The 57,671-nt window shown below is 71.6% G+C and carries 45 protein-coding genes (2 of these 45 only partly in view); 24 read left to right on the top strand and 21 right to left on the bottom strand.

The window, feature by feature from the left end; all coding sequences use genetic code 11:
• Positions 1–169: the beginning of a DUF4396 domain-containing protein gene (locus tag AB0I83_RS13850; RefSeq protein WP_363304715.1), read on the bottom strand. The gene continues 344 nt to the left of window position 1, outside the view; the window shows 169 of its 513 coding nt (coding positions 1–169); its start codon is at positions 167–169; the stop codon falls past the left edge of the window.
• 515 nt (positions 170–684) lie between these two features.
• On the opposite strand from AB0I83_RS13850, the gene AB0I83_RS13845 reads away from it, so the two are divergent.
• The gene (locus tag AB0I83_RS13845; protein WP_363304714.1) at positions 685–1,344 is read left to right on the top strand and encodes a hypothetical protein; all 660 of its coding nucleotides are present in this window, start codon (positions 685–687) and stop codon (positions 1,342–1,344) included.
• A 146-nt stretch (positions 1,345–1,490) separates the two neighbouring features.
• Here the strand turns inward: AB0I83_RS13845 and AB0I83_RS13840 are convergent, their stop codons facing one another.
• The 7 genes from AB0I83_RS13840 to AB0I83_RS13810 all read right to left on the bottom strand — a co-directional run bounded on the left by AB0I83_RS13840 (position 1,491) and on the right by AB0I83_RS13810 (position 8,803).
• The gene (locus AB0I83_RS13840; RefSeq protein WP_363304713.1) at positions 1,491–2,711 is read right to left on the bottom strand and encodes an alginate lyase family protein; all 1,221 of its coding nucleotides are present in this window, start codon (positions 2,709–2,711) and stop codon (positions 1,491–1,493) included.
• Positions 2,712–2,913: 202 nt separating this feature from the next.
• Entirely contained in the window at positions 2,914–3,522 is a 609-nt protein-coding gene (locus AB0I83_RS13835) for a GPP34 family phosphoprotein (RefSeq protein ID WP_363304712.1), read from the bottom strand.
• A gap of 340 nt (positions 3,523–3,862) precedes the next feature.
• Positions 3,863–5,386: a catalase gene (locus AB0I83_RS13830; protein ID WP_356529978.1), complete on the bottom strand. Its 1,524-nt coding sequence runs from the start codon at positions 5,384–5,386 to the stop codon at positions 3,863–3,865.
• Between the two features lie 264 nt (positions 5,387–5,650).
• Positions 5,651–6,379 carry a glycosyltransferase gene (locus AB0I83_RS13825; RefSeq protein ID WP_356529980.1) on the bottom strand — a complete coding sequence of 243 codons (729 nt, stop codon included), beginning with the start codon at positions 6,377–6,379 and terminating at the stop codon, positions 5,651–5,653.
• Complete coding sequence (locus AB0I83_RS13820) at positions 6,376–6,993, bottom strand: SAM-dependent methyltransferase (RefSeq protein WP_363304711.1); 618 nt, start codon at positions 6,991–6,993, stop codon at positions 6,376–6,378. Before AB0I83_RS13820 ends, AB0I83_RS13825 begins: the two co-directional genes overlap by 4 nt.
• Positions 6,990–7,760: a PIG-L family deacetylase gene (locus AB0I83_RS13815; protein WP_363304710.1), complete on the bottom strand. Its 771-nt coding sequence runs from the start codon at positions 7,758–7,760 to the stop codon at positions 6,990–6,992. Before AB0I83_RS13815 ends, AB0I83_RS13820 begins: the two co-directional genes overlap by 4 nt.
• Positions 7,757–8,803 (bottom strand): acyl-CoA dehydrogenase, encoded by a 1,047-nt coding sequence (locus AB0I83_RS13810; RefSeq protein ID WP_363304709.1) that lies wholly within the window; start codon positions 8,801–8,803, stop codon positions 7,757–7,759. Before AB0I83_RS13810 ends, AB0I83_RS13815 begins: the two co-directional genes overlap by 4 nt.
• 912 nt (positions 8,804–9,715) lie before the next feature.
• Between AB0I83_RS13810 and AB0I83_RS13805 the strand changes: the two genes are divergently transcribed.
• The 7 genes from AB0I83_RS13805 (at position 9,716) to AB0I83_RS13775 (ending at position 16,161) form a co-directional block, all read left to right on the top strand.
• A complete protein-coding gene (locus tag AB0I83_RS13805; RefSeq protein ID WP_356529986.1) occupies positions 9,716–10,840 on the top strand; it encodes an ATP-binding protein in 1,125 nt (374 codons plus the stop codon).
• Positions 10,837–11,676 carry a roadblock/LC7 domain-containing protein gene (locus tag AB0I83_RS13800; RefSeq protein ID WP_356529988.1) on the top strand — a complete coding sequence of 280 codons (840 nt, stop codon included), beginning with the start codon at positions 10,837–10,839 and terminating at the stop codon, positions 11,674–11,676. The genes AB0I83_RS13805 and AB0I83_RS13800 overlap by 4 nt, the downstream gene beginning before the upstream one ends.
• Positions 11,669–12,061, top strand: a complete 393-nt coding sequence (locus AB0I83_RS13795) for a DUF742 domain-containing protein (RefSeq protein ID WP_356529990.1) — start codon at positions 11,669–11,671, stop codon at positions 12,059–12,061. The genes AB0I83_RS13800 and AB0I83_RS13795 overlap by 8 nt, the downstream gene beginning before the upstream one ends.
• 3 nt (positions 12,062–12,064) lie before the next feature.
• Positions 12,065–12,625: an ATP/GTP-binding protein gene (locus tag AB0I83_RS13790; RefSeq protein ID WP_356529991.1), complete on the top strand. Its 561-nt coding sequence runs from the start codon at positions 12,065–12,067 to the stop codon at positions 12,623–12,625.
• A 10-nt stretch (positions 12,626–12,635) separates the two neighbouring features.
• Complete coding sequence (locus AB0I83_RS13785) at positions 12,636–14,006, top strand: cytochrome P450 (RefSeq protein ID WP_363304708.1); 1,371 nt, start codon at positions 12,636–12,638, stop codon at positions 14,004–14,006.
• 104 nt (positions 14,007–14,110) lie between these two features.
• Positions 14,111–15,358: a cytochrome P450 gene (locus AB0I83_RS13780; protein ID WP_363304707.1), complete on the top strand. Its 1,248-nt coding sequence runs from the start codon at positions 14,111–14,113 to the stop codon at positions 15,356–15,358.
• A complete protein-coding gene (locus AB0I83_RS13775; protein ID WP_363304706.1) occupies positions 15,355–16,161 on the top strand; it encodes an enoyl-CoA hydratase/isomerase family protein in 807 nt (268 codons plus the stop codon). The genes AB0I83_RS13780 and AB0I83_RS13775 overlap by 4 nt, the downstream gene beginning before the upstream one ends.
• A gap of 275 nt (positions 16,162–16,436) precedes the next feature.
• Here AB0I83_RS13775 and AB0I83_RS13770 read toward each other — a convergent pair whose 3' ends face one another.
• Positions 16,437–17,018 (bottom strand): snapalysin family zinc-dependent metalloprotease, encoded by a 582-nt coding sequence (locus tag AB0I83_RS13770; RefSeq protein ID WP_363304705.1) that lies wholly within the window; start codon positions 17,016–17,018, stop codon positions 16,437–16,439.
• 290 nt (positions 17,019–17,308) lie between these two features.
• Here AB0I83_RS13770 and AB0I83_RS13765 point away from each other — a divergent pair, with 290 nt between their 5' ends.
• The 6 genes from AB0I83_RS13765 (at position 17,309) to bla (ending at position 21,775) form a co-directional block, all read left to right on the top strand.
• Positions 17,309–17,581: a DUF3253 domain-containing protein gene (locus tag AB0I83_RS13765; RefSeq protein WP_356839228.1), complete on the top strand. Its 273-nt coding sequence runs from the start codon at positions 17,309–17,311 to the stop codon at positions 17,579–17,581.
• 162 nt (positions 17,582–17,743) lie between these two features.
• Positions 17,744–18,394 carry a GPR1/FUN34/YaaH family transporter gene (locus AB0I83_RS13760; protein WP_356530088.1) on the top strand — a complete coding sequence of 217 codons (651 nt, stop codon included), beginning with the start codon at positions 17,744–17,746 and terminating at the stop codon, positions 18,392–18,394.
• A gap of 437 nt (positions 18,395–18,831) precedes the next feature.
• Positions 18,832–19,770: a bacteriocin fulvocin C-related protein gene (locus AB0I83_RS13755; protein ID WP_363304704.1), complete on the top strand. Its 939-nt coding sequence runs from the start codon at positions 18,832–18,834 to the stop codon at positions 19,768–19,770.
• Between the two features lie 144 nt (positions 19,771–19,914).
• A complete protein-coding gene (locus tag AB0I83_RS13750; protein WP_356530001.1) occupies positions 19,915–20,166 on the top strand; it encodes a hypothetical protein in 252 nt (83 codons plus the stop codon).
• Between the two features lie 150 nt (positions 20,167–20,316).
• A complete protein-coding gene (locus AB0I83_RS13745) occupies positions 20,317–20,595 on the top strand; it encodes a hypothetical protein (protein WP_356530002.1) in 279 nt (92 codons plus the stop codon).
• Positions 20,596–20,833: 238 nt separating this feature from the next.
• Positions 20,834–21,775, top strand: a complete 942-nt coding sequence (gene bla / locus AB0I83_RS13740) for a class A beta-lactamase (protein WP_363304703.1) — start codon at positions 20,834–20,836, stop codon at positions 21,773–21,775.
• 118 nt (positions 21,776–21,893) lie between these two features.
• On the opposite strand, the gene AB0I83_RS13735 is transcribed toward bla, so the two are convergent.
• The 8 genes from AB0I83_RS13735 to AB0I83_RS13700 all read right to left on the bottom strand — a co-directional run bounded on the left by AB0I83_RS13735 (position 21,894) and on the right by AB0I83_RS13700 (position 29,680).
• Positions 21,894–22,772: an ABC transporter permease gene (locus AB0I83_RS13735; protein ID WP_363304702.1), complete on the bottom strand. Its 879-nt coding sequence runs from the start codon at positions 22,770–22,772 to the stop codon at positions 21,894–21,896.
• The gene (locus AB0I83_RS13730; RefSeq protein WP_356530008.1) at positions 22,769–23,545 is read right to left on the bottom strand and encodes an ABC transporter ATP-binding protein; all 777 of its coding nucleotides are present in this window, start codon (positions 23,543–23,545) and stop codon (positions 22,769–22,771) included. Before AB0I83_RS13730 ends, AB0I83_RS13735 begins: the two co-directional genes overlap by 4 nt.
• Positions 23,539–24,321 (bottom strand): PIG-L family deacetylase, encoded by a 783-nt coding sequence (locus AB0I83_RS13725; protein WP_363304701.1) that lies wholly within the window; start codon positions 24,319–24,321, stop codon positions 23,539–23,541. The genes AB0I83_RS13730 and AB0I83_RS13725 overlap by 7 nt, the downstream gene beginning before the upstream one ends.
• 65 nt (positions 24,322–24,386) lie before the next feature.
• Complete coding sequence (locus AB0I83_RS13720; RefSeq protein WP_363304700.1) at positions 24,387–25,016, bottom strand: papain-like cysteine peptidase; 630 nt, start codon at positions 25,014–25,016, stop codon at positions 24,387–24,389.
• Between the two features lie 269 nt (positions 25,017–25,285).
• Positions 25,286–26,785, bottom strand: a complete 1,500-nt coding sequence (locus AB0I83_RS13715) for a glycoside hydrolase family 3 N-terminal domain-containing protein (protein WP_363304699.1) — start codon at positions 26,783–26,785, stop codon at positions 25,286–25,288.
• On the bottom strand, positions 26,782–27,996 hold the full coding sequence (locus tag AB0I83_RS13710; protein ID WP_363304698.1) for a hypothetical protein: 1,215 nt from the start codon (positions 27,994–27,996) through the stop codon (positions 26,782–26,784). Before AB0I83_RS13710 ends, AB0I83_RS13715 begins: the two co-directional genes overlap by 4 nt.
• A 317-nt stretch (positions 27,997–28,313) precedes the next feature.
• On the bottom strand, positions 28,314–28,859 hold the full coding sequence (locus tag AB0I83_RS13705; RefSeq protein ID WP_363304697.1) for a GNAT family N-acetyltransferase: 546 nt from the start codon (positions 28,857–28,859) through the stop codon (positions 28,314–28,316).
• A gap of 242 nt (positions 28,860–29,101) precedes the next feature.
• Positions 29,102–29,680: a TetR family transcriptional regulator gene (locus AB0I83_RS13700; protein WP_363304696.1), complete on the bottom strand. Its 579-nt coding sequence runs from the start codon at positions 29,678–29,680 to the stop codon at positions 29,102–29,104.
• A 71-nt stretch (positions 29,681–29,751) separates the two neighbouring features.
• Between AB0I83_RS13700 and AB0I83_RS13695 the strand changes: the two genes are divergently transcribed.
• Together AB0I83_RS13695 and AB0I83_RS13690 are read left to right on the top strand one after the other, a co-directional pair.
• Positions 29,752–30,345 (top strand): dihydrofolate reductase family protein, encoded by a 594-nt coding sequence (locus AB0I83_RS13695; RefSeq protein WP_363304695.1) that lies wholly within the window; start codon positions 29,752–29,754, stop codon positions 30,343–30,345.
• Between the two features lie 128 nt (positions 30,346–30,473).
• Positions 30,474–31,379 carry an oxygenase MpaB family protein gene (locus tag AB0I83_RS13690; RefSeq protein WP_363304694.1) on the top strand — a complete coding sequence of 302 codons (906 nt, stop codon included), beginning with the start codon at positions 30,474–30,476 and terminating at the stop codon, positions 31,377–31,379.
• 291 nt (positions 31,380–31,670) lie between these two features.
• On the opposite strand, the gene AB0I83_RS13685 is transcribed toward AB0I83_RS13690, so the two are convergent.
• Positions 31,671–33,131, bottom strand: a complete 1,461-nt coding sequence (locus AB0I83_RS13685) for an amino acid permease (protein ID WP_363304693.1) — start codon at positions 33,129–33,131, stop codon at positions 31,671–31,673.
• Positions 33,132–33,765: 634 nt separating this feature from the next.
• On the opposite strand from AB0I83_RS13685, the gene AB0I83_RS13680 reads away from it, so the two are divergent.
• The 3 genes from AB0I83_RS13680 to AB0I83_RS13670 all read left to right on the top strand — a co-directional run bounded on the left by AB0I83_RS13680 (position 33,766) and on the right by AB0I83_RS13670 (position 48,227).
• The gene (locus tag AB0I83_RS13680) at positions 33,766–37,788 is read left to right on the top strand and encodes an amino acid adenylation domain-containing protein (RefSeq protein ID WP_363304692.1); all 4,023 of its coding nucleotides are present in this window, start codon (positions 33,766–33,768) and stop codon (positions 37,786–37,788) included.
• Positions 37,788–47,264: an amino acid adenylation domain-containing protein gene (locus tag AB0I83_RS13675; RefSeq protein WP_363304691.1), complete on the top strand. Its 9,477-nt coding sequence runs from the start codon at positions 37,788–37,790 to the stop codon at positions 47,262–47,264. The genes AB0I83_RS13680 and AB0I83_RS13675 overlap by 1 nt, the downstream gene beginning before the upstream one ends.
• A gap of 72 nt (positions 47,265–47,336) precedes the next feature.
• On the top strand, positions 47,337–48,227 hold the full coding sequence (locus tag AB0I83_RS13670) for a TauD/TfdA family dioxygenase (protein WP_363304690.1): 891 nt from the start codon (positions 47,337–47,339) through the stop codon (positions 48,225–48,227).
• 68 nt (positions 48,228–48,295) lie between these two features.
• On the opposite strand, the gene AB0I83_RS13665 is transcribed toward AB0I83_RS13670, so the two are convergent.
• Entirely contained in the window at positions 48,296–48,958 is a 663-nt protein-coding gene (locus tag AB0I83_RS13665; protein WP_363304689.1) for a lysophospholipid acyltransferase family protein, read from the bottom strand.
• A gap of 167 nt (positions 48,959–49,125) precedes the next feature.
• Positions 49,126–50,331: a glycosyltransferase gene (locus tag AB0I83_RS13660; protein WP_363304688.1), complete on the bottom strand. Its 1,206-nt coding sequence runs from the start codon at positions 50,329–50,331 to the stop codon at positions 49,126–49,128.
• A gap of 465 nt (positions 50,332–50,796) precedes the next feature.
• Here AB0I83_RS13660 and AB0I83_RS13655 point away from each other — a divergent pair, with 465 nt between their 5' ends.
• Together AB0I83_RS13655 and AB0I83_RS13650 are read left to right on the top strand one after the other, a co-directional pair.
• Entirely contained in the window at positions 50,797–51,495 is a 699-nt protein-coding gene (locus tag AB0I83_RS13655) for a hypothetical protein (RefSeq protein WP_363304687.1), read from the top strand.
• Positions 51,496–51,824: 329 nt separating this feature from the next.
• Entirely contained in the window at positions 51,825–52,451 is a 627-nt protein-coding gene (locus tag AB0I83_RS13650) for a class I SAM-dependent methyltransferase (protein WP_363304686.1), read from the top strand.
• A gap of 131 nt (positions 52,452–52,582) precedes the next feature.
• Here AB0I83_RS13650 and AB0I83_RS13645 read toward each other — a convergent pair whose 3' ends face one another.
• Positions 52,583–53,878, bottom strand: coding sequence for a PAS domain S-box protein (locus AB0I83_RS13645; RefSeq protein WP_356530040.1), 1,296 nt, complete (start codon positions 53,876–53,878; stop codon positions 52,583–52,585).
• A gap of 377 nt (positions 53,879–54,255) precedes the next feature.
• Between AB0I83_RS13645 and AB0I83_RS13640 the strand changes: the two genes are divergently transcribed.
• The 3 genes in view from AB0I83_RS13640 to AB0I83_RS13630 are tightly spaced (each overlapping or abutting the next) and all read left to right on the top strand, a layout consistent with a single transcriptional unit that may run on beyond the window.
• Entirely contained in the window at positions 54,256–55,629 is a 1,374-nt protein-coding gene (locus AB0I83_RS13640) for an ATP-grasp domain-containing protein (protein WP_363304685.1), read from the top strand.
• Entirely contained in the window at positions 55,626–57,641 is a 2,016-nt protein-coding gene (locus tag AB0I83_RS13635; protein WP_363304684.1) for a PEP/pyruvate-binding domain-containing protein, read from the top strand. Before AB0I83_RS13640 ends, AB0I83_RS13635 begins: the two co-directional genes overlap by 4 nt.
• A protein-coding gene (locus AB0I83_RS13630; RefSeq protein ID WP_363304683.1) for an MFS transporter crosses the window boundary here: on the top strand, positions 57,638–57,671 show its start. The gene runs 1,367 nt beyond the window's last position; the window shows 34 of its 1,401 coding nt (coding positions 1–34); it begins with the start codon at positions 57,638–57,640; its stop codon lies beyond the right edge, outside the window. Before AB0I83_RS13635 ends, AB0I83_RS13630 begins: the two co-directional genes overlap by 4 nt.

The raw sequence follows: 57,671 nt of genomic DNA, 5'->3' as shown, positions 1-57,671 counted from the left end.
CGGTGCCGATGACCGTGCCGAGGATCTCGCCGACCGCGCATCCGGTCAGGCAGTGCAGCGTGGCCTTCGCGGCGGAACCCCAGCTCACAGTGGCTTTCCGGTGTCCCTTGTGCCCGCGGTGCGCGTCCGCGTCGTGCTTGCTGCCGGTGTGGTGCGCGCTGTCGTTCATGGCAGTCCTCCTTCACGGGCCAGTGTGCGCCCAGGCAGCCCCGCGGGCCTGACCTGCTACCCCACAGGGGTAGTACCGCCCCCGGTCACGTCGAAGGCGGCCGCCATCGCTGCGGACGAGGACATGCGCACCAGGCCCGTCCCTGAGTTCTCGCGGGAAAAGGTTCGTGATTCTGCGACAATCTGACCAATCCATAGGGGAGTTGGGTCCGAATCGCATGGGGGAGTCAGTTCGGCGGCGTTGCCGGACCTCAGGCGCACGTGTGCCGCGGGCCCCCGGCCATGGATGAGCCCTGCCGGCGAGAGGCCGGCAGGCCGACACAGGTGGAGACCCACGTGGGCATACGCGCCGCGACATCGAACGACGTACGGGACGGTGAAGACGCGCAGGACGACAGAGGCGTATCGGCAGCCGGTGGACAGGCCGCAACGGCTGGCCGGCGGGGTGGGAGCCCTGGTGGCGGGGACGTCCGGAAGGGGGCCCCGGATCCGGGCACTCACGACGCCGCGTCCGCTGTGGCCCCGGCCGCCGACGGGTCGGCCCCGCCAGTCGGCCGACCCGTCTTCGTCGACACCACCGGCAGGCGCAGCCGCACCTGGCGCCGCGCGGGAAGCATTACGGCGCTCTGCTGCGCCTGCTACGCCACGACCGTGGTGGTCGCGCTGGTAGGAGGAGACTCCACCGCGCCGTTCCTGCAACTGCCCCGGGCGATGGGCCTCGAACGGGAGGCGGGCGAGAAGCCGGCCGTGACGCGGGGCGAGGACCGTGCCGTCCCGGCCGCCGAACGGATACCGAGTACGCCCGAGCCGGTGACGCCTGGTCCGTCCCTGCCCTCGGAGGCGGGACAGGCCGCCGTGCCACTGCCCCTCGAAGCCTCCTCCGGCCCTGCGGACATCCCGGCCGTCGACGCGAAGCCCGCTGCTCCGTCTCCCGGGCGGCAGACCTCCCTTCCGCCGTCGGCCGGGGCCGCGCAGGGCGGAACGGCCGGCGGAGAACCCACGACCGAGCCCGCTCCACCCGCCCCGGAGCCCGGAAGCGGCTCAGGATCCGGTACCGCGCCCTCCGACGGTGGCGGCGCCCAGGAACCTGAGGGCGACGACGGCACCGCGTCCTCGGGCGGTCCGCTCGGTGATCTGCTGGGAGGACTGCTCGGCGGGCTGCTGGGCAGGGCCTGACCTGCCGCGCACGCCCTGGGGTCGGCCTGGGGCCCCGTCCCGGGGCGGGGCCCCAGGAGCGCCCCGCCCCGCCCCGCAGGATGTCCAGCTGCTGGATACGGCTCCGGGGGTCTCGAAGCCGCCTGCCCTCTCGCCGCCCCTCGTGGTCAGTTCGGGTTGTCCCCGTGGGTCAGCGTCTCCCATGCCACGAAGAGGTTGTTGCTGCCGGCCGGGCGGCTCCGCTCGGTCAGCCGCTGGGTGTTGGTCATCGCGATTCCGAGGCGGTTGTGCAGGGCGTTGTAGCCCACCTCGGTGACGGGGCCGAGGCCCAGGTGCAGTGAGCCCCCGCAGAGCGAGGTGGGCACTGCTTCGCCGAGCTCGTATCCGGACTGGAAACCGAGGGCCTGGCGCAGTCGTTCGCCGACGTCCGTGCCGTAGAGGTCCTGTCCCTGTATCCGGCTGGTCTCCGCGACGTGGGCGATGGCCGAGATGCCGTAACCCGTGTGCGTGAAGTCGCGGCAGGTCTCCTGGGTGAGCCCGGTGACGAAGGTGGACTGCCCCTGCCAGTAGTCGACGATCTTCGCCGTGGTGTCGAGGTTCTGGCTCGGTACCGTCCTGGGCAGCGCGCCGTCGGAGGCGAGGTAGACATAGGCGGCCGTGCGGGTCCTGAACTTCGCCATCGCTCTGTCGTACGACGTCCTGTCGTCCAGGAAGACGGAGATGCCGACGGCGGCTTCCATCATCGACAGCTCCCAGTTGCCGTTGGAGTTGGACCCGTTGACGACCTTGGGCAGGTAGACGTCGCGCAGCATGGTCGCGAAGCGCCCGGAGTTCGCCCACGTGCCCGTGTACGTGTGCTTGATGATCTCGGCGGCCTTGGGCCAGGAGGAGCCGGCCCAGCCGGTCTGCAGCGGGGCGTTGCTGTTGGTGTGGCTCTTGATGACCGCCGACCAGGCGTCCATCAGCTCGATGGACTTCTTCGCGTACCGCTCGTCACGCGTGACGTACCAGGCGAGGGCGTCGGTGTACGCGGCTATCGCGTCCTCGCGCTCGTCCGTACAGCCGTAGTTCGGGTTGGAGTAGGAGCCGCACTCCACGGTCGCGCGCGGTTTCGCCGTGCGGTTCAGATCCGCGTACCTGCTCGCCGTCATCTGGTCGTACGCGCCCTTCCAGGGCTGGGCGCCCGAGTCGACCTTGACGCGGGCGAAGTCCAGCTGTCCCTGCGAGACGGTGACTCCAGGGTGCGTGAAGGCAGCCGGCGCGGCCTCGGCGCGATGGGCGCCCGGCCAGGTGAGGAGGCCGGCGGCCAACGCTGTCAGGGCGGTGGCGGCGACGGCGAGAAGGGCTGGACGCCGTCTGCGGTGGCGGGCTGTGGGGGAGTCGGTCATGTGAGGCCATCCGTTCTTGTTTGTGAACGATGAACTGACTGATGAACTCGCGCTGATCGGTGACCATAGGTACGGACCAAGGTGCCGTCAAGCCCCTGCGACGGTTGTTCGGGCCAACTGGTGGCGGGCGGCGGAACGACTGCGTGCCCGGCGGAATTCCACCGGGCACGCAGTCGTTCCGGGGCTGTGGCCCGGGCTTCGGTCAGGGACCTCGCCAGACATTGGCGAACGCGGCGTTCTCGATCGACCGCCGCTGGCGTACGGCCTCCAGTTCCATCACGGCGTCGTTGACGGCGGCAACCACAGTCGTCAGAGCCTCGCCGCCGAGCGTCCCCCCAGGTTCGGACGCACCGTTCGGGATCCCCACGGCCTCGGCGAGGGACGCCAGAACAGGCTCCTCGTCCTCCCAGCGCCGCAGAGCCCGGTGACGGGAAGGCGTGTCCGCGAGTTCCAGGCGGTCGGCTCCGAGGTTCAACCGGCCGCGCGTCCCCCGGCGCAGCAGCTCACCGGCGTCCTCGAATGCCGTCTGGTACGCCGCCGAGAGATCGCGCCCCCTGCGCCAGAGCCAGTCGTCGACCTGCTCGAACGGCACCTCTTCCGACAGGGCCGACGCGGCTTCGCCGAGGAGTCGATCCTCCAGGGTGCGCCGCGGGGCCGGAACGACGCGATCGGCGTCCAGGGTGACGGCCTCCGCCTCGATGAGGTCGACCAGCTCGGCTCCGGCGAGCGCGAGCGACAGGTCACCCTGTCCGACGGAATGCTTCTGTCCCACGTCCATGGCGATGATGAACAGGTCTTTCGCCGTGTTCATGCACGGCTCCCCTCGGATCGGTCGGTGGTGGCACGTCACCACCTCGTCGTCTCCGCGTCCCTGCGCCGGCCGAACGGCAGGACCGGCCACCGCGGCCCCTGTGCCCGGCCGAGCGGATCGGTCACCGTCCGAGGCAGGCGCGGGATCCCCGCGGCTTTGCCTCTCGTACGTGGTCCAGTATCGCTCCCGCTCCGAGGTCGACGCCCTGCCCGGAGGACGAGCGCCCCGCCACCCCGCTCCCAGGCGGCGAAGAGCCCCTCGCCTCACGCCCGGGGGGGCGTGACGCAAGGGGCTCGAGACGTGGCAGGGGTCGGCGGCCGGAGTCGCCCGCGCCGTGGGATCAGGCCTTGTCCTGCATGGACCGGCGCGCCGGGTTGCTCTGTTCCGAGGCCTTGGGGTCCTTCTCGCCCGCCTTGGCGCGCACCCCTTCTTCCACGCGCCTGCCGATCGACGCGTCGACGTTCGACCAGTACTCGAAGGCCCTTCGCAGGACGGGCTCGGTCACACCGTTGAGCAGGTGGCCGACGACGTTGTCCACGAGCCGGTCCCGTGCCGCGTCGTCGAGGACCTCGCGCACCATGGTGCCGGCCTGGCCCCAGTCGTCGTCCTCCGAGTGGTCGACGTAGGCCGCCCGGGTGATGTCGCCGTCGGCGTGCCAGCTCGGCGGGTTGCCGTAGCGGGCGGTGTCGGCCGCCGGGCCCCCCTTCGAATTGGGGGCGTAGACGGGATCGCTCGTCTTCCGGTACGCCATCGCCCCGTCCTTGGAGTAGGTGCGGACCGGCGCCACGGGCGCGTTGACGGGGAGCTGCTGGTAGTTCGCCCCGATGCGGTAGCGGTGTGCGTCCGCGTAGGAGAAGAGCCGCGCCAGCAGCATGCGGTCCGGGCTCGGGCCGATGCCGGGAACCAGGTTGTTCGGCTGGAAGGCCGCCTGCTCGATCTCGGCGTGGTTGTCGGTGGGGTTGCGGTCCAGAGTCATCCGCCCCACCTCGATCAGCGGGTAGTCGCTGTGCGGCCACACCTTGGTGAGGTCGAACGGGTTGAACCGGTAGTGCACCGCGTCCTCGTAAGGCATGACCTGGACCTTCAGCGTCCAGCTCGGGTGCTTGCCGTCACGGATGTGCTCGAAGAGATCGCGCGTGTGGTAATCGGTGTCGGCCGAAGCCATCTGGTCGGCCTCGTGCTGCGTGAACGTCTCGACACCCTGGTCGGTCTTGAAGTGGTACTTCACCCAGAAGCGCTCGCCCTGCGCGTTGATCCACATGTACGTGTGGGAGGTGTAGCCGTTCATGTGGCGCCAGCTGCGCGGGATGCCGCGGTCGCCCATCAGCCAGGTGACCTGGTGCGCGGACTCGGGCGAGAGGGTCCAGAAGTCCCACTGCATGTCGTGGTCGCGGAGGTTGTTGTCCGCGCGGCGCTTCTGCGACCGGATGAAGTGCTGGAACTTCATCGGGTCCTTCACGAAGAACACGGGGGTGTTGTTGCCCACCATGTCGTAGTTGCCCTCGGTGGTGTAGAACTTCACGGCGAAGCCGCGCGGGTCACGCCAGGTGTCCGGGCTTCCCCGCTCGCCGGCGACGGTGGAGAACCTGGCCACCAGCTCCGTCGTGGTGCCGGGCTGGAAGAGAGCCGCCTTGGTGTAGCGGCTGACGTCACTTGTCACCTCGAAGCGACCGAAGGCACCGCTGCCCTTGGCGTGCGGCTGGCGCTCGGGGATTCGCTCCCGGTTGAACTGGGCCATCTGCTCGATCAGGTAGGAGTCCTGCAACAGGATCGGTCCGCCCGGGCCGACGGTGAGGGAGTGTTCGTCGCTCTCCACCGGGATGCCGGCGTCACTGGTGGTCGGCTGGTGCGCGGTGTCGGTCACTTCGTTCCCCTTCGTGGTGGAAATGTGGGGCCGGTGTCGGGCGGGACCGCAGAGGTGTCCCAGCTCCCGGACGAGACGCTACGCCGACGGACGGGCCCTCGCTCCCCGGACTCAACCGCACGGATATCCCGATACCTACCCACTCAAACGCGGTCGAACAGGGTATGTACTGATGAATTGCCATATCCCGTTCACGGGCCCCACCGCCGACCCGCAGGGTCCCGTCTGCACCGCGGGTCGGTCTGTGGAGAGCGCCGACAGCCGTCAGCCCAGCGGTCGCACACGCTCCAGGAGCCGGCCGAGGTGGTCCGCGTACCCGTCGTGGGCACGTGCCGTCAGGCGCGCGGAGGTGAGGACGGGGAACCGCCTGGTCCGCAGTACGCGGTGGCCGCCGGCCAGGAGGGCGGAGACCAGCGCGTGGTCCTCACCCGATTCGAGGGCGGGATAACCGCCGCAGCCCAGATAGGCGTCCGCACGTACCCCGAGGTTGGCGCCGTGCACGTGCGGGTGCAGATCAGGCCTGTCGGGGCGGCGTCCTGCCGCCTCGTACTCCCGTACGTGATCACGGATGACGTCTCCGAGGGCGGGGGGCCACCCGTGGGGGCGGACCGTACCCACCACCGCCTCCCAGCCCTGTTCGGCGCAGGCCCGCTGGTGGGCCAGCCATCGGGGAGGAACCTCGCTGTCGGCGTCCGTCGAGGCGATCCACACGTCCCCGGGGTCCAGGCCCAGCGTGCGCAGCGCCAGCGCAGCTCCGGCGGCTCGGGCCTGCCCGGGGCTGCGGGAGTCCAGGGGCGCCACCAGTGCGCCGGCGCGCCGCGCGAGCGCGTGGGTGGCGTCCGTACAGGCGTCCGCTGCGACCACCGTGAGCACCCGGGTGGACGCGAGGGAGGGGTGGCGGGCGGCGCGGGCCACGGCGGCGAGTGCGGAGGGAAGCAGTACCTGTTCGTTGTGAGCGGGTATCACCACCGCCATGGCCGTCGCCCCGGTCACACGAGCCCCTCGAAGCGGGCGGGCGAGGGGGGTGCCGTTCCACCGGGCAGGACCCGGCTGAAGGTCTGCAGGACGAAGTCCTCCTCGGTGTGATCGGCCCGCAGCAGCAGCCCGGGTTCACGGGCGAGACGGTCGGCCAGCCACGCACCCGTGTACAGGTGCTCCGGCACCGGATGGTTCCAGTGCGCCGTGACCAGGGTCCCGCCCGGTTCGAGCGAATCCGTGGTCCGGGACAGCAGGTCGTCCAGCCGGGCTTCGTCGAAGTAGTAGAGCAGTTCGGACAGCACGATCAGGTCGAAACGCCCCTCGGGCCACTCCTCCGGCACGACGAGCCGGGCGACCTCCACCTGCTCGAGTTCGGCGGTGCGACGCCTCGCGGTGTCCACGGCGGAGGGAACCCGGTCGGCGGCGAGCAGCCGCTCGCACCGCGGGGCCAGCAGACGGGTCAACTGGCCCACGGAACAGGCGGGCTCGAATGCCCTCCGGAACCGGGGCCGGGGCAGGGAGGCGAGGGTCAGGGCATATTTGCGCTGCTCGTACCAGCGCTCGGTGAGGTGCCAGGGGTCGCCCTCGCCCCGGTACATGTCGTCGAAGTATCCGGCCGGGGTGCTCACAGGAAGACCACCTCCCGGGGCCGCAGATGATGTGCGAGCTCCTCGGGCGGCAGGATCGCCGCCTCGTCCGCTCCCGGACCCAAGGGCCTGATCTGTGAGGTGAACGCGTCGACGGCGTGCCGCTTCCGGTCCTGGATCCCGGCGGGCAGAGTCAGCCGCGCCGCCCGGTCCCAGGCCACACGGGGGTCGTCGGGACGGGCCCAGTGCCACAGCCACACCGGATACTCCGCGCACGCCGCGCCCGCCGCGCGGGCTGCTGCCCGCGCCGCGCGGCCCGTGGCCTCGTGGTCGCCGTGCTTGTCGGCCGTCCACGGTGCCGCGACCAGGACGGCGCCTGAGCAGAGGGGGACGAGGGCCCGCCGTACCTCCTGTTCGTGGTGGCCCACGCGTGAGTCGGGGATGCCCAGCCGGACGATCTCCGCCTCTCCGGCGCCGAGCCGTTCGAGAGCGGTTCGCAGCTCGGCGGCGCGCACGTCCGCGAGCTCGTGGGGGCGCAGCACCTTGCTGCGCGGATGGGATGCCTCTCCGTCCGTCACGGACACCACCGTGAGACGGTGCCCGGCCGCGGCGAGACGGGCGAGCGTGCCGCCGAAGCCCAGCACCTCGTCGTCGGGGTGGGCGGCCACGACGACCACCCTGCCCAGGGGCGGGAGAGGGAGCTCGCGCAGGCTGTCCCAGCCGGACCAGGCCTCCCAGAGGCTCTCGGGGGTGCCGGGGGCCTGGATGGCATCGCCGTACGGCGGCGTGCCGCCGGGGTCCGCCGTCATCGGTCCGCCCGGTCGCTGACGAGGGTGCCGAGTTCGGCGAGGCTCCGCTCGGCGTGGTGCTGGCGGATGTACACGGTCAGGTCGGCCACGTTGCGGGCATGGCGCGCGTCGTGGCAGAGCGGTCCCGCTCCGGTGGCCCGGCCCACACGGCCGAGTACGCGGTCGCACACGGCCTCCACCAGACCTCGTACGCGTAGGCTGCGCAGCCTCGCCTCACCCCTGCTGTCCATGGGGTCGGCGTCGATGTCGGTGGCAGCCGTCGTCAGGAGCAGGCCCGCCGTGTGCAGGTCGATGTCGACCGCGCCGAGATGTGCGTCGGTACAGGGACCGCCGCCCCGGCGGGCCGCCGCGCGCAGGGGGCGTGCCACGGCGCTCGCTCCACCGAGCCAGCAGGCAGCCACCCCGATGCCGCCGTGCTGGAAGCCGGGCCGGTTCACGTATCCCTCGACACCGCCGACCGGCTCGGCCGCCGCGGAACGGAATCGCGCGTCCGGCGTGTCCGAACCGGCCATGCCGAGTGCCTGCCAGGTCCCTTCGACGGGCTCGTACGTCCCACCCGCCAGAGGAACCGCGAAGAGCCGTCGGCCGTCGGGCGCGTCCGCGCTGACCAGTGCGTGCGTGCAGCTGTGCGCACCGGAACAGTACTGTTTCAGCCCGCTCACGCTCCACCGCCCGTCAGGGGCCTGCTCGGCGGTGAGGCGCTCACCCGGGGGCTCGGCGGCCCACACCCCCCAGCGGCTCCCGGGCGCGGGGGAGGGGCCGCCCAGTTCGGCGAGGATCGCCAGTGCGTCGACGTGCCCCTCGACCAGTCGGGCGAGGCACAGATCGTCCTCGGCAACCGCCCGCAGGGTGGCGAAGCGCTCGGCGGTCGCCCCGCTTCCGGGCAGCGGGAAGCTCAGTCCACCGGCCTCGATCGCGGCCACCGCCGAGGTGAAGCGGGCCGAGGTCTCCTCGCGAAGTGCGTGGCCGGCGAAGCCGCCGGCCACGCCGGGGACCGGCGGGGCCTCGGGCACTACGGGGCGGCGTACGGCGTCCTCAGTCATCCACGCGTCCTCACTCGGCTGGTCGGCGCCTTCCGGCTGGTCGGCCGCCGTCGCTCCTGTGCCCGGAAACAAGGCATCTAAGCGGGACCTTCCGATATCGCACCTTCACCCGGTTATTCTCCTCCGTGTTCCCGGCTCGTGCCGTGAGTCCGCGCCGTCCGCGATGTCGCCGTGCGGGTCTTCGGGGCCCACGCGCGTCGGCGCGTTCCGAGTGCGGGGTCTCCGGGTGCGGGTTGCGGTCCGTGCGGTTCGGTCCGTGCCGGGTGCGTGGTCCCCTGCGGAAGGGGCGTCCACGAGGGGTGGACGACTCCCGCAGTGGTCAGGACGATGCGGTGTCCAGGCGGGCGGGCCGTGGGCCGGCGATCTCCTTCGGGGTCCTCCGGGGAGCGCGGAGACCTCCGTGACCAGCCTGATCGCCGGGAGCATGAGGTGCGTCCGGCCTGTCCGGGCCGGATGCGTCCTTCCGTCCGCGATGCCCGCCGGAGTCCGGTTGACGGTGCCTCAGATGCGTGTGAGAGATTGTCACTCCTCTTGTGAAGAACCGATTGACAGATCGGTGGCGAGAGGCGTGGCGGACCAGGGCGGCTTGGCCGAAAGCGCATGTCAACCTGCGGCCGGGACGGCTGCGTTGGCCGTGTGCGGGGTCACAGTCGACGTCGTCCGGTACGAACATCCGGTGATAGCATCCCGACATCTGTGATCTTGATCCACTTGACGCAGATGCTGATTTGGGATCGGCGGCCTGTTCTCCACGTAACAGCAGGTGAACAGTGCCGAGCGGCTGGTGCCGCGGATCCTCGCGAGGTGTATCCGCCGCCGTCCGCATGCCATGCGCCGGGAAAGGTTTCCATGAATCGAGACGCACTTGTGTGGTGCTTGGTTGCGGTGGCGGCTATAGCCGTTGTCGCAGTCGTGGCACTCGTCGCCCGCAACAGAGCGCTTGGGGCGAAGAAGCAGCACACCGAGGCCGAACTGAGGCACCGGCTGCTCATGACAGACAGCCAACTGCACTCGTCGCGAGCCGAGCTGCAGATGTTCCGGAACGAGCAGGACGCAACGCTCCGGGAGGCCAAGGAAGCTGCCGAGGAGAACACCAAGACCGTCCTCAAGGGTGCCGCCAGCTTCCTGCAGAGCCTCGCGGCCGAGCAGACGACGCTCCTGGACGGCATCCAGCGCAAGTACGGCGGACACGCCGTACTCAGCGAGCTGCTGGACGTCAACCACGCCAACGCCCAGATGGCGCGCAAGGCGCAGGGCATCGCCGTCATGTGCGGTGCGCCGCTGGGCCGCCGCAACAGGCCCGCGAGCGTCTACGACGTGGTGCGCAGCGCCCAGGGCCAGATCCGCAACTTCCACCGGGTCGCCATCATGCAGCAGGCCGGTCTCGCGCTGAAGGCGTCCGCTGTCGCTCCCGTCGCCCTCGCCGTGGCGGAGCTGCTTGACAACGCTGCCAGCTTCTCGCAGCACGACGCACCGATCGAGGTGACGTTCCAGCGCGTCCAGAACAACCTGTGCATCGTCATCGACGACGCAGGTGTCAGCATGAACGACGAAGAGCGGCAGCGGGCGACCGCGCTGCTCTCCGGGGAAGTCGCCCCCCGTCTGTCACAACTCGGGACCCAGCCCAAGTTCGGCTTCCCCGTCATCGGCCTGATCGCGCGTCAGCACGGGTTCAAGGTGGATGTCACCGGAGTCTCCCGATACGGCGGTGTCCGGGCCGTCGTCCTCTTGCCCGAGGAGTTGTGGACCATGGAGGAGATACCGCCCGCCCAGGAGGCGCCCGTCAGCAACATCCGGCGTGCAGCCGAGAGCCGGCCCCAGGGCGCGGCGCCGCGCACGATGCACGGGCTGCCCAAGCGCGGGTCACGCCAGACGCCCATCACGAGCGTCCCCGACGCGGACAGCGCCCAGCAGCCGCCGCGGACCCCGCAGCAGACGGGGCGTTCCTCCGGGCGCAGCCTGGGGGCCTTCCAGCGCGGCACGCTCTCCGGCCGCAACCTTGACGCCACCTCCCTCGAAGGGTCCGAAGACGCATGACCGCTGACCTGTCGTGGATGCTCGAGGACATCGTGCGCAACGTGCCCCGTGCACGGCACGCCGTCCTGCTGTCCGCGGACGGCCTTCCTCGCGGGGCGACGGAAGGCCTGGCCGAGAAGGAGGTGCGCACCATCTCCGCCGCCATGGCCGGGATGCAGTCGCTCAGCCGGGCCACGGCACACTTCGCCGGGCCGGAGGAGAATCGGCAGTGGAACCAGACCATCATCGAGTTCTCCCACGGCTGGAGCTTCCTGATCGGGGCAGGGCAGGGCGCGTATCTGGCCGCCGCGGCGGCACCGGATGTGGACATGCAGCAGATCTCCTTCCGCATGCACCGTCTCGTCGCCCGGCTCGGCAACAACCTCACGTCGCCGCCGAGGATGAACTCCGAGGACGCCGGAGGCGCGCGGGGGAACGCCGCCCGGCAGCCCGCCTCGGGTGACAGGGGGTTCGTCCTGGGTGAGCTCGACCAGGTCATGTCCGAGGTCCGGGGAGCCCGCCACGCGGTGCTGCTGGGGTCGGACGGCCTTCCTCGCGGTGCGACCAGGGGGATGAGCCGGGACCTCGCCGACACCATCTCCGCGGCGATGACGGGCATCCACGCCTACAGCCGGGTCACCTCGCAGTTCGCGGGGGTTCTGGAGGACGCCGAATGGCGTCAGACGGTCATCGAGTTCCAGCACGGCTGGATCTTCCTGATGGCGGCGGGACCGGGGACCTTCCTCGCCGCTGCCGCCGAGCACGACTGCGACATCGAGGAGTTCACCACCCGTCTGCACGAGGTGGTTCCCAGACTGACCGAGCCGGCAGCACAGGGAGGGGCAGGCCATGCCTGACGGGCCCGAACAGGATCACGAGCTGGAACTCACGTCGCCGTTAGTCCCCCTCTTCGTGATCACGAACGGACGCGCGCTGCCTCCGGACCACGAGTACGAGCACACGACCCTCGTGACGGCGGCGACGGAGGAAGGGCCGGTCGCGGCTCACACCCTGTCTCCGGAAGCGGGCCAGGTCATGGAGCTGGTGGCGAACGGCTTCCTCTCCGTGGCCGAGGTGGCCGGGCACACGCACCTGCCTCTGGGCATCGTCCGCATCCTGCTGGCGCAGCTGGAGGAGGACAGCCTCATCCTCGTGAGGAGGCCGATCCCGCGTGCCGAGCGTGTCGACAGAGAGCTGGTCAGCGCCGTGCTCGAAGGCCTGAAGAATCGATTCGGAGCGTAACGCGTGTACCTGGATCCAGACGTCTCCCACGCGGTGAAGATCCTCATAGTGGGGCACTTCGGGGTCGGTAAGACCACCTGCATCGGCAGTCTCTCCGAGATCGAGCCCCTGCGGACCGAAGAGGAGATCACCGAGGCCAGCGTCGGCTTCGATGACCTGTCGGGGACTCCCGACAAGCGCACCACCACCGTCGCCATGGACTTCGGGCGGCTCACCCTCAGCGACACGCTGGTGCTCTACCTCTTCGGAACGCCCGGCCAGGAGCGCTTCAAGGAGATGTGGGAGGAGCTCTCCCGGGGAGCCCTGGGCGCGCTGGTCCTCGTCGACCCCGAGCGGCTCCATGAGTCCTTCCCCGTCCTGGACCTCGTCGAACGCTTCGGGCTGACGTACGCCATCGCCGTCAACCACTTCGAGGGCAACACGGACTACCCGCTCGACGAGGTGCGCGAGGCACTCAACCTCAGTGACGAGACACCCGTCGTGAAGTGCGACGTGCGTGACGAGAACTCCGCCGCGCAGTCCCTCATCACCCTCGTGAACCACCTCATGTCCCTACTCGGCTAGGAGCGCAGGAATGCAACAGCCACTCGATCCGCAGGAAATACCCCCCGGCTGCCCGGCGCACGGGAACGTCCAGATGTACGGTCCCTCGTTCGGAGCCGACCCCGAAGGCCACTACGAGCAGCTGCGAGCGTTCGGTCCGAGCGCCCCCGTCGACATCGCGCCCGACGTGCAGACCGAGCTCGTCACCAGTTACGACGCCGCCCTGTACGTCCTGCAGAACCCCGCGTCCTTCGTGCGCGACTCCCGCCGCTGGAACGCGCTGAACGAAGGCCGTGTCCCGGCCGACAGCCCCGCCCTGCCGATGATGGGCTACCGGCCCAACGCACTGTTCAGCGACGGCGCGGCACATGCCCGGCTGCGCCAGGCCGTCACCGACAGTCTCGCCACGGTCAACGAGCACCAGCTCATCAGGCAGACCCAGCAGTCCGCCAACTACCTGATCAGCCAGTTCAGTTCCGAACCGCGTGGCCAGGCCGAGCTGATGGCCGAGTACGCCCAGCCGCTGCCGCTGCTGGTCTTCAGCGATCTGTTCGGCTGCCCGCCGGAGATCGGTGACCGGGTGATCGCCGGGATCAGTGGCATCTTCGAGGGCACACCCGGCGCCGACGAGGTGCTGGGCGGTGCGCTCACCGAGCTGATCGCGCTCAAGCGGAGGCGCCCGGCAGCTGACCTGACGACCCGTCTGATGCAGCACTCCGCCCAGCTGAGCGACGAGGAGGTGCTGCACCAGCTGGTCACCCTGCTCTCCGGCGGCACCGCTCCGCTCACCGCGGCCATCGGCACCAGCAGCGCCCTCTACCTCGGTGAGGACTGGCAGATCGGCCTCCCTGTCGAGGACGCCGTCTCCCAGACCCTGTGGAACTACGCGCCGATCGCCAACTACGCCGCCCACTACCCGACCCACGACGTCGAACTCGGCGGCAGGGTGGTCCGCGCCAACGACCCGATCCTGATCTCCTTCGCGGCGGCCAACACCGATCCCAAGCTGACCCAGCACCGTGAACAGCTCAGCGCGAAGGCGCACCTGGCCTTCGGCGCGGGCCCGCACGCCTGCCCCGCCAAGGACCCGGCGTTCATGATCGCAGTCACCGCCGTCGAGACCCTGCTCAACCGGCTTCCCGACGTGGAGATGCGTGTTCCGTTCAAGACGCTCACCTGGGCGCCGAGTCCGTGGAGCCGCTCGCTGGTGACGCTGCCGATCCGGTTCACCCCGAGGCTGCTTCCCCAGGCGGCCGAGTCCGCCACCTCGCGCGTCGGCCAGGCTTCGCAGCAGCAGCCGTCCGCCTCGCCGCAGGCCGGGCCGTCACGCACAGCGGGCGCCTCTCCGCAGCCCAAGGGCGGCCTGTTCAGCCGATTTATCGCATGGACCCGGGGAGAGTGAGGAAAGAGTGATTCAAGTAACCCCATGAGTACTCTGTGGTAGGGGATGCTTTAACGATCATGTGGGTATGCATGGCGGCTGATTCTCAGAAAGGAGCCGCCATCATGGTGGTTGCCACAACCGCGTTGCACGACCGCCGGGCGTCCGCCTCCCTCTTCTCCCGTCTGCGGACGGCTGGAGGGCAGGCCGACCCCTTCCCGATCTACGCCGAGCTCCTCTCGCGAGGTGAGGTGGTACCGGCCCCCTGGGGCGGCTACGCGGTCACTGGCTTCGCCGCCTGCGACCAGGTGCTGCGTAGCCGTCAATGGCTGGAGCCCGACAGGGAATGGCGAGAGCGGCAGGGGCCCGGAACGCGCTGGAACGCGTCCTCCTCACGCGAGATGAGCCACACGCTGGCCGCGCTCAACCCCCCGGACCACACGAAGGTGCGGCGAGCGGCGGGCACGTTCGACCGTGCCACCGTGGAGCGCATCGGCCGCAACGTGAGCCGGACCACGGATCAACTCCTCGACTCCTTCACGGAGCGAATACGCACCGGCGAGGCGGACTTCTCGGCCCTGGTCTGCGAAGAGCTGCCGGTGGCCACCATCGGTGGCTGGCTCGGGCTGCCGCGGGCCGACTGGCCCCGACTGCGTGAACTGACCCACGATCAGGTCTTTACCCAGGAACTACTGCCCTCGGCCAGCCAGTTGGCTCTCTCCGACGCGGCGACGGCCGAACTCCGCACCTACTTCATGGACCTGGTACGCCACCGGCGATCCCACCCCGGCGAAGACCCCGTCACCCGGTGGATCCAGACGTGGGACGCGATGGAGCCCGACCAGGACAAGGCGGACGAGGCGGTCTACTTCCTGGTCCTGTTCGTGCTGCTGGCGGCCCTGGAGACCACCGCGACCCTCCTGTCGACGACGGCGCTCCGGCTCGTGGAGAGCCCGGAACGCTGGGACATGCTCGCCGGCGACCCTGGCCTCGTACCCGGGTTCGTGGAGGAGACGCTGCGCTACGACCCTCCGACCCATGTGATCAGCAGGATCGCCTCCGAGGACTCGGTGCTGGGAGGCATCGGGATCCGCCGGGACGAGATGGTGCACCTCATGGTCGGCGCTGCCCACCGCGACCCGGCCAGACACAGTGACCCCGACCGGTTCGACCCCGAACGCGTCCCCGGTCACCTCGCGTTCAGCGGAGGCATCCACTACTGCCTCGGCGCCCCCCTGGCCCGCCTCGAAGCCCAGACCCTGCTGCTCCGACTGGTCCGGCGCCTTCCCCGCCTCACCCTTGTACGCCCCCCGTCGATGGCGCCGCGCGTGGCGTTCCGGCGCCTGCTGAACCTGGACGTAGCTTTCGCATGACCGAGACGACCCCCATCACCACCTCCGCAACTGCTCGGCCCGCTCCCAAGGCGATACGCGTCGAGCGGGACGGCCCCGTGCTGTACGTCCGCCTCAACCCCTGGGTGCAGGACGACACGCTGGGCACGGCCGTCCTCGACGACCTCTCGACCCTGCTCGACGACCTCCATGAGAGACCGGACATCCGGATACTCGTCCTGTCGTCACTGGGCGCGGACTTCAGCCTCGGCGCCGACCGCTACGAGTACCGGGAGGCGCTGGCCGCGGATCCGTCCGGAGCGGGGCTGCGGCGCCTGGCCGACAAGGCCCACCGCCTGTGTCAGGCCCTGGAGAGCACCCACGTGGTCACCATCGCCCGGCTGCACGGGCGGGTCATCGGCGCGGGGCTCGCCCTCGCCTCCTTCTGTGACCTGCGCGCAGGCGCCGACACCAGCCGCTTCCGCATGCCCGAGGTCGGTATCGGGCTCCCACCCGCCTGGGGTGGCGCGATGGGGCGGCTGGTCTCCGAGGCCGGCGCCGCGAGGATCCGCGAACTCATGCTCACCTGCGATGTGTTCGATGCTGTGACGGCCCACCGGCTCGGCCTCCTTCACCGGACGGCCCCGCTCGACGAGCTGGACAAGGTGATCGAGGCCTGGACGAGGCCCCTGGTGCGAAGGGCGCCGGAGGCACTCGTCCTGACCAAGCGCATGCTGGCGGGGTACGCGCGGGCGGACCGCACGGCGGACGTCTCCCTGCTCGACTCCCATCTCCTGACGGCGTCTCTCCACCAGCACCTGAGGCCCGAGCATCCGGAAGGGTAGATCAGGAGCCGGGGATCCGGCCCGGTTCGACGGGTCCCGGGAGACCGCCTGACGGCCTTGACACGGTGGGCCGCGAGCCGACGGAACGCACGGCGGCGAGGCGCCCGACCGGGTGGGTCTGGGTCGGGCACCTCACGCCGGACGGTCGTCCCGGGACCTCTCGTTCGGATCGTGCCGGGCTGGCGGGGGCCGGTGCCGCACCTCGCGGCGTCGGCGTCGGTCGGTGACGCTCCTTGCCTCGGCTCCGGCCTGATCCGAACGAAAGGCCCTACCTCCTACCGGGCGTCCACCAGGGTGCGGCCGTCCGCCGGAAGGCGGGCCGCGAGGCCGTTTGCGTAGGCGGACTCCACGCGGGCCTGCTCGGTCGAGTTCGGAACCGCGTTCCTGCAGCTGGTGCCGGCGCTCGAGCCGGACATCAGCTGGCTGCACGGGCCCGGCTTGGTGTCCGGCAGCCCCAGACTGTGGCCGATCTCGTGGGCGGCGATGCGGGTCTTGTCATGGCCCTCGGACACCGCCTGGCTCCCGAGTTCTACACGCACCTGGCCTCCGGGGCGTACCGGGCCGAGCGTCGCCTGCGGCCAGCCGCTGGTGGCGACGATCTGGATCTCGGCCCGGGTGCCGGGTGCGGCCTCGACCAGCTTGACGTTGTCGACGTTCAGATTCCACGACGCGACCCCGGCGCTGATCGCCGTTTCCCAGCCGACGGCCCGGCTGTCGTCGTAGCGGAGCGTCACCACCGCTGCGGCGCTCGTCGCCCCGGCCTGCTCCGGTGCGGGCGCGGCCTGCGCCGCCGTAGCTGCGGCCAGGGTGAGTGCTGCGGCTGTGCCGGCTGCCTTCAGCCATAAGGAGTGCGGCATTGCGGTCCCTTCACTCGTGGGGGCCCGGCTCCTGGGAGCCGGGAGTGGGGGAGAGGCGCTGCGACAGGCGGGTGGCCGGCCGCTCGATCTCCCGGGTCCTGGAAACCTATGCCCAAGACCTCGGGTTAGTCATGCCCCTGTCATTCATCTGGACCGGAAAACGTCGGTCGTGCGCGGAGCCATCCCCTGCTCCGTGGTGGCCGGGGCGCTCCGGGCAACCCGTCGGTCACTGGATCCGGCACGCTGCCCGACGTCCCGGGTCCCGTGCTCACCGGTGCGACACTGGCGGCGTGACGGACACCGAGCGGCAGATGGACCGGCGTTTGGAACGAACCATCCTGGAACTCCTCGAGCGTCGCGGCCCGACCGCGACGATCTGCCCTTCCGACGCCGCGCGTGCGGTGTACTCGGGGGACGGCGACGGCTGGCGCGCGCTCATGGAACCCGCCCGCAGGGCGGCAGGACGGCTCGTCGCGGCCGGAGAAGTGGAGATCACCCAGGCCGGCCGCCCCGTCGAGCCGGGCCGGGCCCGCGGGCCGATCCGCATCCGCCGCGCCCGCTGACGGGCTCCGGGCACGGCGCCTCCCGGACGGGCCACCGCGCTGGACCCGATGTCGCGGTGCGGCACCGCGACCGGGCTGCCCGCGCCGAGCGGCCCGTACGCTGCACCTGTGCCCCACGCCTCTGACGCCCCCGGCCCATCCGACCCGCTGACCACCGACGCCGTGACACGCATCGTGCTCCGTCCGATCGCCAGTCCACTCCCGCTGGGCTTCTTCGCCCTCGGCATAGGGAGTGTTGTCCTGTCCTCACTCCAGCTCGGGTGGGTGCCGACCGGCCAGAGCAGCGTGCTGCTGCTCCTGGTGCTGATCTTCGTCGTACCCCTGCAGTTCGTCGCCGGACTGTTCGCCTTCCTCGCCCGCGACGCCGGTGCCGGTACGGCGATGCTCCTTCTGGGCGCTGCCTGGGCCGGGACGAGTGTGACCTCCCTCGACTCCCCGCCGGGCAGGCCCGTGGTCGCCCAAGCCGTCTTCCTCCTGGCGCTCGTCCCGTTCGTCCTCGCGCTGGCGGGTGCGGCGGCACAGTCGAAACCCCTCTTCGCCGTGCTGCTCACCCTCGCCGCCCTGCGCTTCGGTCTGACCGGCCTCTACGAGGCGGGTCTCGGGAACGCGCTGCAGGTCGCGGCGGGCTGGACCGGTATCGGTATCGGTTGCTACGCGCTGTACGGCGGACTGGCGCTCCTGGTGGAGGACGGCAAGCAGCGCACCGTACTGCCCCTGTTCCGGCGTGGTGCCGCACGCAGGTCCATCGAAGGCGACCTGCGGGAACAGCTCACCCCCGCCCAGCAGGAGGCCGGGGTCCGTCACCAGTTGTGAACCCGGGGGTGGGCGAACGGCGGCACTCCCAAGCGCCGTTGTCACGCCGACGCAGTGGTCGGAATCCGTCCGGATGGTCTTGTTCCGGTCGGAACCGACCGGCCCTTCCAGCTTCCTCCGATGCCTGCTGGTGCCGTGAACTGCGCCTGTGGTGCCGCTGGTCAACCTCAGGTGGCCAGGGCCCGTCGCATTCAGGCCAGCTGCCCCCCGCCCTGCCCCCAACGCCCCGTTGCACGCCCGCTCGCCACCCTGTCACGATGATTTGACCAGCGACAATGCGCGCTTTCGTGTCCTCGTGGCACTCGCGCGGAGACGGGGAGCTGACCGTGGCCATCAAACGAACAACACACTGGGTTCTGGCCTTCGACGACGGCTGTGGAACATGCCGCGAGATCTCGGCCGTCGTGGAGGAGGTGTCTCAGGGGCGACTCCGGGTCATGCCACTGCGCAACCCGGAGGTCGAGCGCTGGCGGACCCAGCGCTTCGGAGCCCAACCGCCCTGGGCCCCCACCCTGTTCCGGCTTTCGGCCGCCCCCGGTGCCGAGGAGAGGGGGGTACTGGGCGCGTGGACCGGTCCACGTATGGCCGCGCCTCTGATGCGGGTCCTGGGGCCCCGGTCGGCCCTGCGTGTCCTGCACGCGCTCGGCGGTCTTCGGCGTAGGGCGGCGGGAAAGCCGGACGCGCTGCCCGACGCCCCGCGCGGCCGCGCAGCTGTCAGCCGGGCGCAGTTCCTCCGCTACACCGGCGGTGCGGTGGTCGCCGCCGGGCTGGTCCTGACCGGGAAGACACCCGCGTTCGCCGCGCAGGAGGAGGAGAGCGCCCACAAGTGGGCGGCGCGGCGCGTCGGCGAGGGCCGGCTCCCGCAGACGTACGGCGAGGTCGTCCGCTACCCGCAGGCCTACCGCAAGGCCGTCTACTCCGCGTCGACACCGCAGGTGCGCAGCGCACTGTGGTCGGACCACCTCAGCGCCTTCGAGGGATCGCGTACGGATCTGCTCCCCGCACAGCGCTCCGTACTGCGGGACGCGCGATCGGTGGCCGCCGAACCGTCCAACTTCGTCAGGGCGAAGGGCTCCGAGGGGGTCGCGGAGCCGCTCAAGGGGCGCCTCGAGGAACTGCACCGGGACGCGGTCGACGCGTTCGGCGTGGCGGGGGCGCACGCGATGCTCGCGAACCTCGGACCTGCCGGCGCCTCGGAACAGGCGTCCGGTGGCGTCCACGTGATGATTCCCGACTGCGGCTGTTCCGTGCGCGATCCCTACTGCGTCCTCGGCGCCTGCGAGGCCGGCAACGGCCGGTGCCGGGTGATCGTCGACGACTGCGGCACCTTCTACGCCTTCGACTGCGACGGAGGCTGCCCCGGCATCCCCTGGTAGCCGCAGACGAGTCCCTGGCCGTCCTGCCGCAGAGGTGAGGTGGGCCCGACCGGATCTCGTGTGCCCGCTCCCTCGGAGGGCGGGGTGCGTACCCGGGAGGGCCCGGGCTGGTTTGGGCCGAAGGACGCCGGGCACGCGGGCCTCATGAACTCAGGCGAAGAGGTTGTGGAGACCCGTGGCGACGAGCACCACGTGGTGCTGGCGGCGGACACCAACGGTGACGGCAAGCCCGATGTCTGGATGACGGACACCACCGGCGACGGTAAGGCGGACGTCTACCAGTTCGACACCACCGGTGACGGCGAGGTCGACATCACCATGGTCGAGCGTTCGGCCGAGGTCGGCGAGGACCGTGTCGTGGTCGAAGGCGACGGCGGGCACCCGGTGGAGGGCTGAGCACGCGGGACCGTCGTAGCCCCGCGAACCTGTGGCCGGGATCCCTCCAGCGAGGGTCCCGGCCACACGTGTCCTACGCCTCGTGTCCGCGTACGTCGCGGAGACGGCAACGCCGCGTCTACGCGGTCATGTTCAGGGTATAGAGAGGTCATGGCATCCATGAAGCGTTTGGCTCTGGCTCCCCGCGCGTTGCGCCAGTTGCGGCGTGTGCGCTCCCTCTACCTGGTCGGCGCGCTGCTCTCCCTGCTCGGACTGCTCACCCAGGGGCCGAAGCCCACGGTCAGCGGCGGCCGGCCCGAGATCGCGGCAGTGCTCCTGGCGGTCTTCACCGTGCTGCTCGTCGTGACCGTCGTGCAACTGTGGCGCCACGGGCGCAGGGTGCACTGCAGCACCGCCAAGAAGCTGACCGCGTCCGCTTCGAGGAGCTGACAGGGGCCACGACCGGGGGTGACGCGCGGGGGCACGCCCAGGGCGTCTCCCCGGGGCGCCGCGCACACGGCGAAGTGCGCGACACGACCGGCAGATCGAAGGCCGACGCACGCGTCCGCCCTACGCTGGGAATCCAGAACCCCGCCGGCCGCGTCCTGCGCCCCGTACGCCCGTACTCCCGGGCAGAACCGTGGGCGGTCGCGCACCCGGCCCCCGGACCCAGGAAGTCGCCGCTCTCGTGCCCTCCCCACTGCCTCGCCGTGCCGCGCTCTCCACGCTGGCCGGCCTCGTCGCCATCCCGCTGACGGCGTGCGACCCGGCCGCACCGGCTGCCGCACCGCCCTTCCCCTCCGGGACCGCGCCCTCACCGTCCGAAGCGGCCGAGCAGCACACCGTGCGTCAGTTCCGTCGCCTGGAGGAGGAGTTCGACGCCCGGCTCGGCGTGTACGCGGTCGACACCGGAAGCGGTCTGTCCGTCACCCACCGCTCCGACGAGCGTTTCGCCTACGCCTCGACCTGCAAGGCGCTGCTCGCGGGTGCGTTGCTGGCCGCCCACCCGCTCCGGCGGCTCGACCGGCGCGTACGGTACGCCCCCGGCGATCTCCTCCCCAATTCCCCGGTCAGCGGAGAGCACGTGCACACGGGTCTCAGCCTGCGCGCGCTGTGCGACGCCGCCATCCGCTTCAGCGACAACACCGCGGCCAATCTCCTCTTCCGCGAACTCGGTGGTCCCGGTGGCCTCCAGAAGGCGCTCGTCGCTCTCGGCGACCGCACCACCCGTTGCGACCGCTACGAGACCGATCTCAGTGAAGCGGCGCCCGGCGATCCGCGCGACACCAGCACACCTCGCGCCCTCGCCGCCGACCTTCGTGCCTACGTACTCGGTGACGTGCTCGACCCGGAGAAACGAGCCGTGCTGACCGACTGGCTCAAGCGCAACACGACCGGCGACACACTCATCCGTGCGGGCACCCCCGACGGCTGGACGGTGGGCGACAAGTCAGGTACGGGTGGCTACGGCACCCGCAACGACATCGCCGTCATCTGGCCGCCGGACTCCCCGCCGATCACCATGGCCGTGCTCTCCCGCCGTCATGAGCGCGGAGCGAAGTCGCAGGACGCGCTCATCGCGCGAGCGGCCGGCGTCGCGTTCGCCGCGCTCGCCTCCCAGGGGCGGTGAAGGAGCGGCGGCTGCCGGTACACGGGCGGTAGCACGCGGCCCGCACACCGACGCCCGATCGTGCCGGGGCCCGCAGGGGAGCGAAGGGGCCGGGCGCACCCGGGGGCGGCCGGCCCGCTCAGGAGTAGCGGGTGACCAGCCCCCTGCGGCGGAAGGTGCGCAGCATGCGGGAGAGCGCGAAGAGGCTGAGGACGATGAGTACCACCGTGCCGCCGGTGGCGATCGCGAGCTCCTTCCAAGGAATGCCCTCGCCGGCGGCCAGTTCCCGGCCGACCGCGAACACATGGGTCGTGGGCAGCACCTCGGCGATCGGCCGCAGCACCGCGGGCAGGGTGGAGACCGGGTAGAAGACGCCGGAGAGCGGCATCACGACGGAGAGCGCACCCCAGACGAGAGCCTCCGCCCCGCTCCCGTAGCGCAGGACGAGCCCCACGACCAGCAGTGCCACCGACCAACCGCAGGCCAGGAGCAGGGCGGCCACGGGCACGAGTCCGAGTCCGAGCGTGGTGACGTCGAAGGCGTACGCCGCGAAAGCGAGGACCGCGACGGCGAGGGTGCTGGCGGCGGTGCGTACCAGGGCGAACAGTCCGACGCCCGCCAGGTACTCCCAGTCCCGCATGGGAGTGGCGAGAAGTCCGAGGATGTTGCGGGACCAGGTCTCCTCGAGGAAGCCGGTGGCCAGGGAGATCTGTGTCTGGTGGACGAGGTGCCACAGGACGGTGCCGCTCAGCAGGTAGACGGTGACGGTGGCGGTGGCGTCCGGGGTGCCGCCCGCCGCCTCGGCCGCCTGGGCCGCGAAGAGACCGATCGAACCGTAGAGCAGGGTGTCCACCAGGGGCCATACGAGGACGTCGAAGAAGCGGTGCGGGCTGCGCTTGAGGACGAGCCAGTGCCGGCGGGCGACGGCGAGTATCCGGTGGAGGGACGCCTGGACGGGGGTGCGCAGAGGCGGTGGCCCGAGCGGGGCGGGCGGCGGTGTGGTGGACGCGGTGTTCATGATGACGCCGCCCTTTCGCGGTCGCGCTCCTCGGCGAGGTGCAGGAAGACGCCTTCGAGGTTCTGCCGCCCGAAGCGTTCGGCGACCTCGACGGGTGTGCCGTCCGCGGCTACGCGCCCGCTGTGGAGGAAGACGACGCGTTCGCACAGTCGTTCCACCTCGACCATGTCGTGGCTGGTGACCAGGAGGGCTGTGCCGTGTTCGGTACTGAGGTCGAGCAGGGCGGTACGCACCCGCAGGGCGATGTCCGGGTCGAGAGAGGCGGTGGGCTCGTCGAGGACCATCAGCCGGGGACGGTGCAGGGCGGCCTTCGCTATCCCGACCAGCGTCCGCTGCCCGCTGGAGAGTTCGGTGCCGATGGCCCCGGCCAGGTGCTCGATGCCGAAGCGTGCGAGAGCGGCGTCGACAGCCGCCCGCGGGTGGCGCAGCCCGTACAGGTCGGCGTACAGGCGCAGGTACTCGCTCACCCTGACCCGGTCGGGGAGGGGCAGGTAGCCTGCCACGAATCCCAGGCCCTGCATCGCCTCGGCGCGGTGCCTGGGCAGGCGGTGGCCGAGGATCTCGACGCTGCCCCCGTCGGGCTCGACTGCGCCCAGACACATGAGGAGCGTCGTGGTCTTGCCCGCTCCGTTCGGGCCGAGGAGGCCGAGGCGTTCTCCCTCGTGCAGGGTGAGATCGACGTGGTCGACCGCGCGGCCTCTGCGGTACTCCTTGACCAGGTCCCGGACGGCCAGGACGACCGGACGGACCTCTGGGCCTTCGGGGGTCAGCATGCCGATGCCTTCGCCGGGGCCGTCGTGGCGTCCGCAGTCTCGCGTGCTTCCAGGGACCAGATCAGTTCGGCACGCAGGGGGCCGGTGCGGGCGAGGAACCCGCCGTGGTCGGCGGCGAGCGGAGCCAGTTGGGATCCGTGGCAGAGCACGGCCGCGCGCTTCGCGGCCCACCGGCGGTCGTCGAGGGTCACCGCATGTCGGACGGTGGTGCGGTAGGAGGCCAGCAGTTCCTGGTACGCGAGACCGCACCGGGGGCTGCGGGCCAGCGCGTCGCTCGCCTCCGGCTCGCCCCATTCGGGGAGGTGGCCGGTGTAGGGCAGGTCGGCGTACACCCAGGGAAGGGGCGCGCCCCGGTCGGCGAGGACGTTCATGGCGAAGCGGCGGACGGCTTCGTGGTCCGGCTGGTTGCTCCCGAGCGGCACCAGAACCCTGGTGTCGACCGGTATCGCACGCAGCAGGGCCTCGAGGTGGTGGAGCGTCGTCTGCCCGGCGGCGTACGGACCGTCCGGGTGGTCGAGAACCACCTGGCCGACGCCCAGCAGCGCGCAGGACCCGGCGTCCTCGGCCCGGCGCGCCAGGTACGCCTCCTCGGCGGAGGAGAAGCCGCACTGGGTGTCCCACCAGGAGACCTGGGCGTTCGGCGAGGGAGCCCCGCCGTGGACGGTAACCACGTCGACGGGGCCCGCGAGGGTGGGCAGGAGCCCTGCGAGCGAGAGGGCGGCGTCGTCGAAGTGCGGCGACAGGACGAGGGTGGGTGAGGATTCGGGCAAGGGCATGGTCTATCGATCCTTCGCGGGCGTGAGGCGTGAGCGGCGTGAGGGCTGATGCGGCCGGAGCTGTGTCACCCCGTTGGGCGGGGGGTGCCGGGCCGGCCGAGACGGGTGGCGAGGGTGCGGTCCCAGGCGCGGTCGTCCCCCTGCCAGCGGTCCGGGACCAGGGGCACGGTGTCCCAGGTGACGCCGTCCGGCAGGAAGCCGGCCGCAGGCGGGGTACGGCGCAGCCACAGCAGGTCGAAGCGGTGCCCCGGATGCTGGGCGGCGAGGGTGGCGGCCAGATGCCGCATATCGCCCGGGTCCGCCTCGTCGAACGCGTCGTGATGGACGTACAGGACACGGGCGCCGGAGGCGGTCATCGTGCGCCAGCGTCCCGCGAGATGCGCGAACTTCGCTGCCACCGAAGGGTGCTGGGCATCTATGTCGGTCTGCGTCAGCCGTCCGTGGGGGGCCTCTGCCCTGAACTCGTGGAAGAAGCGGATGTCCGAACCCCGGTCGATGGCGCACGAGCCGCCGTCGAAGGGGTCGGTCAGCCCTGGCCGCAGGACATGGCGGAAGTCGGTCTCGACGGCTTCGACCACGGAAGCGAGTTCGAGGTCGAGCCAGTCGAAGAAGTGGGCCCTGCTGTCGCCGGTGATCCGGCGGATCTGATGGGTCGACTCGCAGTGGTAGCCGAGTCCGACACAGAGGTCGTACACGTGATGCTCCAGTGGCTCTGTCGGAGGGAAGCCGATGCCCCAGGCACCGGGGAGTGGCCGGGCGACGCGGCACCCGGCGACGCCCCGGGCGCGTGTGGAGGGCGGCCCGGCTCCGCCCCGGGTGTGTCCGCACGTTCGTGGGACGGAGGCGTGACAGGGCCACGCCCGGGGTGATAGCCGGGGTCGACGGCGGTCGGGCTCCGGTGGCCTGCCGAGTCCGAGCGGGTGGGGGAGGCCGCGGAGGCCCCGCGCCCTGGTGGTGGTCCGCTTCACCCGTTGTCGTACAACGGCCCTGTCCAGGTGAGGCCGGTGAGGAACTCCGCGGCGGCGACGGCGTTGGCCAGCCCGGCGCCGCGGGTGAGCAGGAGGGGGGAGCCGAGCCTTCCCGGAGCCGGTTCCAGACCCATCTCGACGGTCACGAGGTCGGGCCGCCGATTCCGCAGCGCCTGGATGGCGGCGCGCTGCCAGGGGTCGCGCGCCGCGTCCCGGGTCACCACGGCGAGCGGGCCGTCAGGGGGCAGCGGGATGCCTGCCGGGTCGGTGCCGGGATCCACGTCGGTGGCCGAGGCGAGCCGGCGGAGGCCGGCCAGTGCACCGTCCAGACCCCAGGGGGCCACGCCCACGGCCATGTTCGCCTCACTCAGGAGCCGCACGGTGTGGACGGCGGCCGAGGCGCCGAAGGGCTCCGCCCCTACGCTCACCAGGGCACGGCGGGCGGCGGTGAGTCCGATGCCGAGGTCGCGTGGGCCCGGGGCGGCGGCGGGGACGGTCCACGCACGCAGCGCTGCGACCCGGGCGGCGGCCTCCTCCAGCCGTTCGACCGTCAGCTCCCCCTTCCGCAGGGCTTCCTCGACCGCCTCGTACACCTCGGGGAGTGCGTGTTCCACCCCGCTGGCTCCCAGCAGCACGAGGTCCACCCCCGCCGCCCATGCGAGGACGGCGGCGCCGCCGAAACCCCAACGGTCCAGGACCGGGGCCATCTCCAGCGCGTCGCTGACGACCACACCGTCGTATCCGAGCTCGTCGCGCAGCAGGCCGGTCACGATGCGCGGGCTCAGGGTGGCCGGGGCTTCGCCGAGGTGGGTCAGCCGGATGTGCCCCGTCATCACGGCCTTGGCGCCGGCCGCGATGCCCGTGACGAAGGGAGGCAGGTCCAGGGCGCGCAGCGCGGCCGGATCACGGTCGATGTCGGGAAGCGCGGTGTGCGAGTCGGTGCCGGTGTCTCCGTGACCCGGGAAGTGTTTGAGCGTGGCGGCGACGCGGTTGTCCTGCAGCCCCCGGACGAACGCCTCGGTGTGCCGGGCGACGTGTGCGGGGTCCGACCCGAAGGACCGGACGCCGATGATGGGGTTGTCAGGCTGGGAGTTGACGTCGGCGCAGGGCCCGAGACACAGGTTGACGCCCGCGTCGGCCAGGTCCGCGCCGATGGCACGGGCGACCTCCCGGGTGAGGCCGGCGTCGTCGACGGCACCGAGCGCGTGGTTGCCGGGATAGCGGCTGCCCCGCAGGTAGTCGAGGCGGGTCACGTCCCCGCCCTCTTCGTCGAGGGCGATCAGGACGTCGGGGCGGAGGGCGCGCAGGGGGGTCGCGATGTCGTCGCGGAGGGATCCGTGCGGCGGGTCCGACGGGCCGGGCGCGGCGAGGTTGTTGCCGAACACGCCGACTCCCGCGAGACCGTCCTCCACGGCTCGGCGTATCCAGGTGGGTGGCACCCGGCCCTCGTAGGAGGCCATCAGGCATGCGTTGACCAGAGGGGCGACAGCGTTCACGAGAAGTCCGCCCCTCGCTCGGTGGTGGGCCGGCGTCGCAGGAGGACTCCGGTGCTGCCGCGCTTGCGCAGGTGGGCCCGGCCGCCGCACACGGTCTCCAGGGCGGGGCGTACCAGGACGGTCTCGTCGACGATCTCCCAGGCGGGGGCCGTGGCCAGCCACGGGCGCAGCGCGGTGTCGAGAACCTCGGGTTCGAGGGCGACGAACAGCAGGTCGGTGGGGAGCGCGGTCAGCAGCTCCAGGTCCTGCCCGTAGTAGAGCATCTCGATCAGCAGGTAGGCGGCGCCGGCCAGACGGCGCGTCCCGGCGAGGAGTTCGAGGCTGTCCGGGTGCACCCGGACGGGCTCGGCTGCTCCGGGGCCGGCCGTCAGCCGGTCGCGGAAGATCTGGTTGGGCTCGGTGGCGTCCACGCGGTAGCCCTTGCCGGCGAGTCGTGCCGTGAGCGCGCCCTCGCACGCCCCGACCTCGATCAGCGGCCCGTCGGCGGGATCGCGGAAGCGGGCGACCCAGGTGGTGGTCGCGTCCAGTCGTTCGGCCTCGTAGGGGGAGGTCGCGAACTCCCACGGGTCGGGTACGGACGCCGCCTCGTCGTCCAGGCTGGCCAGCAGGGCGAACAGCCGTAGGCGTTCGTCCTGCCGGGCCGTGAAGTACCGCTCCGCGGACGGTACGCGGCCAGTGTAGATCATGTGCTGCGGCGAGTCGGCGTCGAGCAGGTGCCGTGCGTGGCGATTGACGAAGTCCAGCTTGGCGGCGACGAGTTCTCGGTCCAGGGGGCGGTCGATCTCGCTGACGAACTGGAGGTACGGCGAGTAGCCGACGGCGTGCAGGACCTCGGTGCCCCCGGCGGTTTCCGGCGTGTCCAGGGCCTCGGCGACGTCGAAGCCGAGACGGCCCCGGCTGCGTCTGTTGTCGGCCGGCGAGTGCGTCCACAGCCGAGCCCGGCGCCCCTTCGCCGCCTGCGCCACGGACGCACGGAGCACGCCGGGGCCAGGGGAGGCCGCGCTCTCGTCGGGCTCCCGCACCTGGGCGGCGAGCAGGCCGAGCCGCTCGGCGGGAGCGGTGAGGGGTGGCAGGACGAGGTGGACGCCGGAATCGGCGATCAGGACGTGCACCTCGTCGTCCGGTGCGGAGGCGGCCGGGGGCGGGGTGAGTACGGAGAGGAAGTCGAGAACGGCGTCCTCGGCCCTGAGTACCACCACGATGTCGATCACAAGCGGTGTCCCATCAGCAGGCATGGCGAAGCGAGGTGAGGCGGCGTGAGGATCGTCGGGCCCGATCCGGGAGACCGTCGGGGCGGCCCTTTCACGAGTAGGACGATAAAGGTCCGCACCAAGATTGGTCTAGACCGCTTGGTCGGCCGGAAAACGTAGGCGATCCGGCCAAATGCGCCTGCCCGTGCAACCTCGGAGGGCTGATTCGCCTCCGCCGCGACAGGCGGGGGAGGGCGCTCGCCTCCGCCACGACAGGCGGGGGAAGCGCTCGCGTCACCGAGGACGGGCCATCGGGGTGAGGAGTGACGGAGCCCGGGTCAGGGGCGGTTCAGGCCCCACGTCTGCAGGGCGTACGGCCGCCCCTTCTCCTCACCCTCGATCAGCGGTACGTCGAGCAGGCCGAAGCCCGCCTTGGTCGCCACGGCGACGCTTGCGGCGTTCTCTGCCTCCAGCTCCAGGACGACCCGCTCCTCGCCCAACTGCCCGAAGGCGTAAGCGGCCATCACTCGTACCGCCCGCGCCGCCAGCCCCCGGCCTCGGTGCGCCGGACCCACCGCGTAGCCGAGCTCCGTGCCTTCGGGGGCGCGCCGGAGCATCACCTCGCCGAGCGGTGATGCGGAGCCGTCGGCGGTGATGGCCAGCAGGATGGTCGTGCCGTCCTTCCGGAGCTGCCGCGCACGGTCCAACCGCGCACGGGCGGCGGCTTCGTCGAACGGAGAGACGATGGGCGTCCAGTAGGCGATGTCGGGATGGTCGAACAGCTCCGGCATCGCGGCCAGGTCGTCCTCCGCCCAGTCACGCAGGACGAGGCCCTCGCCGGAGAGGCTGATCCGCTCGGGCAGGGGTGACGGGGCGCTGTGCATGGTGGGGCCCTCCTGGCCTGTTCAGGACAAGCCAGGATAGTCGGGGCGAGGGGCCCGCGCCGGTCACCCTCGTGATCCTCCGCCGGTGTTCGCATTCCGTTCTCGCCGGATGCGGATGCGGATGCCGGTGTCCGACCGCGCCGGATGCCACCGTGGTCCGAGATACCGTGGCTGTCGTCGTGTGCTCGCAGGGACTACGTGCTCGTAGGAATCACGGGCCCGCAGGGGCTGCGGGACGGCCCTCAGCCCCTCCCGACGATCCGCTCGACCGCCGCCGTCACCAGCTCTTCGCGCTCCGCCTCCGTGAAGACCTCCGGGAGGGTGAGTTGCTCGACGATCAGCCAGTTCAGGGTGAGGATCAGCAACTTGACGGCCGTGCCGTCCCCGGGGAGGCCCGACGCCTCGTGGTAGGCGACGTTGGCGTCGATGTCGGCGCGGACCCGCTGGGTTAGGACCTCGCGCAGCTCGGGGCGGCGGGTGGCCTCCAGGCGCAGTTCGAGCAGCGCGAGGTAGCCGGTGCGGAAAGAGGTGATGCGGCTGACGAGCTCACGCATCAGTACCGCGTATGCCTCGCGGTCGTGGCCGGTGGACCGCTGGCGGGCGATCGTGGCCTCGTCCGGCTGGAGCCGCTCGTACACGCGGGCGCCGGCCTGGGTGAACAGGTCGTCGCGGTTGGCGAAGTAGTTGGACGCCGTGCCGACGGGTACGGCGGCCTCGGCGTCCACGGCCCGGAAGGTCAGGCCACGGGCGCCCTCCGCCGCCAGCACTTCGATCGCGGCGTCGACGAGTGCCGCGCGCCGTTGATCGTTCCGTCTCACCATTGACACCACTCCAAACGTAGTACTACGGTCGCATCACTTCGCTCATAGTACTACAGATGGAGTTGTTTGAATTGCGAAAGCTCGTGTACTTCGTGGCTGTCACCCTCGACGGCCGTATCGCCGGTCCAGGCGGCGAGTTCGACTTCTTCCCCCAAGGTGACGAGCGCCAGGCCGCCCTCTACTCCTCCGTGGTGAACACGCTGTACCCCGAGACCGTCCCGACCGCGTTCCGTGCCGCCGCCGGCCTCGCCGACGTACCGAATCGGCGATTCGACACGGTCGTCATGGGCCTCGGCGCCTACCGGCCCGCCTACGACCACGGGATCACCAGCCCTTACGCGCACCTGCGCCAGTACGTGGTCTCCAGCACGCTCGAGCCGGACGTCGACCCGGCTGTCACCGTCGTCCCGGGTGACCCCCTCGCCCTTGTCCGCGGGCTCAAGAGGGAGGAGGGCGTCGGGCCGGACATCTGGCTCTGCGGCGGCGGCGTCCTGGCGGGCGCCCTCCTGCCCGAGATCGACGAGCTGGTGCTCAAGAGTTACCCGGTGGTCGCCGGATCGGGTGTCCCGGTCATCGACGGGGTCTTCGATCCCACCGCATTCGACGTCGCCGAGCGCACCTCCTTCCCCAACGGCGTCACCCTCACGCGCCTCACCCGCGCGTAGCGGCGGAGCTTTTCGGGCGCCGAGGGCGTGGAGGGTCGGGGGCCGGTGCACGAGCGCATGCGTTTCGCCGGCAAGCGGGCAGACTGGACGCGCGGACCCTTCGGAAGCCGGAGCTGCGAGGAGCCCTTATGGCCGTCGTGATGACGAGTGCGCTCGAGACGCTGCGCCGCCGAGCCGGCGAACTGCTGTTCGCACGCGTCGCGGGTCCGGAAGGCCCACGGAACCGGCAGGCGATCCACGGCACCCCCGGGCCGCGCTGGTTCCCCGACGGCAGCCCCGTACGACGTGTGCACGGGGACAGCGCGATGTTCGTCGGCGGACTGTCCGCGCTGCTCCTTCAGTCTCTTCACCCCCTGGCGATGGCAGCGGTCGCCGCCCACTCCGGGTTCCGCGGTGATCCCTGGGGGCGACTCCAGCGCACGAGCACGTTCCTCGCCACGACGACCTACGGCACAGCCGAGAGCGCGCGGTCCGCCTGCGAGCGTCTGAACGCGGTTCACGCCCGGATCGAGGGCGTCACCGACGACGGCGACCACTACCGCGCCTCGGATCCCCACCTGCTGGAATGGGTGCACATCGCCGAGGTGCACAGTTTTCTCCGGGCCCACCAGGAGTTCGGGGCGCATCCCCTGACGGACGCCGAGTGCGACGGCTACGTCGCCGGTACGGCGCGAATCGCCGAAGCCCTGGGCGTGCCCTCGCCGCCCCGATCGGTGGCAGCGTTGAGCGCCCGCCTGGGGGAGTACCGCACAGAACTGAGGTGCACGCCGGAGGCGAGGGAGACCACTCGCTACCTGCTTCTGCGACCCCCGGTCCCTGCTGCCGCGCTTCCGCTCTACGGTGCGCTGGCGTCGAACGCGGTCATCCTGTTGCCGCGTTGGGCGGCCTCGGAGCTGGGCCTTCCGCGCTGGGCGGCCGCTGAGCGCTGGGCCCTGAAGCCGGCGGGCAGAGCGGTCACGCGTCTGATCGGATGGGCGATGGCGGAGCCCGAGCCCACCGGGGGGAGGTCGGGTGGAAGCCCTGCGCCGGGGTAGGGGCGCGGCCCTGTTCGGCAGGCCGTCCGCCGCCGAGCAGGCCCGGACCACTGTGTGCTGACGAGGAAGCTGTGGCCCGGGTGCCCCCGAGGCGAGAGGCGGCCTTCACCCGGGCCGGGCGCGAGAGCGATCTACGGGGGCCGGAGCCGCTCGGCGCGGGGGAGCGCGGTCCGCACGGCCGGTGTGCGCGGGTGCGGCCTCCACCTCCAGATGAGGCCTCGCCCGGACCGGGTGGGGCCACACCCTCTCCGGGCGACCCGGCCGGTCATCTCCTGACCGGTGCGGGAGGAGTCAGGTGTCCCGGCCCGCCCGCGCCATCTCGTTCACCCGGCCGCGGACGAGGAACCAGCCGCCGACCAGTGCCGCGGCGATGAGCGGGAGCAGCATCACGGTCGTCCGGCCGACGCCGCCGCCCCACCACATCAGGAAGGTCACGCCGACGAGGAACAGCAGCGTGACGATCTGGGTGTACGGAGCCCAGGGCAGGCGATAGGCGGGCCGCGTGACCCTGCCGTCCTGCGAGCGGTGCCAGAACACCAGGGAGCAGAGCATGATCATGCCCCAGGTCCCGAGGATCCCGATCGACGCGAAGTTGAGCACGATCTCGAATGCCTGGCCGGGGACCACGTAGTTCAGCCCGACCCCCAGCACCCCGAAGCCCGCGGTCAGCAGAATGCCGCCGTAGGGAACCTGTCCCTTGTTCATGAGTCCGGTGAAGCGGGGTGCCGAACCGGACAGCGCCATCGAACGCAGGATGCGGCCGGTGGAGTACAGGCCGGAGTTCAGACTGGACAGGGCGGCTGTCAGTACGACCAGGTTCATCACACCGGCCGCACCCGGGACGCCGAGCTTGTCCATGACCGTGACGAACGGGCTCTGGCCCGCGGAGTACGCGGTGTAGGGGAGCAGTAGTGCGAGCAGCACCACCGAACCGACGTAGAAGAGCCCGACCCGCCACATGATGGAGTTGATCGCACGGGGCATGATCTTCTCCGGGTTCTCCGTCTCGCCGGCGGCGACTCCGCACAGCTCGACGGAGGCGTAGGCGAAGACGACGCCCTGGATCACGAGCAGCATCGGAAGGGTGCCGACGGGGAAGATGCCGGTGTCCGAGACGGTCGACAGCCCCGGGGTGTGACCGTCCACCGGATGCCGGGTGACGACGAGGAAGATCCCGATCAGCATGAAGGCGATCAGAGCCGCCACCTTGATGATCGCGAACCAGAACTCCATCTCGCCGAAGTACCTCACCGAGATGAGGTTGGCCGTGAGCACCACGGCGAGGGCCGCCAGCGCGAGGATCCACTGCGGGATGTCGCTGAACATGCCCCAGAAGTGGGCGTACGTAGCCGCCGCGGTGATGTCCGCGATCGCGGTCGTCGACCAGTTGAGGAAGTACAGCCAGCCTGCCGCGAAGGCGCCCTTCTCACCCATGAACTCACGGGCGTAGGAGACGAAGGCGCCGGACGACGGGCGGTAGAGGATCAGCTCGCCGAGCGCGCGTACGACCAGGAACGCGAAGACACCGCACAGGGCGTACGCGATGGCGAGCGAGGGGCCGGCGTCGGCGAGACGTCCGCCCGCACCCAGGAAGAGCCCGGTGCCGATGGCGCCACCGATGGCGATCATGTTGATGTGGCGGGACTTGAGGTCCTTGCTGTAACCGGCGTCGCCGGCGTCCACGTGGGGGGAACTCGCCGCGGGTGTGCCGGCGGCGAGCTGATCGGCTGCTGTGATGCTGCCGTCACTCATGGATGGGGTTCGCCTTTGTGAGGGGAAGGAGGGGCGGTCCCTGCCGGGCCGGTGGGGAGGCCCGGCGATGGCTCGAAGGAGCATGATCAGGAACCCTGCGATTCTGGCAGTGCACCGCACCCGAGGAAAACAAATCTGAGGTATTTCAGAGGTTTCGGCACGGTAAACAATGACGCTCTCGTCGCCGGAGGAGGAGTGGCGCCGTACTCGCCGCTGCGTCTCGTCGCACCCTTGGCGCTCGGTATACGTCCAGCCCGATCGCAGGTGCGAACTCGCCCGGCGCCCGTGGTCGACGCGGACGGCCCTGTTCGGGCGAAAGCGCCGTCTCCGTTCGTTCGGTGCGGATGTGTCGATGCGCGACATCCATTCCAAATGGCGCTATCTCGATCTCCTCGACCCGTCAGCCGACTGTTGACAGGCCGGATCGGCATGATCAATCATCGCGGGACGGTCGCCCTGATCGTTTCTGTCCGGTCGTGAGGCCGGTGCGGGTGGGGCGGTACCGGCCACTCGGTCGGCACGGGTCGATCCTGTGCATCAGCGGCTTCGCGGCCCGAGCTCACACCCCGCAGCGGGGAGCGGAGTTGCGCGGTCCCACCGTCACGTACGAACACAGTCGGGAAGGCAGCCCCCGGTGCCACACGCCTCACGCCATGTCAGTTCCCTCCCGCCTGCGGCTCCGGAACCGGGCGGGCGCGAAGATCCCGGATCCGCGGTGGTGGTCAGGCCGGCCTCGTTCGCCCAGAAGCGCCTCTGGTTCCTGGCTCAACTCCCCAGCGGGAACGCCGCGTACAACGAGCCGCTGGCCTTCCGGCTCGACGGGCCGCTCGACCACGAAGCCCTCGCGCGCTGCCTCGACGTGCTTACGGAGCGTCACGAGGTGCTGCGGACGCGCCTCGTGGAGTGCGACGGAGAGGTGTGGCAGCACATCGACCCGCCCGGTGCGGGATTCCGCTTGGACCTGGCCGATCTGACGGGCACCGCCGATCCCGACGCGCGCCTCGACGCGCTCCGGTCCGAGGAGGCCCGGACCCCCTTCGACCTCGCCGCCGGCCCGCTGGGGCGCGGCCGCCTGGTCACTCTGGGTCCCGAGGCCCAGGTCCTGCTACTGACGTTCCATCACACCGTCTACGACGGACACTCGATGAGCGTCATGATGCGCGAACTGGGACAGCTCTACGCGGCCCGGACCACCGGTGAAGCCGACCCGCTGCCCCCGCTCACCATGCAGTACGCCGACCACGCGCAGGTCCAGCAGGAGGCCGTCACCGGCGGCGGTCTGTCCGACCAGGAGGCCTACTGGCAAGGTGTCCTCGCCGGCGCCCCCACCGTGCTGGAGCTCCCCGCCGACCGCACACGCCCCGCCGAGCAGGCGTACGACGGCGGCCGGACCGAGTTCGCGGTGGACGCCGAGACCACCGCCGCGCTGCGCGCCATGGCGCGCCGGCACGGTGCCACGCTCTTCGTGGCCGTCCTGACCGGCTGGGCGATCCTGCTCTCGCGGCTCTCCGGACGCACCGACATCGTTGTCGGGAGCCCGGTCGCCAACCGCCGGGGGCCCGCCGCCGCAGACCTGATCGGGTTTCTCGTCAACTCGCTTCCCCTGCGGGTCGACCTGTCCGGCTCACCCACCGTGACCGAGGCGCTGACGCGCACCCGCGCCGTCGTACGCGAAGCGCTCAGAAACCAGGACCTGCCCTTCGAGCGGATGGTGGAGCTGGTCAACCCGCCTCGCAGTGCCGCCCACACCCCCCTCTTCCAGACGATGTTCGCCTGGCAGCCGGACCGGCACGACCTCCTCGACCTGCCCGGAGTGCGGGTGCGCCCCTTGCCGATCGGCCACGCTCCCGCCCGCTTCGAACTGTCGCTGGTGGCGGTCGACGCCGGGGACCGCGTCCTGGGCCACCTGGACCACGCCACCTCGCTGTACGACCCGGACACGGTGCGACGTTGGGCCGGACACCTCGAACACCTCCTGCGGGACATGGCACGCGCACCCGAGCGGACCATCGGGGCCCTGGAGTTGATGGACGACTTGGAACGGCTGCGTCTGCTGCGTGACTGGGATGCCACCGGAGGCGTTCTGGAGCCCGCGCCCCGCGCACCCGCGGGATCGGTGACGCCGTCCTCCGTCCTGGCGGCCACCGGGCTCGTGGAGCTGTTCGAGACCCAGGTGCGGGACCGGCCGCACCACACGGCCGTCGTCGGCCCCGACGGCACCCTGGACTACGCGACCCTCGACCGCCGGGCCGGCCGCCTCGCCCACGCTCTCACCGCCCGCTCCGTGCGCCCCGGCGACGTGGTGGGCCTGCACGTCAACCGCACGGCCGCGCTGGCCGTCGGCATCCTCGGCATCCTCAAGGCCGGTGCCGCCTACCTCCCCCTCGACCCCGGGCAGCCGTACGACCGGCTCACCGCCATGACCGAGGACGCGGCCTGCCCGCTGGTGCTGAGCGACCGCGCCGGGGACGGACGCCCCGGCCAGTGGCTGGACCTGGCGGCCGTCGAGGCCGAGGGAACCGACGAGCGGGCGCCGGGCGGCATCGGCCACGCCCCGGACCAACTCGCCTACGTGATCTTCACCTCCGGCTCCACCGGCCGGCCCAAGGGCGTCGCCGTGGAGCACCGCAGCGTGCTCAACCTGTTCGCCAACTGGCAGTCCCGCATGGGCTCCGGGCCCGGCGAGCCCGGCTCCGCCTGGTCCAGCATCGGGTTCGACGCCTCGGTCCACGAACTGCTGCTCCCGCTGATCACCGGCGGAACGCTGCACATCGTCCCCGAGGAGTTGCGCGGCGATCCGGCCGCCCTCATGACGTGGATGCGCGAACACGGCATCACCCAGGCCTTCCTGCCGCCCGCGTACGTGAAGTGGATCGACGAGGACCCCGACCGACGGCTGGCGGGACTCCGGCTGCGTACCCTGCTCACCGGCGTCGAGTCGCTCACCGAGGCCGCCCTGCACCGCCTGATGCGGCATCAGCCCGGTCTGCGGATCTGTTTCGGCTACGGACCCACCGAGGCGACGCTCTACAGCACCGCCTACTACGAGCCCGGGCCGCTGGAGCGGCAGTGCCCGGTGGGGCGTCCGATCGGCAACACCCGGCTGTACGTGCTCGACCCGGACCTGCGACCGGTGCCGCCCGGCGTGGTCGGCGAGGTCTACCTCGGCGGTGACTGCCTCGCCCGGGGCTACCTCAACCGCCCGGACCTCACCGAACAACGCTTCCTGCCGGACCCGTTCCTCCCCGGCGAACGCGTCTACCGCACCGGAGACCTCGCCCGCCGCCTCCCCGACGGCCAGGCCCATTACGCGGGCCGCGCCGACGACCAGGTGAAACTGCGCGGGTTCCGGATCGAACCCGCCGAGATCGAGGCCGCGCTGGGCACGCTCTCCGGCGTCCGCGAGGCAGTCGTCCTGGTCGACCCGGACGCCGACGGACAGCCCCGGCTCGTCGCCTGTGTCGGGCGGGGCGAGGCGGCACAGCGCACCACCCACGACTGGCGCACCGCGATCGGCCGCCTGCTGCCCGACTACATGGTCCCGGCCGCCTTCGTGGACCTGCCGGCCCTCCCGCTCAACCGCAGCGGGAAACCCGACCGGGAGGCGCTGCTCCGGCTCGCCCACTCCCAGGCGTCCCGCGGGGTCAACGCGGCCAGCCCGCGCGACCACATAGAGCACGGCCTCCACCGGATATGGGGGGAGATCCTGCTCGCCCCGGACATCGGCATCAGCGACGACTTCTTCGAGATGGGCGGCACCTCCCTGTCCGCGATCAAGATGGCGCACCGCGTCGCCGAGACGTTCGGCCGGCCCGTACCGGTCGCCGAGATCATTCTCCGGCCGACCATCGAGGCCCTCGGCGCGGTGCTGCGCGAGGGAGGGGCACCCGGCGCCACCGGCAACGTCATCGAGTTCCGGGGTGGCACCGGAGCGCGCGTGATCTGCGTACACCCCGCCGGGGGCACCGCCTTCTGCTACCTGCCGCTGACCGGACTGCTGCCCGACTCCGTCGCCCTGCACGGCATCCAGTCCCCAGGACTGAACGCCGGCGAGAACCACCTTCCGACCGTCGAGGCGATGGCCGAGACGTACCTGCGGCTCCTGGAGCCCCTGGGTCCGGGGCCGCTCGTGCTGACCGGCCTGTCCTACGGCGGACTCGTCGCCCACGAGATGGGGCGCAGGCTCGCCCTGAGCGGCCGCACCGACGTCAGCGTCGTCCTGCTCGACACCCAGGCCACCGACGAACCGGCCGCACGCGCCGCCATCGCACCCGTGGACATGGCCGAGTTCCGCGACAAGCTGGTGCGGTTCAACGGCATGTACCCCGGTATCGAGGACGCCCAGGTGGAGCGGTACTTCCGCATCTACAACCACAACCGGATGACCGCCCGGGACCACGTCCCGGCCACCTCCGGTGCACGCGTCGTCCTCGCGCAGGCGGTGCCCGGGCGCGAGGACACCCCCTTCCACGCGGAGGTGCGCGACTTCTGGCGGCGCCGCTGCGCCGGCCTACGGGTCGAGACCATGGACTGCGACCACTGGGAGATACTGGAGAGCGCCGAGGTGCCACAGGTGGCGGACATCATCGCCGCCGAACTCGCCCACCACGCAGCCCCGTCGGCCACCGGCAACGCCCTTCCGGCCCGGGAGGCGTGATGCACGACCACACCCTCCCGCCGACCGGCGCCCCCGCGGATTCCCACCCCCCGGCCGTCCACCCGCTTCCGCCGCCCTCCGCCCTGGCCGAGGCCGTGCTCGCCCAGGCCCGGCGCACCCCCGGCGCCCCCGCCGTCGAGGACGGAACCGTCGTCATCGACTACGCCGGACTCGACCGCCTCAGCGGCCGGGTGGCGTCCGCCCTGCGTGCCGCCGGCGTACGTCCTGGTCAGGCGGTCGCCGTATGCCTTCCCCGGTCGTGGCAGCTCGTCTGCGTCATGCTCGGCATCCGCCGTGCCGGGGCGACCGTCGTACCGCTGGACCGTCTCAGCCCCGACCGGCGCCGCCGGCACATACTCGACGACTCAGCCGCGGTGGCGGTCGTGCACGCGGCGGCGGACGGAGTCGACCTGCCGGCCTCCCTGCCCGCACTCGACGTGGACCGGCTGACAGGAGGCGACGACGCGCCCGCGGGCGTACGCACGCCCGACGGACCGAGCCGGGGCACCGCCTCCGAGGCCGCCTTCGTCTTCTACACCTCGGGGACCACAGGCCTGCCCAAGGGCGTCGAGGTCACCGACGCGGGCGTGCTCCGGCTGGCCGGAGCAAAGTACGTGATGGAGGGTCAGGGCGGCCGCTACGGCTGCCTGTCCAACCCCGCCTTCGACGCACTGAGCTTCGAGGTCTGGACCCCGCTGCTGACCGGCGGCGTCTGTGTCGTCCTCCACGACGAAGTGGTGCAGAGCCCCACGCTGTTCGCCGCCGCCCTCCGGGACCTGCGCATCGACACGCTGTTCATCACCGTGTCCCTGTTCAACGCCGTCGTGGCGGCGGTTCCCGACTGCTTCGCCGCCGCGGACCGGGTGCTGATCGGGGGCGAGCAGCTCAACGCCCACGTCGTGCGACGATGGTACGAGACCAACACGGACAGCTCCACGGTCCTGTTCAACGCCTACGGACCGACCGAGGCCACCACGTTCGCGCTGTGCCACCCCATCGCCCGGGAGTCCACCGCCGACACCGTCCCCATCGGCACCGCCCTGCCCGGTACCGGAATCCTCCTGCGCACCCCTGACCGGCGCATCGCGGAACCCGGCGAGGCAGCCGAACTCCTGCTCGCCGGAGAGGCGCTGGCCCTCGGATACCGCAACCTTCCCGAGGAGACCGAGCGGCGCTTCGTGCTCCTGCCACGAGCGGAGGGCGGCGAGGAGCGCTGGTACCGCACCGGCGACCTCGTACGGGCGGACGACGAGGGCCGTGTCACCTATCTCGGCCGCGCCGACCGCCAGGTCAAGGTGCGCGGCTTCCGCATCGAGCCGGGGGAGGTGGAACGGCACCTGCTGGCCCATCCCGCCGTGCGCCAGGCCCACGTGTGCACCCGGCGCGAGGACGCCGACCAGCACGAACTGATCGCGTTCCTGGTCCTGGAGGGCGACCTCTCCTACGGGGCCTACGAGCAGCATCTCGCCGACACCCTCCCGGCGTACATGCGCCCCCACCGCACGCACCCGGTCGAGCGGATCCCCCTGAACGCCAACGGCAAGGCGGACGAGGCCGCCCTGCTCGAGACCGCACAGGCCCAGCCACCCTGGCGTGGCGAACACCGCGGCGACCAGGCGGCCACCGCCGCCCAGCGGGAGATCCTCGACCTCGCCGCGGAGGTGCTCGGGGTCGCGGAACTGCACCCGGCCGACCGCTGGATACCCAGCGGCGGGGACTCGCTCAAGGCGCTGCGCCTACGGTTCGACATCCAGCGCCGGTTCGGCGTGGACGTCCCCCAGGACCTCGTCCTGAAGGCCGACTTCGCCGCCCTCGCGGACGCCGTGCACGCCCCCGACGCCGCCGGTGACGTCCGTCCGCCCGTCCCTGTCGCCGCCCCTGGACCCACCGCGCCCGCCTCCAGCGAGCAGGAGCGCCTGTGGGTCCTGCACGAACGGGACCCCGAGGACGCGGCCTACGACGTCCCGCTCGCCTTCGGTGTACGCGGGAACGTGCGCCTCCCCGCGCTCCGGCGGGCCGTGCGGACCCTGGTGGAGCGCCACACCTCGCTGCGCACCCGCCTTCTCCCGACCGCACGGGGACTGCTGCAGGAGGTGGAGGCCCCCTACGATCCGTGGCAGCCCTGCGAGGCCGGTGCCGACGAACCTTGGCAGGCCCCGGCCGCCCGCTTCTTCGCCCACCGCTTCGACCTGCGCTCCCCGCACATGTGCCGCGCCACCTGGCTGCCGTCCGTGCCCGACGGCCCGGCCCGAGGTGCCGCCGACGGGGGAACCCTGCTGCTGCACCTGCACCACATCGCTGTGGACGGCTGTTCGCTCGGCATCCTCCTGCGCGACCTCACCGAGGCCTACGACACGGCGTACGACGGCGACGAGGGTGCCGAACCCCCTCCCGCGCACGGCACGGCCACGACCGTCGCGCAGTTCGCCCACTGGCAGCGGGCCTGGCGTGCGACCCCGGCCTACGACGAACAGCGCAACCGCCTGCGTGCGCACTACGAACAGGGCGCCGAGGCCGCGCCCGCCGCAACGGCGCCCCCCGCACCCGTCCGGCCCTCGGCCCGCCTGCTGCGTACCACCCTCGACACGGCACGGCGCGGCGCACTCGACCGGCTCGCCGCCGAGCACGGCCAGACCCGCTTCCAGCTGCTGCTGTCCGCGTACGTCTGGAGCCTGTACGGCGTGACCGGCCAGACCAGGCCGCTGGTGGCCGCACCGGTCGCGAACCGTCCCCGCCCCGAGTTCGCGGACACGGTCGGCATGCTCGCGAACACCGTGCTGCTGCCCCTGGACATGGAGCCGGAGGCCACACTGCACGTCCTGCTCAGCCGGCACGCGGCGATGTCCGAGGAGGTCCTGCGAGGACAGGAGGTCCTCCTCGCCGACGTGGTGGCGGACCGGCCGGCCGACGCCCGGGGCGACCTCTTCGACTACCTGTTCGTCCAGGAGAACACCGACTTCTCGGCCCTGCGTCTGCCCGGCTGCACCGTCGGCCCGCTCTGGCCGCGCCCGCTCGGAGCCAAGTGCCGCATCACGCTTTCGATCGTCGAGCACGCCTCCGGACTCGACTGCCTGTGGGAGTACCGGGAGGACGTGGACGAGGAGGAGGTGAGGGCAGCAGCCCTCCTCCTCGCACAGGCCGTCGACCGGATGGCCGACGGCGCCGACGTCCGCCTGCGCGACCTGGTGGCTCCGTACCGCCGTACGCTCCCCGAGTACGGCCGTGGCCCCGAACCCGCCCTGGGGTTCACCACCGTGGCCGAGGGTTTCGAACTCCAGGTGCGGCGCACCCCTGACGCCCCGGCGGTCGCGACGGATCGCACCACCCTCAGCTACGCTGAACTCGACGCACACGCAGCCGTGCTGGCGGAGCGCCTACGCCCCTACCTGCCCGAGGATCCGGCCGCTCCGGCCGCCGTAGCCCTGTACCTGGAACCCTCGGTCGAGCACGTCGTGTCCCTCCTGGCCGCGGCCCGGCTCAACCTCACCGCCGTGCCGCTCGACCCGTCGTACCCGCCGTCCCTGCTGCGCCAAGTCATCGCCCAGGCCGCCCCCGTGTGCGTCCTGGTGGCACCGGAGCGCGCCGACGCGCTCGACACCATCGCGCCCGCAAGCCTGCCGCGCCACCCGCTCGTATGCCCGGCAGACCCCCCGGCCGCGGAGCCCGCCCCGGGACACCGGGCGCTGCGCCCCCTGTACACGCTCTTCACCTCCGGCTCCACCGGAACACCCAAGGGCGTCCAGGTGCCCGACCGGACCCTGTGCAACCTGCTGTCCTGGCAGCGCGACCACGGCGGACTGGCCGCCCCCGCCGTCACCCAGCAGTTCTCCATGCTGTCTTTCGACGTCTCCTTCCAGGAGATCTTCACCACCCTGTGCTCCGGCGGACTCCTGCGCCTGGTCGACCCCGCCTGGCGGCAGGACATGCCCACTCTCCTGGACCAGTTGGAGAGCACGGGCGTGGAGCGCCTCTTCCTCCCCTACGTCGCCCTGCAACTCCTCGCGGAACACGGCGTACGGACCGGCCGCCACCCCTCCCGGCTACGCGATGTCATCACCGCGGGCGAGCAGTTGGTCTGCACCGACGCAATCCGCAGCTGGTTCGCCGGACTGCCCGGGGCGCGCCTCTTCAACCACTACGGCCCCACCGAGACACACGTGGTCAGCGGCCTGTGCCTGGAGGGCGACCCGGCCCTCTGGCCACTGCGTCCAGCCATCGGACGGCCCGTCTCGGGCGCCCTGCTCCGAGTGGTGGACAAGGACGGCCAAGCCGTTCCTCCGGGAGCAACCGGCCACCTGTGGCTCGGCGGCCCCATGGCCGGGCGCTGCTACCTGGGCGACACCGGACTGAACCGCACCCGCTTCGTCGACGACCCCGAGGCCGGCACCTTCTACCGCAGCGGCGACCTCGGCCGTTTCGACCGCGAGGGCCTGCTGCACTACGCCGGCCGGATCGACGCCCAGGTCAAGATCAGCGGACACCGGCTGGAACTCGGCGCGGTCGAAGCCGCGCTGCTCCAGTACCCCGGAGTGACCAACGCGGTCGTCACGGAGACGGACGGCTCCCTGGTGGCCTGCCTCCAGGCCGACCAGGACCCCGACATCACCGAGCTCGACCGCCACCTGGGCGCACTGCTCCCACCCCACGCCCGCATCAGCCGCTTCCGTCGCCTGACCCGACTGCCCCGCACACCGAGCGGAAAGGTGGACCGCCAGGGCGCCCTGTCCGCCGCCGGGCACGAACTGCGCCCCCGCGACGATGCCGGCCCGGCACGCTCCGCGCTGGAACGCAGGCTCACCGACCTGTTCCTGGCAGTCACCGGCCGGCGCCCCGGTGTGCGGCAGCGCTTCTTCGAAGCGGGAGCCACCAGCCTGGACCTGATGCGCTTTCAACTGCGCTGCGCCGGCGAGGGCGATCTGCATTTCGGCGTGCCGGAACTCTTCGAGTACGTCACGATCCACTCCCTGGCACGCCTCATCGAGGAGCGCGGCACACAGGCGGTCGACGCCGACGTCCCTCCTGGCACCCCTGCGCCCGCCGTGCCACCCGCAGCGCCCGGCCCGGACAGCCGCACGGCGGCCCGGGCCGCCCCGGACAGCGGTCGCACACGCCCTGCCCCCGCCGACGAACCCGTCGCCGTCATCGGCATGGCCGTCCGTCTTCCCGGCGCCGTCGACCTCGCCGCCTTCTGGGACCTCGTCACCTCCGGCGGGCGGGGGATCGAGGACTTCCCGACTGCGGACGGACTGGTGGGCGCCCGCAGCCAGATGGACGGGCTCCTCGCCTTCGACCCCGGCCACTTCGGCATCAGCCCGCACGAGGCCCGGCTCATGGACCCGCAGCAGCGGCACCTGCTGATGGCCTGCGCGCAGGCGCTCGCACACGCCGGCATCGCCGACGCCGGCGACGGGCGCGTCGGCCTTCTCGCCGCGTGCGGCGAGAACACCTACTTCCAGAACCTGCTGCGGGAGGCCGACCCCGCCGCACTGCCCGACTCCTTCCGGCTCGCCCTGCACCACGAGAAGGACTTCCTGTCCACCCGGGCCGCCTACCACCTCGGCCTGCGGGGACCGGCGCTCACAGTCCAGTCCGCCTGCTCCAGCTCCCTCGTCGGCGTCCACCTCGCCGCCGGCCTGCTGCGGCAGGACGACGCCGACGTGATGCTCGTCGGCGGTGTCCTCGTGGACCGCGACCTGACGGACGGGTACACCCACCGGCCGAACCACATCTACTCCCCGGACGGCCACTGCCGTCCGTTCAGCGCGGACGCCGCCGGTACCGTCGGCGCCAGCGGTGTCGGCGTCGTCGTACTCAAGCCGCTCGCCGCGGCCCGCCGCGACGGCGACACCGTCTACGCCGTGATCACGGGATCCGCCGTGAACAACGACGGTGCGGACAAGATGAGTTACAGCGCGCCCTCGCTGGCCGGACAGCGAGCCGCGGTGAGCACCGCCCTGCGCCGCAGCGGCCGTGCCGCCGCCGAAGTCGGCTACGTGGAGGCCCACGGAACCGGTACGCGACTGGGCGATCCGGTCGAAGCCGCCGCCCTGCGTGCCGGATACGGACTGGCCGACGACGCGGGACTCGCCCTGTCCTCCGTCAAGAGCCAGATCGGACATACGGGCGCGGCCGCCGGTGTGGTGGGGCTGGTACGGGCGGTGCTGGCCGTACACCACGGCACCATTCCGCCCACCGCCGACTTCGACCGCCTCAACCCGGCCATCGACGCGGGTCCGTTCCGGATACCGGTGACGGCACAGCCCTGGCCCCACGCGACACCGCGCGTCGCGGGCGTGAGCAGCTTCGGCATAGGCGGGACCAACGCCCACCTGCTGGTGGAGAGTCCGGCCGGTACGGAGACGCCCCCTCAGCCGCGCGACGAACCTGTCCGCTCGCCAATGCCCTGCCTCGTACTGTCCGCCAACTCGCCCGCCGCACTGCGTGCCGACGCCCACCGGATCGCCGCCTACCTCGGCGCCCACCCGGGCGAGTTCACCCAGGTGCTGCGCCACCTCCAGACCGGCCGGCCCGTACGGACGTACCGGGCCGCCGCCGCGTGCGAGGACGCCGAGACGGCCGTCGCCTGGCTGCGTGCTGTCGTACCGCAGGCCGTGCCGGTGCCGCCGACCGGCGTCCCGGCCGTGGGCAGCGACGCGCAGGAGCTGGCCACGGCGTGGGCCGCCGGCCACACCGTCGACTGGACGCCCGGACCGGGACCCGCGCCCTGGGACTTCCCGCCGCCCGCCTTCGACCTGGCGGACTACGACTTCCCGCGCGGGAGCCCGACGCCGCGGACACCGGCGTACACCTCTCCTGCACCGCGGCCCGGGACACCTGCGCCCGTGTCCGGCCTGACCCCGGACCCGCAGCGGCTCCCCGCCGACCGGTGGATGCACCAGCCGCAGTGGACGCGGCTCCGCAGGGCCCGGACCGACGGGTCGGCCGTGGCGCGGACCGCCGTCGTCGTCGCCGGCGAGCGGACCGACCCGGCGGCGTGGAGGGAACTTGAGCTGCGCTACGCGCGAGTGGTGCGGCTGGTGCCCGGCAAGGACCTCATCCGGATCGACGACGACCGCTACGAGGCGGACCCCGCCGACACCGGGCACCTGGCGGCGGTACTGGCCGAGGCGAGCGCACCGGGCCCGGCGGGCACCGCCGTCGACTGGCTGCACGCGCTGCCCCTCGCCATCGACGGAGACGTCGGCGAGCGGTCCCTCGACACGGCCCGTCGGGCATGCCTCGACACCGTCGCCGCCCTGTCCCGGGCTGTCGCGGAGGTCGTACGGACCCACGGCCGGGAACGGGACCGGCCCCGCGTGTGGCTGCTGTCCTGCGGCGCCCAGCCGGTCACGGGTCCGGTCCGGAGGCCGGAGGCCGGTCTGCTGGCGGCCGCGACGCGGGTACCGAACCAGGAACTGGGCACGGAAATCCGGTGGTTGGACCTGCCCGGCCCCGATCCCACCGCATGGTCGGCGTTCCTGCCCGACCTCCTGCTCGACGCCCCGCCGGAGACGTCCGCCGTCGCCTTGCGCGACTCCTTCTGGTGGCACCGCGCCATCCACCCCGTGACAGCCCCGGACGCCGTGCTCGGGACCGAATCGGACCGCAGGCGTGAAGCGTGGGGGTGGGGGACGGGTACGTACCTGGTCCTCGGCGGCACCGGTGGTATCGGCGCCGTCATCGCCGCCCGGATCCTCCGGCGTCCGGAGAGCCGAGTGGTCCTGCTGTCCCGCCGCGCCCTGCTCCCGCCGGCCCTGGCACCATGGCGCGACCGGATCACGTTGGTGCGGGCGGACCTCGCCGAGGAGGAGACGGCCGATATCGCGGCCCGCCTGGCACCGCACCTGGACAGCGGCCTGGCCGGCATCGTGCACGCGGCCGGAACGGCAGCCGGAGGGCTGATCGCGCTCCGCGACGCGGAAGCCGCCCGCGGGGGGACGGACGCCAAACTCCGTGGCGCCCTGCTCATGGAACGGCTCATCGACTCGCACGAGCCGGGCCACGCCGTCTACTGCTCGTCCATGGCCTCCTTGTTCGGCGGCGTCGGACAGTTCGACTACGCCGCTGCCAACGGATGCCTGGACGCGTTCGCCCAGTACGGGACGGCCGACGGCACGAGCCGCACCGTCCGCACGGGCATCGGCTGGGACATCTGGCGCGATGCCGGAATGGCCCGGAGCGCGCTCGGCCACGACGAACAGCACCGCAGGCACCTTCTGACCGGCCTGACCTCCGACGAGGGTGCGGCCGTGTTCGAACAGGCCATGCGTCTGCAACTCCCACACCTCTGGGTCAACACCACCGACCTCTCCCAGGCCCCGAGCTTCTACGAACGTCCCCCGACCGCCGCCGTGGAGACGACGCGCGGTCCCGCGGAAGGAGCGCCACCGACACCGCACCTGCCCCCCGGCCACGACCGCCTCGCGCAACTCGGCGAGACCGTCGCATGGTTGCTCGGTGTGGACGACGTCGGGACCGACGTGTCGCTGTACGACCTCGGCGCGGACTCACTGATGCTGCTCGAACTCGTGGACCAGATAAAGCAGCGCTTCGGCGCAGACCTCGACCTCTCCCGCTTCAGCCACCGTGTCAGCGTGGCCGAGATCGCCGCCCTCATCGACGCCACCGTCGCGGACGACGCACGCTCCGCCGCGTCGGATCCCTCGGTGCAGGTCGAGGTGTGGCAGCGAGGCGTCGACGGATCGGACGTGCTCTGCCTCGTCCATCCGGTCGGCGGCGACATCCAGGCCTACCGCCCGCTCGTGTCCGCCCTGGGCGACCGGCTCACCGTGTGCCTGATCGCTGACCCCGCACTGCGCGCCGCCCCGGAACGGCCCGGCGAGCTCATCGCCGACCGCGCCGCACGCTACCTGGACGCGATCCGGGCCGAGCTCGCCGGATCCGACGGCAGACTGTTCCTGGCCGGCTGGTCCTTCGGTGCCTGGGTGGCCCTGTCGATGGCGGCCCATGCGGAGGAGCACGACCGACCGGTGGCCGGCCTCTACCTGCTGGACCCGCCGCCGCCCGGCGCGGGCGCGGCGGTCGCCACCTACGACGACCAGCAGGTGGACGCCGTCTTCGCCCGCGAACTCGGCGGCAACCGTGCGGGTGGGCTGAGCGAGAGCGGACGAGAGTACGCCGAACGCCTGGCCCGGTGCTGCCGTGCCAACCTGGCGGCGATGGCCGGCCATCGGCTGCCACGCCTGAGCCGCACCCCGAGCTCGCTGTGGATCGCGGAACGTACCGTCCCGGACGTGCCGTCCCTCGCCCCGGAACCCGTACCGAACGAGGAGTGGGACGCTCACCTGCCGCCGCCGGTACGCGCGCACCGCATCGACGCGGACCACTACACGCTCGTCGCCCCGCCCCACGTGGAGTCCGTGGCCGCCGTCATCCTGCGCGACGCGGCCGTTCCCGGTGAAGCCGGGGACGGGGACCGGACCGACGCCGGCGCAGCACTCCGGACCCCGCGCTGACCGCCACGACCACCGACTCACCCATCGCGTCACGCACGAGTGACATCGACCACGAGCAGAAGAGGTACCTCCATGGAGGAGTACGCACTCCAGGCGGTCGAACGCCTGACGACCCGTACGACCGAGCCGTACGAGACGATCTCCGTCACACCGGTGACTCCGTTGCTGGGCGCCGAAGTGACCGGCCTCGACCTGTCCCAGGAACTGTCGTCCCGTCAGGAAGCCGAACTGGGACGCGCGTTCCTCGCCCACCACGTGCTGGTCTTCCGTGACCAGGACATCACCCCCGAGCAGCACAAGCGGTTCGCCGCCCGCTTCGGCGAACTGCACCCCGTGGCACTCGCGGCCGACGACTCCGACCCGCACATCCTTGAGATCAGGGCCACGAAGGAGTCCCGGGCCATCGCGGGCAACGGCTGGCACGCCGACGGCACCGCCGACCCGGAGCCCTCGCTCGGCTCCATGCTGTACATCACGGAGACCCCCGAAGGGGGCAGCGGCGGAGACACTCTTTTCGCCAACATGCACCTGGCCTACGAACTCCTCTCCCCGGCCATGCGCTCCTTCCTGGACGGGCTCACCGCACTGCACGACGGCGCCCTGCCCTGGGCCACCGCCGGACAGACCCCACCGGCGGAGTACGACGTCCCCCGCACCGAGCACCCCGTGGTCGTCCTGCACCCGGAGACCGGACGCAAGCTGCTCTTCGTCAACGGCCCCTACACCTCGCACATCACCCAGCTGTCAAGGCCGGAGAGCGACGCGCTCCTCCAGATGCTCTACGCGCACATAGCCCGCACACCCCTGCTCCAGTGCCGCATACGCTGGCAGCCGCGCACCCTGGTGTTCTGGGACAATCGCTGCGTACAGCACCACGCGGTCTGGGACTACTTCCCCCACGGCCGCTACGGCCAACGCGTCGCCATCAACGGCACCCGCCCCCAGCGAGGTTCCACCGCCTGACCCGGTGGTGGCGCGCACGGAGGCCCACCCGGCCTGCCCTACCCTCGCCCGTCGAAGGCTCCGGCCTGTCAGGAGGTGAGCGCGGCGGCCTCGTCCAGGCGGGAGGCGGCCGTCCGCCACGCGGTGGTCACGGCCGTGCGTGCCCGGTCCGTCTGGAACGCGCGGCCGTCGGCCGGCTCGAGCGGCGCGCCCACGTGCACATGGAGTTCCGGTCGGCGCAGGGGCGCCGTGACCAGCCCGGCGAGCTGCTTGACGGTGCTGCCCGAGGTGACTCTGCGGGCGCCGGCCTGGCCCACGGGAACGATGGGTGCGCCGGTGCGCTCGGCCAGCCTGGCCAGGCCGCTACGGAAGGCCTCGGGCGCCGCTTCCGCGGCGTCCTTGCGACGAGGCAGACCACCCTCGGCGTAGATGAGGACAAGCCGTCCCCGCCCCAGGGCCTCCGCCGCGGCGTCCAGCGAGGCCGCCGCGCGGCTGTCCCCGCGGATGACGGGAATGTACCCCTCGCGGGCGAGCGCGCGGCCGAGCAGGGGGACGCGCCACAGCCCTGCCGCCGCCATGACGACCGGCTCGACTCCGAGACGGCGCAGGGCGGCGACGACGACGGCGGGGTCGGCCAGGGACGTGTGATTGGCGGCGATGATGCTGCCTGGTTCGAGGCGGGCACCGGGGTCCGTGGTCACCGAAAGGCGGCCGACGGCCGGCACCAGGATGTGGGCGATGCGACTGAGCATGAAGGGGCCCCCGCTCTCACTGGATGTTGACCTTCATCATCGAAGGCGGGCGCCGCCCGGGCATGAGCCCTCCTACTCATCTCTGCGGCCGGGCTGCGGATGGTGGGCCGCCGGCTCCGGTGCCGCGGACAGCCGCGCGGCGGCCGGAGGACCCGGCAGGGCCTCGCTCACCGGAGGGAGCCGAGCAGCAGTCTCGCCGCCGTCTCCGCCCCGTCGGTGCGGATCCGGCCCCCCAGAGCGTCGGCCCGCGCCCGGGCCCGGGGTGACAGGGCCGTCTCGAAGGCGGCGGAGACGGTCTCGGTGGTCGGCGTCTGACCATCGAGTGCCGCACCGATACCCAGGTCCGCCACCCGGCCGGCCCAGTACGGGTTGTCCGCCAGTTGGAGAGGCACCACCACTTGTGGCACACCCGCTCGTGCGGCCGTCACCGTCGTGCCCGCGCCACCGTGGTGGACCACCGCGGCCACCCTGCCGAACAGACGCTGGTGGTTGACCTCGCCCACGGCGAAGCAGTCGTCTCCGTCGTCCACCGGATCCAGCTCGGCCCAACCACGGGAGACGAGTGCGCGGAGCCCCCGCGCACGGATCACCTCGACGGCCTTACGGACGATGTCCTGCGACGGGCGCAAGCTGCCGAAGCCCACGTAGACCGGCGGCGCGCCCGCGTCAAGGAACGTCAGCAAGGGCGCAGGGAGGGGGCGTTCATTCGGCAGGTACCACGCACCGGTCTGCGTCACGTCGATGCCCGGGGTCTCCCGCCACGGTCCCAGGACCGGGTCCGCCGCCAGCCACGGCCGGTCGGTGAGTACGTGGTCGCGGACGTTGTCCACCGGTGGCAGACCCATCGACGCCCGGTGGTTGTTGAGCGGCTCGGCGAACTGCGCGTTCACGTTGCGGGCGTCCAGCTCCCACAGTGTCCGGTTGTCGATCACCTCCGGCCGCGGCCAGCCGGGTCGCGGTGGCGGCGCATGATGCGGCGACGGCAGGTTGACCGCCGAATAGCCTGCATACACGTAGCGGATGCCCGCGGCCTCTGCCACGGACCGCGCGGCGATCTGCGCCAGGCCCGCCGCGACCAGCACGTCACATCCGTCGGCCGCTTCCGGGAAGGCGTCGAACTGCGTGTCGACCATCTCCGTCCGGTACCGGGACAGCTCCGCCGCCGACGGCAGACTCGTCCCGCGCATCAACTCCCGTACGGGTGGCCCGACCGGCACCAGCCGCACACCGAGTCCGGCCAGCCGCTCCGCGAACTCCTCGTCCGGCGGGGCGCACATCCGCACCTCCGCGCCGAGCGCCTGCAGCCGCACCGCGAGTGCCACCAGCGGTTCGACATCGCCACGAGTCCCGTACGTGGACAGCAGCACTCGCATTCGGCGTCCTCTTCCGTTCCGTCTACCCATACGCACGAGCGCGCGTACGCACAGGTTCTGAGTGGGTCTCATGAACCGCGCCGGATCAGGCCGTAGCGGGTGGGCGGCAGCAGTTTACGTCGCCCGGTGGGGAACGCCGCGCCGGCGCCCAAGTGCAGCGGCTCATCGGAGCCTTGCTCTGCCCAGGCGCAGGTGAGCACGGCTGGGGACGGGTGTACCCGCCCGTGCGCGAGCCCTCGGGCCCGGCAGCTGCAGGGACCGTGCCGGTGCAGCGGCGAGCAGCCCGTCGAGGTCCCTCGCCGACAACTCGTCGATCACCGCTCCCTCTCGCGTGGAGCCGTCCTCGGTGACTACGGTGAGAGCCGGCGCTTCGTCCGGAGCGACCGCACGGCGTCGGTCTCGGCCGCCCGAACCCGGCGAGCCGTCCAAGGTTCCCGATCGTCAACACAACCTGAGAGCCGGTCCATGCACAGATCGTCCGTCCCCGATGTTTCGATCATCCTGCCCTGCGCCGGATTCGGAACGCGCTTCGGTGCGCCCTACTCGAAGGAGCTGCACTGTCTTGCTCCGGGGGTCACCGTGCTGGACCGAAGCCTGCAGTCCGTCGTCGAACTGGCCGAGAGCGGACTCGACGTGCGCCTGGTGGTCGTGTTCAGGACCCACAAGCTGGACACGGTGGGTTATCTCGCGCGCTACGCCGAGACCTTTCAGATGGTGTTCGTCTACCAGGACGAGTCGCTCGAACCCGGGCTCGACGGAGCCATACGGTCCGCCCTGCCGATGACCCTGGGACCGGTGGCCCTTGTGCTGCCTGACATCGTTGTCTCAGGCGTGGGCAGTGCCGGTTGCCTCCTCGCCGCATTGCGACGGACCGATGTGTCGGGCTGGAGCGTGGTGGCCGCCGAAGAGCGGGATCCCGTCATGCTGCGGCAGATGGGCGCGCTCGGTCTGGTCGAGGGGGGCGGTGTCCTGACAGTCGGCGCGGCCGAGGACAAGCCTGCGGACTCATCCGGCTTCAACGCGTTCTGGGGCATGGTCGCGGTCACAGAGGAGGAGGCGCACCGCCTGCCCGACGTGGTGAGCAAAGGCGTGGACAGCCCGCTGGCCGGTGCGGTCGCGCACAGGGTCGAGCGAATCGTCAACTACAACACGGCCGCAGGCTGACCACCGGGCGCCCCACCGTGTTCCCCCCCCGCCCACGCCGGTGCGTGAACAGGACCGACCGCACCGGCCGGGTGACCGCGGCCCACCGTCCACGGAGCTCTCCTCGACGCGAGCCGTGCGAGGCCCGGCAGCCACCCGAGGGCATGCCGCGGCTGCCGTCGGGCGGCAGCCGCGGGACAGCCCTTAAACTCTGTCCGGGCGCAACCGCACCGACCGGATGTGTGACAGACCCACCGACTCGACGTGTGACAGACCCAACCGACTCTGCCGGTGACGATGCGGTTCCGACCGGTCCGGAGCCGTCGACCTGAACGGAAGAAGCACCGAACATGACCGGGCAACAGGACCGTTGGACGGAACTCACCGGCGGACAAGCAGGTGAGGAGTACGCCCGGCGCTTCGCGCGGCTCGCCGAATCGGGACACGACATCCACGGCGAGGCAGCGTTCTGCGCCGCGTTGCTGAACGAGGCCTCCCGGGTGCTCGACGCCGGCTGCGGCACGGGCCGGATCGCGATCCGGCTCGCCGAGCTGGGCCACCGCTGCACGGGCGTGGACGTCGACTCCTCCATGCTCGCCGTCGCCCGCCGCACGGCCCCCGGGCAGGAATGGATCCTCGGCGACCTTGCCGGCCTCGACACCCTCGGCCTCGATCCGGGTTTCGACCTGGTGCTCGCCGCCGGAAACGTCATCCCCCTGCTGGCCTCCGGCACCGAATCGACCGTGGTCCGGCAACTGGCCGCCACACTGCGCCCAGGCGGGCTGTTGGTCACGGGAATGGGCCTGGACGCCGCGCACCTCCCCCTGCCGGAAGCGCCGTTGACCCTGACGGACTTCGACACCTGGTGCGACCAGGCCGGACTGACCTTGAGCCGGCGTTACGCAACCTGGAGCGGCGAGCCCTACCAACACGGCTGCGGCTATGCCGTCAGCGTGCACGCCCGCCCCGCCGTGTGAGCCCGCACCCCGCGCCCACACGGCACCTCGCGTGACCTGATGCCCTGGGCGAGACCCGCACACCCGGCCTCGACCCGCTGACCGGGCTCGGCCCCGTCCCGGACACCGCGACGGGACGGGCAGCCGGCCTCTCAGATGGCGCTGAGCGGATGGGAGGCCGTGGCGGAGCGCGGGGGCCAGGCGCGGGGGGCCAGGATGCCGAGGACGTAGGCACGGGCGACCAGGGCGGGTCTGGTCGCGGCGCCCAGGAGTTCACGCAGTCGGCTGAGGTGGTAGTCGAGCGTCTGCCTGGACAGCTTCAGTGAAGCCGCTATCTCGCCGTTGCTGCTGCCCTCCGCGAGCAGGGACAGGATCCGGATCTGCGCGGCGGTGAGCGGCGGATGAGCGTCGTGGGCGAGGCTCTGGTGGGTGACGACGGCCCAGACGTTCCTGGCCCGGGCGGCGGAGCGGCCGACCGTCGTCAGGTGGAGCTGTGCGCGGCGTTGCCGCCCCTGGGCATCGACGAGCACGGCGGATGTCTCCACCCGCCTGACACGGCGCGCTATCAGACCGTTCCACCTCCCGTGGAGCCGACCGAGGTCGGGCGCCGGTGCCAGCAGGGTGTGCGCGCGGCGGCCGACGAGGTCGGACCGGCAGGTCTGGAAGAGTTCGGCAGCGGCCGCGCTCGCCTGCACCACGCGTCCGTTCGCCGACAGCAGCGCGCAGGGCAGCCCGCTGTGATCGCGCAGCGCCTGCAGGTTCTCCTCGGCCTCCCGGCGCTGCACCATCGCGCGGGTGTGCTCCGTGATGTCCACGTAGATCCCGGCGATACAGGTCTCCCCGTTCTCCTGCACGGGGAAGCGGTGCCCCGCCGCCTGCCCGGTGCTGCCGTCGGAGCGCCGATAGCTCAGGGTGTGGCGCACCGGCTTGCCTCGGGTGAGGATCTCCTGGTCCAGGGCGCGGAACTGGACCGCGTCGGGATGGGAGTCGAAGTCCTCGATGTACTTGCCGACCACCTCTTCCGGCGTGGTCGCGTATAGGTGCGCGTAGGCGTGGTTGGCCCACAGGTAGCGTCCGTCGCGGTCCCGGATGAAGGCCGCGGCCGGGGCGAAGTCGGCGAAGTTCGCGAACGCGGCGTACCGGCGCGGGCCGTCGGGCCGCGCGCCGACCTCCACCGCGAGCCCGCGCACGCGACCCCGGCCGAGGCTCTCGTCCAGCTGCCAGCCCACGTCGAAGGTACGGCCCTCGAACTGGGCCTGTCCTCCGCCGGTCGCGGGGGAGTGCCCCGGGGCCGGCAGCTCCTGGCGCATCCGGTCGAGGAAACGCCGCGTCGTGTGCGGGTCGGCGAAGGCGCCGCCTCCCCTCTCCAGTACGCGCCACTGCCTGTCAACCTCCCACCAGGACACGCGTAGATGCTCGAGCAGTCCTTTGAGACCGGAATCGTCCACGGGGGCCTTCCCTCTTTGGTGGTCCGACTGAAGCGGGGTGCCATCGCCATCCGTATCCCGTCCGGAACCCCCGCATGCCCGGTTCTCGGCCGACCTGGACAGTCTGCGCGCGCCCACCGGCGCTCGCGCAACTCTCACGAGGGTTCGACGCGGCCCGCGACTCTGGCATTTGCCTGATCGGTACATGCCCTCGGTGGCGCTCAGGGCCCCCCGCGCCTGATTCCCTTGTGTGTACGGACGAACACACCATGTCACGGGCGGGTGTCTGCGTCCGACGCCCCTGGCGAGTATCGGCCGGGGCGATTCCCGCGGTCGGGTTCCGGGCGAACTGTCCGACGACGTGCGGCCCACACACGAACGAACGGAGACGAACTTCAGTGAGCAACGTCCTGCTGGTGCATGCCAAGGGTGGCCCGCCGCTCGGCTACGTCCTGTCCCGGGCGGCCTCGAAGGCGCGCGTGCACCTGCTGGCGCTCAGCGCTCTTCCGCCGGCCGTCGCCGACTACGCAGAGACTCTCTGCGCCTCGGTCGTGACACCCTCCGACGCGGAGCGCTCCGACCTGGTCTCCCTGATCGTCGCGCGAGCGCGCACCACGAAGGCGGACGCGGTGCTCACCTTCTCCGAGTACGCGGTCGTGGCAGTCGCCGAGGCCTGCGAGGCACTCGGCCTCCCGGGGGCCGGAAGCGCCTCCGACCTCGCCCGTGACAAGCGGTTGATGCGGCGGACCTGGCAGGAACACGGCCTGCCGCAACCCGAGTTCCGCCCGGTCGCCACCGAGGAGGACCTCCGCGAGGCCACCGGGACCCTGCCCTTCCCGCTGCTGCTCAAGGCCGCCTGGAGCGCGGGCTCCACCGCACACCAGATCATCCGCACCCCGCAGGAGGCCTCCGCCGCATGGCGGCGTTCGCGCGAGGTCATGGCCGAATCAGCACAGTTGGGCTACTCCGAGCTCCATGTGGCCGAGGCGGACGCGGACTTCGTCGTCGAGCAGATCGTGACCGGCACCGCCTCGGACTGGTTCGAAGACCCCGGCTGGGGCGACTACGTCAGCGTCGAGGGCGTCGTGGCCGACGGCGTGTTCCACCCGGTCTGTCTCAGCGGCCGGATGCCCACGGTCGAGCCGTTCACCGAACGTGCGGGGATCACCCCCGCACTGCTCCCCAAGGACGCGCAGGACCGCGTCGTGGCACTGGCCCGGGAGGCCGTCGACGCGCTCGGCCTCGAGAACTGCGGGACACACACCGAGATCAAGCTCGGCTCCGGCGGCCGCATGTGGCTGATCGAGACGGCCGCCCGGTTCGGCGGCGCGATGACCGTCCCGCAGATCGAGGAGGTCTTCCGGCTCGACCTCGTCGGCATGCTCGTCGACCACCTCCTGGGCCGCCCGGTCGACTGGCCCGCACAGGCCCGCACCCCTGAGCAGGCCTGCGGTGCGGCCGGTTCCCTCGTCGTCCTCGCGGTCGACGGGCGCGGCGGGGCCTGGCCGGAGCGGAGGGTCTGGGACTTCCCGGTGGTCTCGGCGGACGTCCCGCTCAGCCCCGGCAGCTCGTTGTCCGTGGTGGCGGAGAGCTCACTCGCCGACGGCAGCGTCATACCGGTCTACGACCCCGCCGCGGGTGCCAACACCATGGCCGCACTCTGCCTCCTCGCCGCCGCCGACCCGCGGACGGTCCTCCGCGACTTCGAGACCCTGGTGGACGTCCTGCCCCAGGTCCTGCCCGCCGCGACGTCCGAGGAGGCCTCCGTATGACCACGACCGCGCAGCTCCCCACCGGGTCCCCGGAGCCGGCCACGGACCGGACGGTCGTCGGCGGGAACCTCTCGCTGCCCCTGTTCCGCACACTCTCCGGAGTCCTGGCCGGTCACCCGTACCTCAAGGTCGTCGTCGACCGCGCCGAGAACACCTGGCACCTGCTCGACACGGCCGCACACCCCTTCCACGTGAACTACATAGCCACCCGGGTCCTGGGTATGGAGCTCGCCGAACTCGACGCCTCTCTGGACGAGTTCAACGCCTCCGTCTACATGGACCCCGAGCGCCGCTTCCTGCTGGGTGTGCTCTCCCTGCACACCGGGCACGACGCGGAGGGCCGCGAGCGCACCTTCCTGGTCCTGGAGACGACCGAGGCCGACACCATGCACGGCGCACTGCTCGAGGCCTTCCACGGCTTCGTCCGGGAGCGCGTCGACGGCAGGCTGCCGCTCCTGCTCAAGCCCGCGAACCACGGCCAGGAGGAGGAGCTGGCGACGATCAGTGAACTGCGCGTGCCGCGTATCAGCGGTCACGAACTCTTCGGCACCAGGACCCGGACGCCTCTCAACCCCGGTGACGCCACCGGGCGGCTGCGCTACTTCCGGACGAGCCAGGAGTACGCGGTCGCCGAGGCCGGGCTGGGCTGGGCGGACATCGTCGCCATGCCCTGTCTGCCGGACGACGTGCCCCGGGTGGCCGGATTCCTCAACACCGCCCCGATCACCCCGCTCTCGCACACCAACGTCCTCGCCTCGGGCTGGGGCATCCCCAACGCGATCGTCCGCGACCTTGAACAGCTCGTGGAGAAGGACGGCCTGGACGGCGCCTGGGTCCGCTACCGCGTCCGCGAGGACGAGGTCACCCTGGAGCGCCTCGACCGGGAACCGGGACTCGAGGCCCCCGCCTGGCACCAGCAGCGCATCCGCCTCGAACCCCCGCTCCTGGAGGACGCCCCCGTACTGTCCCTGCACCGGCTCCGCAGCGCCGACCGCGACCGGTACGGCACGAAGGCGGCCAACCTCGGCGAACTGCACCACGTACTCGACAGCCGCACGGCCGATCTCACCGCCTTCTACGGGCGCCCCAGGCCCCCGCGCGACGACCTCTACGGGCACCTCGCCGTCCGGCTCGGCCTGCACGCGCCCTCCGTCGACGAACTCCGCTCGGCAGCGGGCGCCTTCGTCGCCGGCATGGTCGAGGCACCGGACGGTGTCGCCCTGCCCTTCGCACTCCAGCACCGCTTCCTCACCTCTTCCCCCGCGCTCCAACAGGGCATCGGCAAACTGAAGATGGCGCTCGAACTCGACGCCTCCGACATGCTGGACTCGCTGTGCCTGCAACTCCAGCACCTGATCCGGCACACGCCCATGCCCGATTCCGTCACCCGGCAGATCCAGCAGGCCTTCCCCACCCCGTCCGCCGCGGGCGGCCGCCTCGTGGTGCGCTCCTCCTCCAACGCAGAGGACCTGCCCGGCTTCTCCGCGGCGGGCGTCTACGACTCCGTCACCACCGTGCGCGGCCCCGGCGAACTCCTCGACGCGGTACGCCAGGTGTGGGCCTCCATGCTGTCTCCGCGCAGCGTGCGGCTGCGCCACCAGGTCGGCATCTCCCTGGACGACACGTACATGGGGGTGATCATTCAGGAGTACGTCCCCGCCGCGCTCGGCGGCGTCCTCGTGACCTGCAACCCGACCCGGCGAGAGGACTTCCGCAACGTCTACCTCAACTGTTCGCCGGGGTCGCCCGAGAAGGTCGTCGAGGGCTCGGTCCTGCCCCAGCAGTACCTGTACAACACCGTCGAGGGCGGGGGCCGCACCGTCGCGCTCGGCTCCTGGAGCGAAGGGCTGTCCGCCGCCACCCGCGCCCGCCTCGCCGACCTCTCCCTGACGGGTCGTCTCCTGCAGTCCCACTTCAGCGCGCCGGACGTGGACAAGCCCCTGGACATCGAGTGGCTGATGACCGATCAGGAAGAGCTGCGCCTGGTCCAGATCCGCCCCTACGCACTGTGAGGCCCCGCCTCCCGTGGTCGTCCGCCGCCG

The organism is Streptomyces sp. NPDC049970, from assembly GCF_040660235.1.
In the GTDB taxonomy this organism is placed as follows: domain Bacteria; phylum Actinomycetota; class Actinomycetes; order Streptomycetales; family Streptomycetaceae; genus Streptomyces.
The sequence above is the reverse complement of the archived record's forward strand: the minus strand, read 5'-3'. Positions and strand labels throughout refer to the sequence as shown.

Bases quoted from the DNA above. Each gene is read 5' to 3' on its own strand.
- AB0I83_RS13840 (WP_363304713.1), bottom strand. From the start codon at position 2,711: ATGACCGACTCCCCCACAGCCCGCCACCGCAGACGGCGTCCAGCCCTT.
- AB0I83_RS13835 (WP_363304712.1), bottom strand. From the start codon at position 3,522: ATGAACACGGCGAAAGACCTGTTCATCATCGCCATGGACGTGGGACAG.
- AB0I83_RS13815 (WP_363304710.1), bottom strand. From the start codon at position 7,760: ATGACGGCGGACCCCGGCGGCACGCCGCCGTACGGCGATGCCATCCAG.
- AB0I83_RS13810 (WP_363304709.1), bottom strand. From the start codon at position 8,803: ATGACTGAGGACGCCGTACGCCGCCCCGTAGTGCCCGAGGCCCCGCCG.
- AB0I83_RS13800 (WP_356529988.1), top strand. From the start codon at position 10,837: ATGACCGCTGACCTGTCGTGGATGCTCGAGGACATCGTGCGCAACGTG.
- AB0I83_RS13795 (WP_356529990.1), top strand. From the start codon at position 11,669: ATGCCTGACGGGCCCGAACAGGATCACGAGCTGGAACTCACGTCGCCG.
- AB0I83_RS13785 (WP_363304708.1), top strand. From the start codon at position 12,636: ATGCAACAGCCACTCGATCCGCAGGAAATACCCCCCGGCTGCCCGGCG.
- AB0I83_RS13780 (WP_363304707.1), top strand. From the start codon at position 14,111: ATGGTGGTTGCCACAACCGCGTTGCACGACCGCCGGGCGTCCGCCTCC.
- AB0I83_RS13775 (WP_363304706.1), top strand. From the start codon at position 15,355: ATGACCGAGACGACCCCCATCACCACCTCCGCAACTGCTCGGCCCGCT.
- AB0I83_RS13770 (WP_363304705.1), bottom strand. From the start codon at position 17,018: ATGCCGCACTCCTTATGGCTGAAGGCAGCCGGCACAGCCGCAGCACTC.
- AB0I83_RS13755 (WP_363304704.1), top strand. From the start codon at position 18,832: ATGCCACTGCGCAACCCGGAGGTCGAGCGCTGGCGGACCCAGCGCTTC.
- AB0I83_RS13750 (WP_356530001.1), top strand. From the start codon at position 19,915: ATGAACTCAGGCGAAGAGGTTGTGGAGACCCGTGGCGACGAGCACCAC.
- AB0I83_RS13745 (WP_356530002.1), top strand. From the start codon at position 20,317: ATGGCATCCATGAAGCGTTTGGCTCTGGCTCCCCGCGCGTTGCGCCAG.
- AB0I83_RS13735 (WP_363304702.1), bottom strand. From the start codon at position 22,772: ATGAACACCGCGTCCACCACACCGCCGCCCGCCCCGCTCGGGCCACCG.
- AB0I83_RS13730 (WP_356530008.1), bottom strand. From the start codon at position 23,545: ATGCTGACCCCCGAAGGCCCAGAGGTCCGTCCGGTCGTCCTGGCCGTC.
- AB0I83_RS13725 (WP_363304701.1), bottom strand. From the start codon at position 24,321: ATGCCCTTGCCCGAATCCTCACCCACCCTCGTCCTGTCGCCGCACTTC.
- AB0I83_RS13705 (WP_363304697.1), bottom strand. From the start codon at position 28,859: ATGCACAGCGCCCCGTCACCCCTGCCCGAGCGGATCAGCCTCTCCGGC.
- AB0I83_RS13700 (WP_363304696.1), bottom strand. From the start codon at position 29,680: ATGGTGAGACGGAACGATCAACGGCGCGCGGCACTCGTCGACGCCGCG.
- AB0I83_RS13690 (WP_363304694.1), top strand. From the start codon at position 30,474: ATGGCCGTCGTGATGACGAGTGCGCTCGAGACGCTGCGCCGCCGAGCC.
- AB0I83_RS13685 (WP_363304693.1), bottom strand. From the start codon at position 33,131: ATGAGTGACGGCAGCATCACAGCAGCCGATCAGCTCGCCGCCGGCACA.
- AB0I83_RS13675 (WP_363304691.1), top strand. From the start codon at position 37,788: ATGCACGACCACACCCTCCCGCCGACCGGCGCCCCCGCGGATTCCCAC.
- AB0I83_RS13670 (WP_363304690.1), top strand. From the start codon at position 47,337: ATGGAGGAGTACGCACTCCAGGCGGTCGAACGCCTGACGACCCGTACG.
- AB0I83_RS13665 (WP_363304689.1), bottom strand. From the start codon at position 48,958: ATGCTCAGTCGCATCGCCCACATCCTGGTGCCGGCCGTCGGCCGCCTT.
- AB0I83_RS13660 (WP_363304688.1), bottom strand. From the start codon at position 50,331: ATGCGAGTGCTGCTGTCCACGTACGGGACTCGTGGCGATGTCGAACCG.
- AB0I83_RS13655 (WP_363304687.1), top strand. From the start codon at position 50,797: ATGCACAGATCGTCCGTCCCCGATGTTTCGATCATCCTGCCCTGCGCC.
- AB0I83_RS13650 (WP_363304686.1), top strand. From the start codon at position 51,825: ATGACCGGGCAACAGGACCGTTGGACGGAACTCACCGGCGGACAAGCA.
- AB0I83_RS13635 (WP_363304684.1), top strand. From the start codon at position 55,626: ATGACCACGACCGCGCAGCTCCCCACCGGGTCCCCGGAGCCGGCCACG.